We start from the raw sequence: 42,890 nt of genomic DNA, 5'->3' as shown, positions 1-42,890 counted from the left end.
AAGCTAGTAAGATCCCTGAAAGATGATCAGGTTGATAGGTTCGAGGTGGAAGCATGGTGACATGTGGAGCTGACGAATACTAATAGATCGAGGACTTAACCATATAATATGTAGCAATGTTATCTAGTTTTGAAAGAATATAAAAAACTTATTGACTTTCGAGGTCAAATAAGTTAAAATGATTCTTGTCTTAAATGAATACAGTCTGGTAATGATGGCAGAGAGGTCACACCCGTTCCCATACCGAACACGGAAGTTAAGCTCTCTAGCGCCGATGGTAGTTGGGACCTTGTCCCTGTGAGAGTAGGACGTTGCCAGGCAAAATGGAGGATTAGCTCAGCTGGGAGAGCACCTGCCTTACAAGCAGGGGGTCGGCGGTTCGATCCCGTCATCCTCCACCATATATGTCGGAGGGGTAGCGAAGTGGCTAAACGCGGCGGACTGTAAATCCGCTCCTTCGGGTTCGGCAGTTCGAATCTGCCCCCCTCCACCATTCTTAATTAATGGGCTATAGCCAAGCGGTAAGGCAACGGACTTTGACTCCGTCATGCGCTGGTTCGAATCCAGCTAGCCCAGCCATTAAGAGCCATTAGCTCAGTTGGTAGAGCATCTGACTTTTAATCAGAGGGTCGAAGGTTCGAGTCCTTCATGGCTCACCATTTTAATGAAATATGCGGGTGTGGCGGAATTGGCAGACGCACTAGACTTAGGATCTAGCGCCTTTGGCGTGGGGGTTCGACTCCCTTCACCCGCACTTTTAATAAAATAACTCATACATGTCTTGCGGAAGTAGTTCAGTGGTAGAATACAACCTTGCCAAGGTTGGGGTCGCGGGTTCGAATCCCGTCTTCCGCTCCAATTTTCAATATGACATGCCGGGGTGGCGGAACAGGCAGACGCACAGGACTTAAAATCCTGCGGTGGGTGACCACCGTGCGGGTTCGACCCCCGCCCTCGGCACCATATGCGCCCGTAGCTCAATTGGATAGAGCGTTTGACTACGGATCAAGAGGTTAGGGGTTCGACTCCTCTCGGGCGCGCTTTTATTAACGGGAAGTGGCTCAGCTTGGTAGAGCACCTGGTTTGGGACCAGGGGGTCGCAGGTTCAAATCCTGTCTTCCCGATATTCCCAAAAAACACGGGGCCTTAGCTCAGCTGGGAGAGCGCCTGCCTTGCACGCAGGAGGTCAGCGGTTCGATCCCGCTAGGCTCCACTTTATTTAATATATGTCTCGGAGGTATACCCAAGTTCGGCTGAAGGGATCGGTCTTGAAAACCGACAGGCGGTGAGAATCGCGCGGGGGTTCGAATCCCTCTACCTCCTCCATTTTTTCTTTAATGGTTTAGACATATAATAATAAAATATTTATTTTTTCCTTCATGGAGGTATACCCAAGTTCGGCTGAAGGGATCGGTCTTGAAAACCGACAGGCGGCGAGAGTCGCGCGGGGGTTCGAATCCCTCTACCTCCTCCATTTTTTAAAACTTTATATTGTCGCGGGGTGGAGCAGCACGGTAGCTCGTCGGGCTCATAACCCGAAGGTCGCAGGTTCAAATCCTGTCCCCGCAACCAAATGGTCCCGTGGTGTAGTGGTTAACATGCCTGCCTGTCACGCAGGAGATCGCCGGTTCGACCCCGGTCGGGACCGCCATTTATGTTGGCTCGGTAGCTCAGTCGGTAGAGCAGAGGACTGAAAATCCTCGTGTCGGCGGTTCGATTCCGTCCCGAGCCACCATTTTTTTATGCCGGCTTAGCTCAATTGGTAGAGCAACTGACTTGTAATCAGTAGGTTGGGGGTTCAAGTCCTCTAGCCGGCATCATTTAGGGGCATAGTTTAAAGGTAGAACTGAGGTCTCCAAAACCTCCAGTGTGGGTTCGATTCCTACTGCCCCTGTAAAGTATATGGGCCTATAGCTCAGCTGGTTAGAGCGCACGCCTGATAAGCGTGAGGTCGATGGTTCGAGTCCATTTAGGCCCACCATATATTATTCCGCAGTAGCTCAGTGGTAGAGCTATCGGCTGTTAACCGATCGGTCGTAGGTTCGAGTCCTACCTGCGGAGCCATGGCCCGTTGGTCAAGTGGTTAAGACACCGCCCTTTCACGGCGGTAACACGGGTTCGAATCCCGTACGGGTCATACAAAAAGAGTCAGCATTATGCTGGCTCTTTTTTATTTTGTTAATCCTTTTTATTACGTTACTTTCCAGAAATAAATAAAGGAATTTTGGAAAAGCTATGGTATGTATAAAAAGGAGGAAATCATAATGACACGAGTGAGAGACTTAATGAGTACCCATATTGTACATTGTACACCGCTAGACAATGTATATGAGGCAGCTGTAAAAATGAAGGAAGAATCGGTTGGATTAATTCCTGTTGTTGAAAATGAGCAAGTTGTTGGGCTTGTTACTGATCGTGATTTAGTCGTTCGAGGGATTGCTGAAAAACATCCTGGATCTAATAAGATTACAAATGTAATGACAACAAATATTATCTCAGTTTCTCCAAATGATTCTATTGAAAAAGCTACAGAGCTAATGGCACAGCATCAAATTAGACGATTACCAGTAGTTGATAGTGGTCAACTTATTGGCATGTTAGCACTAGGAGATTTAGCTATAAGGGAATCAGCAGATGATCAAGCTGGATTTGCCTTGAGCGAAATCTCAGAGCGTACAGAGTAAATTGAAACTTTCATTAACCGAGAGTTTAATGGTCACTCATAAAGAGCTAAATTATATATAAATTTCAGATACATTATTCTAGTATATATGGATTAAACTAATATGTTAGCGTGATGTATCTGAGACATTATATAATAAGTATGTGGTTAATAATTTCGACATTTTTTTAAAATTTGTTATTCTTAATTTTTAATAAGAGAAAAGATGATATACTGATAGATATAAGTATTATGAGAGATTTTGAATATAACAATATTAATTTTTAGTGGTGCGATAATAAATTAATATTTCCTACATAGATGAAAAGGGAAGGGGAATTATATGAAGGCTGTACAGGGCGATCCAAATTGGAATTTGGTTACAGATACATATATAGAACCAAATAATTTCGCTGAATTATTTTCTTTGCTTGTACCTTGTCACCCAAAAGGTGAGGGGAAAGAACGAACTATATTAGTATGGAAAGAGAAAGAATTTTATAAAGAAGAAAATTTAGCGGCATTTATCGTATATGGCATGAATAAAGCAAAGAAATTACCGCAGTTTCATAAAGATGAAATTCCAACTTTAGTGCGTATTCTTCGCTTATGCCAAGAGATTGGTTGGTATGAAGAGGCAAATGATTTTATGATAGCGCAAGGATTAGCTGAGTTTGTTCATACTTCATTGGAATATGAAACATGGGATCTTTTGACGCAATCAGTTGCTTTAAATTATTTAATTATTAAATATCGTATAGGTGAATTGACAGATAGGGATATTGAAATTTGGGATAGAGTTAAATTTAATGAGAAGTGTATAACCGATTGTAAACATTTATTATCTCATAAAGAAGTATTGGAATTTACATTCTTTTATATGTGCAAGAGAGCGAAATCATTATCAAAAGAGCAATTAAATAGTGATATGATGAGTTTAGCAATGTATTGTAATACTTTTGTATATGATTTGTATACATATGATTTATTACGGAAATATCGTAAGTGTACAGATTTCCTATCATATTATGGACCTAGTCAGGCAGTTTTAGCATGTCAAAGAGCTGTATTATCTCAAATTTCCGATCGCTTAGACCCATTAAAGACAACGCATGTAGATGATTATTTATATGTGATGAAAGAAATGATGGAGCATATGACGATAGGAGTAATGGATCGATATGGTCATTTTATTGGAAAGCTACTATCTTATGTGCCATTTTTCGAAATGATACAAGTTCCACAGCATGCATATTATTGTGAAGAATTACTGTATATTTGTAAGGGCATTGAATATAAAGAAGAAACACTACGCAATTATATATTTATACAATTACATGATTGTTTACCATCATTCTTTAGGCTATTTCTTAAAAATAAGCGTTACGCAACGATTCATGATATTCTTTTCTATTGGTGCGATGACGAACAACGAATGAGCTTAGAGAAAAAATATAATCTGAGCTTTATTTATGAAAAATATGCTTGTGGATAAACAATATTTTCGATATGAAAAATTAATATAAATTAAAAAGGATCTCCAGTTTATGTGAGATCCTTTTTGTTAGTAAAACAAGGAGAAAGTGATTAAGACAAGAAACAACATTCCATATAGGAGAAGTTGTGCAGTATAACTTCCTTGTATACCAAAAAAAGTATTGGCTTTCTTATACAAATTCAATATGTATTTTATTGGAGTATCTTTGAAAGATTGGTACACAGTGTCTCCTCTTTCTAAGCTTCTTGTTTTTGTTTTTGTTTTTGGTTATAAGGGACATTAATATATCTAGCTACAAATAATAAAACAGCCATAAAGAATACTGGAAATACAGTAGATAAATAAAAGCCATTACTAATTATATTTGTTATGAGAGCACTCAAAAGAAAAATAGCATTATAAATATGGGCAATTTTTTGTTTTAGTTGCACTTGAAATGATTCCATCATAATTTCTAATGCAACAAAAGCAATAATAATAGATAAAAATACAATATTTGTATTGTAAATGATTAAACAACAGATTAAACCTAAAAAGGCTACGTATTCAATTATAAGAGGTATATTGCGTGGCATACAATTTACCTAACTAAATATGGCAGTGGATTTACTGCATTTGTTTTTTCAAAATTCCATTCTCCATTATGTAATTCAAAATGAAGATGTTGCCCGTATGAATGACCTGTGTTTCCCATATGACCTATTAATTGTCCAGTTTGTACTTGATCACCAGCTTGTACAGTGCGATCCTTCATATGAGCATAAACAGTTGTATATAATTTCCCATTGATTTGATGCGCAATGAAAACAACATTGCCATAGCTAGCTGAATAATAAGATTTCACAACTTTACCTGCAGCAGCAGCTTGGATAGAGACGTTTCCTGGAGCGGCAATATCTATACCATAATGCATTTGTTCCCAGCGTATATCAAAGGTTGAGCTAATTCTTCCTTGAGCGGGGAATTTGAAAGCAGCTGGAATTGATGAAGGCTGATCTGTTTTAGCTTGTGGTTGATTTTGTACTACATAGTGTTTTGCTACATATCCGTATCCTGTGCCAAAACGAATTTTATACCAAGTACCTACAGTTTCTACTACTTGTACTTGTGTACCGTTTTGTAATGAACCGAGTAGAGCGCTACTTGTACTAGCGGTGCTACGTACATTTAGATTAGGTGTTGCAACAGTATATTTTGTATTATTTTGAACGGTGATTCCTTTTACTAAGGGTTGTGAACCATTAGAGATGAATGCTTTTTGTACGTAACCTGTTTGGCCATTATGTGATATTTTATACCATTCGCCTTGATCTTCTTGAACGGTAATAAACTTACCATTTGGTAATACATCTAAAATGGAAGATTCTAAATTAGGTTCAGAGCGAACGTTTAATGCATTAGCATTAACGATGTATTGATCATTAGATTGAAGTTTGTTTTTTAGTAAAATAGCATCTTTTTGTACATAACCTACTTTATTATGAACAGATACTTTATACCAACCATTAGTTGTTTCAAGGATGTTCACTTTTGTATTAAAGCGAATTGTATCAATTGATGTGCTTTTTACGTTATCTTCTGTATGTAATGCTACTTGATCGACTTTGACATACCCAGTTTTAATATTAGATAATTGTTCAGCGTTTGCTTTTTGTACATTTGTTTCACCCATAGAAGGAAGTAAAGAAGCAATCGCTACAGTAGTTGCTGTTAAAGCAGTAGCTTTCATATTCATGGAATAGAGACCTCCTCTAGTTGTATAGTTGTAATTTTATTATAGTATAAAGATATAATATAGTGGGGGTATTCACATAAATGTAATATGAAATCAATATAAAAATAAATTTTTTGAAGATAATGATTCCTTTTTATACAATTAATCGGGGTTTTATTTTCTAAAATAGAATGTATGTATTGTATACTTTTGATATTATGTTGATAATTAAGAAAATTAAAAAAGTTGATGATGTCTTATTAGGGTGTTATACTGACAGTGATAATTTTATAGTTTGCTAGGAGAGCTGGTGTTGCCAGCTGAGAGTAGGCCGTAAGCCTTTGATCCTTTTTATTACCTGATCTAGATTATGCTAGCGTAGGGAAGCAATTCGGACACTAACAATGAGTCCCCGTTTCTTTGCGTATAGAAACGGGGCTTTTTTATTTGAAAATTTCATATTGAAACCACTAGGGGTGCTTGACTTGCTGAGAGAGGAATAATCCTTAACCCTTACAACACCTGATCTAGGTAATACTAGCGAAGGGAAGTGGAGCATCGAATAAATGTATAACTTTATTTGCTGTAACCACTTCTTATATATAGAAGTGGTTTTTTATTTAGATACATATATTGAAAGGGGATAGAGAAATGAAATTTTGCGATAGATTATTAGAAACTGTGCAACCGGTTTGGGAGATGAGTCATAATCATCCGTTTGTAGTGGGTATGGGAGATGGCACGTTAGAAAAAGATAAATTCCAGTATTATATTATTCAAGATTATTTATATCTGCTAGATTATGCAAAGTTATATGCGATTGGTGTTGTAAAAGCAACGAATCCACAAGTAATGGGAAAGTTCGCTGAACAAATTGATGGAATATTAAATGGCGAAATGACAATCCATAAACAATATGCAAAAAGACTTGGAATTTCTATAGAGGAGATAGAGTCTGCGAAACCATCTGCTAAAAATTTAGCTTATACAAATTACATGATGTCTGTATCTCAAAATGGCACACTTGCGGAATTAATAGCAGCGCTTCTTCCATGTATGTGGAGCTATTGGGAAATTGGAAAGCGTTTAAATGATATTCCTGGAGCAAGAGATCATGAGTTTTTTGGTGAGTGGATTCAAGGATATAGTTCGGAAGAATACGGTAATCTTTGTATTTGGTTAATAGATTTATTAAATGAAATGGCAGTTGGAAAGTCTGAGACAGAACTAGAAAGATTAGAGGAGATCTTCTTATATTCCAGTCGATTTGAATATTTATTCTGGGATATGTCCTATCGTAAGGAGATGTGGGGATTTGAGGAGCAAGAACATACTACAGTTTCATAATGTTTCTTTTCATTACGATGAGAAACCAATCATCCATGAATTAAATGCTTCTATACATGAGAAAGAGTTTGTCAGTATTATCGGACCGAGTGGATGTGGGAAAAGTACTTTATTTCGCCTTATTACAGGTCTAGAAAAGGTAAGTACTGGACAGATAGAACTGACAGAAACAAAGCACCATCCTGTAGGATATATGCCGCAAAAAGATATGCTTTTGCCGTGGAGAACAATTATTGAGAATGCTGCCCTGCCGCTAGAGTGCCAAGGTGTACAGAAGAAAGAAGCAGAAGTAAAGGCAAAGGAACTGTTACATAAATTTGGTTTGCAAGGGTATGAGAAAAAATATCCGAAAGATTTATCTGGTGGTATGAGACAACGTGTATCTTTTATTCGAACTTTATTAACAGGCGGGGAGATATTGCTGTTAGATGAACCATTTAGTGCGTTGGATGCTTTAACGAAGACCTCTTTGCAAGAATGGTTGTTTGAACAATGGCAAGAGTGGGAAAAAACAATTTTATTCATTACTCATGATGTTGAAGAAGCGTTATTTCTTTCAAACCGAGTTTTAGTAGTGGAACAGCAGCCGATAACGACTTTGACTGAACGGACTGTACCGCTTGATCATAACAGAACACGAAAAGATTTATATAAACCGGAAGTATTAGCGCTGAAAGATGAGCTTCTTAGTATGTTACAAAGGCAGGTACTTGTGTGATGAACCGATTGAAAGAATTAGTTCCTGCTATTACACTTTCTAGTATTTTACTAGCTGTGTGGGAAATAGGAGCAAGAATTGTAGATGAGATGTACATTTTACCGTCACCTTCTGCGATTTTAATGAAGATATGGAAACTAAAAGACATATTATTTACAGTTCATTTACCTGCAACGTTATACGTCGTTTTAATAGGTGTTGTTATCTCTATCGTATTAGGTGTAGGGCTAGCGATGTTAATGAATGCGAGTACATGGATGGAGAGAGCATTTTATCCATTATTAGTTGCTTCACAAACGATTCCGATTACTGCGCTTGCTCCGCTATTTGTTTTATGGTTTGGATATACAATTTGGAGTAAGGTTGTTGTCACAGTTTTAATTACGTTTTTCCCAATTGCGGTCAATACGTATGATGGACTGCGTAGTACGAAAAAAGAATGGGAGGAGCTCTTAGTTACATATGGAGCAACAAAAAGAGATATTTTTCTTAAATTAAAGTTGCCGTCTGCTCTTCCTTATTTTTTCTCAGCTTTAAAAATTGCAGTTCCGCTTAGTGTTATCGGAGCAGCAATTGGAGAATGGCTCGGTGCACAAGCTGGGCTTGGATATTTCAGTAAGAGAATGATGACGCAGTTAGATGGAGCTGGCGTATTTGCACCTATTGTATTGTTATCATTATTAGCTATTTTCTTCGTCGTAATTATTTCCATATTAGAAAAGAAATTCATTAGTTGGAGGAAGCATTCATGAAATTTTTAAAGCGCATCTTTGTGTTTACATTATTAATTGCAATAATTGCAGGATGTTCGAGTAATTCAGCATCAGACAAAAGTAAAAAAGAGAAAGAAATAACAGTCATGTTAGATTGGTATCCAAATGCGGTACATAGCTTTATCTATGCAGCAATTGAAAAAGGATACTTTAAAGAAGAAGGTGTAAAGGTAAATATTAAATTCCCTTCTAATCCGACTGATCCATTAACGCTGGCAGCAGCAGGGAAGGTGACAGTTGGCTTGTATTATCAGCCAGATGTTGTTATGGCGAAAGCGAATGAGCAAATTCCAGTGAAATCAATTGGGGCTGTCGTACGTTCACCATTAAATCATGTTGTATCACTGAAATCAGCGGGCATTCAATCACCGAAAGATTTAGAAGGAAAAACAGTAGGATACTCTGGAACACCATTAAGTGAGATGTATTTAAAAACGATGGTAAAAGAAGCTGGTGGTAATCCTGATACAGTGAAAGTAGTAGATGTTGGCTTTGATTTAGTACCAGCATTAATTACGAAGAAAGTAGATGCGGTAACAGGGGCATACATTAACCATGAAGTACCTGTTATGCGTCATGAAGGCCATGAACCAGCGTACTTTAATCCAGCTGATTACGGAGTACCAAACTATCATGAGCTTGTGTTTGTAACAGGTGATAAAACGTTGAAAAAAGATAAAGAGGCGTTGCAAGCTTTCTTACGTGGTACGAAAAAAGGCTATGATTTCATGAAGAAAAACCCAGATGAAGCATTGAATATTTTATTAAATCATCAAGAAAAAGAAAACTTCCCACTTGTGCCAGAAGTTGAAAAGGAAAGTATGAACATTTTATTAGAGAAGATGGAAACGAAAGATGAGCCATTCTTATCAGATTCAAAAGAATCTTGGGAGAAACAAAATAAGTGGCTGAAGGACAAAGGAATGACGAAAGAAACCGTCCCAGCCGATGAATTATTCGAAAATATTTTAAAGTAGGCGAATGAATATGAAAAATGAGCTCCACGTAATCTCAAATGGCCATATGCCATTCGAAGAGTTAGTGAATGTAGCGATGCAAGTTGAGAGTGAGATTGATTATTTGCATATTCGTGAGCGTGAGAAGAGTACGAAGGAATTATATGAAGGTGTGGAAAGTCTATTAATGGAGGGCTTTCCAGCTTCTAAAATTGTCATAAACGATCGAATTGATATTGCAATTTTATTAAATATTCCTCGTGTTCAACTAGGATATCGAAGTACAGATGTAAAGTCAGTGAAAGAAAAGTTTTCGTATTTGCATGTCGGTTATTCTGTGCATTCGCTAGATGAAGCAATAGTAGCTTTTAAAAATGGAGCGGATTCACTCGTTTATGGCCATGTATTTCCGACAGATTGTAAAAAAGGTGTGCCAGCGAGAGGGCTTGAAGAAATTTCAGACATTGCAAGGTGTTTATCTATACCGATTACAGCAATTGGAGGAATTACCCCAGAAAACACAGTGGATGTTCTTACTAACGGTGTAAGCGGTATAGCAGTTATGTCTGGAATTGTAAGTAGTAGTAACCCGTATAGCAAAGCGAAATCTTATAAGGAATCAATAAGAAAGTGGGCGGAAAAACATGTGTGAGAAGTATGATGTAGCGATTATTGGTGGTGGTGTAATTGGTAGTTCAGTTGCACATTTTCTAGCAGAAAGAGGACATAAAGTAGCGATTGTGGAGAAGCAAAGTATTGCATCGGAAGCTTCAAAAGCAGCTGCTGGTTTACTTGGTGTTCAGGCAGAATGGGATGCGTATGATCCGCTATTTGAACTTGCTAGAGAAAGCCGAGCTATATTTCCACAACTTGCAGCAGTTTTACGTGAAAAGACGGGTGTTGATATTGGATATGAAGAAAAAGGAATTTATCGTATTGCTCAAAATGAAGATGAGAAGGAAAGAATTCTTCACATTATGGATTGGCAGCAGAAAACAGGTGAAGATTCTTATTTTCTAACGGGAGACCATGTGCGGGAAAAAGAGCCATATCTATCCGAATCTATTATAGGAGCAGTATATTATCCGAAAGACGGTCATGTTATTGCACCAGAGCTTACGAAAGCATTCGCACATTCTGCAGCGATTTCCGGTGCTGATATATATGAACAGACAGAAGTATTTGATATCCGTATTGAAAATAATAAAGTGACTGGAGTTATTACAAGTGAAGGTATTGTCACATGTGAGAAAGTCGTTATTGCAGGAGGTTCATGGAGCACGAAGTTACTCAGTTATTTTCACCGCGATTGGGGTACATATCCAGTTAAAGGAGAAGTGGTTGCGGTAAGAAGTAGAAAACAACTTTTAAAAGCACCTATTTTTCAAGAAAGATTTTACATTACTCCAAAGCGCGGTGGACGTTACGTAATTGGGGCAACAATGAAGCCACATACGTTCAATAAAACTGTGCAGCCAGAAAGTATAACTTCTATATTAGAGCGTGCTTATACAATATTGCCAGCTTTAAAAGAAGCAGAATGGGAAAGCACGTGGGCAGGATTAAGACCACAATCGAATCATGAAGCTCCTTATATGGGAGAGCATGAAGAAATAAAAGGTTTATATGCTTGCACGGGCCATTATCGAAACGGTATTTTATTAAGTCCTATTTCTGGCCAATATATGGCTGATTTAATAGAAGGAAAGCAAGAGAATCATTTGCTAGATTCATTGCTTTCTAGAAGAGTTTAGAAAGGGGATGGAAGTTTGAATTTAAAAATTAATGGTAACCAAATTGAAGTGCCAGCGAGTGTAAAAACAGTAGCTGAGCTACTTACACATTTAGAGCTAGATAACAGAATTGTTGTAGTAGAGCGTAATAAAGATATTTTACAAAAAGATGATCATACAGATACATCTGTTTTTGATGGAGACCAAATTGAGATTGTAACTTTCGTAGGAGGCGGTTGATTATGTTAAACATTGGACCATTTTCATTTCATTCTAGACTTTTATTAGGAACAGGTAAATTCCCTGATTTTGACGTACAGCAAAAGGCAATTGACGTTTCTGAAGCTGAAATTTTAACGTTTGCAGTACGTCGTATGGATATCTTTGATGCAAAGCAACCTAATTTATTAGAGAAACTTGATGTGAAAAAATATACGTTATTACCAAATACAGCAGGAGCAAAAAACGCTGAAGAGGCTGTTCGTATTGCAAAATTAGCAAAAGCTTCTGGGCTTTGTGACATGATAAAGGTAGAAGTTATTGGTGATGATAGAACGTTATTACCTGATCCGGTAGAAACATTAAAGGCATCTGAAATGTTACTGGAAGAAGGATTTATCGTACTTCCGTATACATCTGATGATGTTGTATTAGCACGTAAATTACAAGAGCTTGGCGTGCATGCGATTATGCCAGGAGCATCTCCAATCGGATCAGGACTTGGTATTGTAAATCCATTAAATTTGAGCTTCATTATTGAACAAGCGACAGTACCAGTTATCGTTGATGCCGGTATTGGTAGCCCAGCTGATGCGGCATTTGCAATGGAATTAGGAGCAGATGGCGTGTTATTAAATACAGCTGTATCAGGAGCAAAAGATCCTATTAAAATGGCACAAGCAATGAAATTAAGTATTGAAGCAGGCCGTTTAGGATTTGAAGCAGGTCGCATTGCACGTAAGCGTTGTGCAACTGCAAGTAGTCCTTTAGAAGGAATGAGCGTAGTTGAATAATCGATATTCTCGCCAAGAACTATTTTTTCCAATTGGAGAAGAAGGACAGCAAAAGATAAGAGAAAAGCATGTGCTTATTATCGGTGCAGGTGCATTAGGTAGTGCAAATGCAGAGATGTTTGTAAGAGCAGGTGTTGGCAAGATAACAATTGTTGACCGTGATTATGTAGATTGGAGTAATTTACAAAGACAACAATTGTATGCAGAGAGCGACGTAAAGAATAATCTTCCAAAAGCTATAGCGGCTAAAAAACGTTTAGAAGAGATTAATAGTGATGTAACAATAGAAGCTCTCGTTCAAGATGTAACAGCTGAAGAGCTAGAAGAACTTGTTATAAATGTTGATGTAATTATTGATGCGACTGATAATTTCGAAACGCGTTTTATTGTAAATGATATATCACAAAAATATTCTATTCCATGGATTTACGGTGCATGTGTAGGTAGTTACGGTCTTTCTTACACAATCCTTCCTAGTAAAACACCATGTTTATCATGTTTATTACAGTCGATTCCGCTTGGCGGGGCAACATGTGATACAGCGGGTATTATATCACCTGCTGTATCTCTTGTCGTTTCTCATCAAGTAACAGAAGCTCTTAAACTGTTAGTAGAAGATTACGAATCACTTCGAGATAGGCTTGTATCGTTTGATATGTGGAAGAATGAGTATTCATGTATGAATGTACAAAAACTTCGCCAGCATAATTGTCCTTCATGCGGAGAGAATGCATTATATCCGTATTTAAATAAAGAAAACACATCAAAAACAGCAGTTTTATGCGGGCGAAATACAGTTCAAATTAGACCACCTCATAAAGATGAAATGAATTTTGAACAATATAAAGAGTTGTTGGAAGGTCGTGTAAATGATTTAAATATAAATCCATATTTACTATCATTTTCTGTTGAAGACAAGAGGTTAGTAGCCTTTAAAGATGGCCGTGTGCTCGTACATGGAACGAAAGATATAAGCGAAGCAAAAACGATTTATCATCGCTATTTTGGATAGAAAAGGATGAGTGGGATGAAAGTGAATAAAGCTTTAACAATTGCAGGGTCTGATAGCGGCGGCGGTGCTGGAATTCAGGCAGATTTAAAAACATTCCAAGAGCTTGGTGTATACGGAATGACGGCTATTACGGCAATTACTGCTCAAAACACGCTTGGCGTTCAAGGGGTATACCCTGTTCCATTAGAAGGTATTACAGAACAGCTGAATTCAATTGGTACGGATGTAACACCAGATGCAGTGAAACTAGGAATGTTATTTAGTAGTGAAATAATTCAAATTGTTGCAGAACAAATTAAAAAGTTTGGCTGGAATAATATTGTGCTAGATCCCGTTATGATTGCAAAAGGCGGTGCATCATTATTACAGCAAGAAGCAGTTCAAGCATTAAAAGAATATTTATTACCAGTAGCAACTGTTATAACACCGAATGTCCCAGAAGCAGAAGTGTTAACTGGGATGGAGATTCATAATGTTGAAGATAGTAAGGAAGCTGCAAAAGTATTGCATGAATTAGGTGCTAAATATGTGCTTATGAAGGGCGGACATGCAGAATATCAAGGGAATGAAGTAATTGATTTCCTCTTTGATGGAGAAAAATTTATTGAGTTTAGAAGCGAGCGAATTCCTTCAAAGCAAACGCATGGAAGTGGGTGTACATTTGCTTCAGCGGTTACAGCAGGACTTGCGAAAGGATACTCAATTGAAGATGCTGTTCAAGAAGCAAAACGATTTATTAGTATAGCAATTGAAGAGCCATTGAATATTGGTAGTGGTCATGGACCGACGAATCATTTTGCGTATAAAGTGAATAGAACGCGTGTATAGATAAGTGAAAAGCCAGTTTTATAACTGGCTTTTTTTCTGTTTACTTTTTCAAAATACAGGAGTAATATATCAGCCAGAATACATTTTTTTGTAAACGCTGAGTCCAATTATATGGAGCGGAGGAACCAATTTGTGCAGTGTCACTAGGGGTGAATCTTTCAAGTTTGAAAGTAGGGCTACTCTCAAAGTCCGAATCCGACAGCTAACTTCGTAAGCGTCTTGAGAGAGGACGGTGCCATGATGGATACATCACTTCATCGATCTGATTAGTATAGGGGAATATCAATCTATGTTTGATTTCTTTTATACTAAGGAGGATGAGGTACATGGAACTAACACTTATTTGTGTTGGAGAAGAAAGTAAGGTAAATAGTTTAAGAGATTTAGTATCATTTCAACATGAGTTAATTATTTTTACAGCAAATGAAGAGATAGCGGCTGAAGTTAGGAATTGTGGGTTTGATTGGACTTATAGCTGCAGTAAGGAGCAGGACTTTACTAGTATTTGTGAGTGTATTAAGAAGGTGATTTTACTAGGGGATGAGCTTCCAATCGTTAGTTTTTTCACAGAACACATTCGCTTTTCTTTTCAAGCACCTATTACTGTTGTTACAAGGAATAAACGATATCCAGCGAGGCTCTATGAAACAATTGGAGCTAAGTTTGTCGTGTTTACAAATTGTGATAATATTTCTTTTTTATTTTTTGAATAGGGCGGGGGAAGAAATGATGAAGGTACTATTACTTGGAGATATAGCAAATCGTTGGGCAGTATCGGTAGAGCGAGTTCAAGAATTGGTTCAGATCGATCCCCTTTTTCCAGGGCCGTATATTATATTACCATCAAAAGATGCTTTGTATTTAGAGGTAGATATTACCGAGTATGAGCAGCTACATGCAGAATTGACACAAGTTTATATTCGCGGGAGAAATTTACGTGCATTTTTACGAGGAGAATAAAGGTTGAATAAAAAAGAGCGAATGCTGAGTGCAACAAGCTATGCACTTCATGTCATTCGCTCTTTTATTTCATATTTAAAAGGTCATTTTTAAGAAAAGAGAAGAGAAATAAAGAAAATAGATGAAATAATAGTAATAATCTTCAATGTAAGCGTTTAAATAAATGTAAATATTATTATTTTCAGTAATTTACTCCTTTACAAGTGAAATATAGAGGAGTATATTTACTCTCATAAATCATTCATAAAATTTCCAAAAAAACCTAAAATCGCTGAGTTCCAGAAATGGAGCGGGGGAACCAATTTTGTGCATCGTCACTTGGGGTGAATCTTTCAGTTTTGAAAGTAGGGCTACTCTTTAGGCCCGAATCCGACAGCTAACCTCGTAAGCGTTTAGAGAGGAGGTTTACTTTTTGTTGTTCATTTTTTGAACACTGAGTAGAGCTCAGTGTTCTTTTTTAATATTTAAATGGTAAATTTTAACAAAAATCAAAGCGAGGGATAGCTATGTTAGATGTTGTAATGGTCGGGATTTTTATTTTATTAGTTGCATCAATGGCAAGTCTTGCAAGTTGGTCAGATAAAGTTGTGAAAGAAGGAAAGCAATCATGATGATTGTCTTATCGGTTATTGTCGCAGCAATTACAGTGTATTTAGTGTATGCATTATTAAATCCAGAGAAGTTTTAATTAGGGGGAATCATTCATTATGATTTGGGTTGCAGTCATTATTACAATGCTCTTGTTTATTTTAGTAGCAAAGCCAACGGGGGTTTATTTAGAAAAAGCTTTTCAAGGTAGCAAAACGCTAGATAAAGTATTTGGGCCTTTTGAAAAACTTATTTTTAAAATTACGGGTGTAAAAGAATACAATCAAACGTGGAAACAGTACGCATTATCATTAGTTTTACTCAACGGATTTATGATTGTTGTTGTATATTTCATTTTCAGATTACAAGGTGTGCTGCCGCTAAATCCAGCGCATATTGAAGGGATGGAGCCTACGCTCGCTTTTAATACAGCGATTAGTTTTATGGCTGATACAAATTTACAGCATTATAGCGGTGAAAATGGTTTATCCTATTTATCACAATTAATCGGGATTACATTTTTAATGTTTGCGGCACCAGCAACGACATTAGCGCTCGTTATGGCTTTTATAAGAGGACTTGCTGGAAAAGAACTTGGTAACTTTTTCGTTGATTTTACGAGAGCGTTAACGAGAGTGTTTCTTCCTATTGCATTTATTGCGGCACTAGTTTTTGTCGCACTTGGCGTACCGCAAACGTTAGATGGGGCGGTTACAGCACAAACGATTGATGGGGCAAAGCAAAGTATATTACGTGGACCTGTTGCATCATTCGTTTCCATAAAGGAACTTGGAAATAACGGCGGTGGATTTTTCGGAGCGAACTCTACGCATCCTTTTGAAAATCCAGGACAAATGAGTAATATTTTGCAAATGATGCTTATGATGTTATTACCAACAGCACTTCCATTTACGTACGGACGAATGGTAGGAAATAAAAAACAAGGTCGCATCCTTTTCGTATCACTTTTTATGGTGTTTTTACTAGGATTTATAACGATTACGACATCTGAACTAAATGGGAATCCGGCATTAAATGGAATGGGTATCGAACATGTACAAGGAAGTACAGAAGGGAAAGAAGTACGATTTGGAACAGTATTTTCTTCACTATACGCAACGGTAACGACAGCTGCTGAAACAGGCGCTGTTAATACGATGCATGATACGTTAACACCAATTGGCGGTTTAGTTCCGCTTGTAAATATGATGTTAAATACTGTGTATGGCGGCGTTGGAGCAGGTTTTGTAAACATTATTATGTATGCAATTATCGCGGTGTTTATATCTGGGTTAATGGTTGGACGGACACCAGAGTTTTTAGGTAAAAAGATTGAAGGTAAGGAAATGAAATTAATCGCGGTCACGATTTTATTTCATCCATTGCTCATTTTAGGATTTTCGGCATTAGCTCTTTCAACAAATTTAGGGACGGATGCTATTTCTCATTCCGGTTTCCACGGTTTGACGCAAGTGGTATATGAATATACATCGTCAGCTGCGAATAACGGATCTGGATTTGAAGGATTAGGAGATAATACACCGTTTTGGAATATTACGACTGGTTTAGTTATGTTTTTAGGACGTTACTTCAGTTTAATTACGATGCTAGCTGTGGCAGCTTCATTGAAAGAAAAAACGGTAGTGCCAGAAACAGTCGGAACGTTCCGTACAGATAATAGTTTATTTGGTGGCATCTTCATCGGAACAATTGTAATTGTCGGTGCATTAACATTCTTCCCAATGTTAGTACTCGGTCCAATTGCAGAATTTCTTACATTGAAGTAATGGAGGGTAAATGATGAGACCGGTAGTAGTAAAAGAAAAACAATTAAATGAGTCCCAAATACATGCTGTAGAAGATGAAGTTAGACAAGCGAAAACGATGGATCGTGATATCGTAACACATGCGATGAAGCAATCCGTTGCGAAATTGAATCCGAAGGTCATGATAAAGAATCCGATTATGTTCGTTGTGGAAATTGGATTTATCATTACGTTCATTTTATCTTTTCTTCCAAGCAGTTCTAGTAGTATACCAGGATGGTTTAATATAACAGTTTCTCTCATTCTATTATTTACAGTTTTATTTGCGAATTTTGCAGAAGCATTAGCAGAAGGTCGTGGTAAAGCGCAAGCCGATTCTTTAAAGCAGTCGAAGAAAGATGTGTTTGCAAATGTAGTAAAAGAAAATGGAGACATTGTCCAAGTTTCAGCAACTGATCTTAGAAAAGGTGACGTTGTTATCGTAAAACAAGGAGAAATGATTCCAAGTGATGGCGAAGTAATCAAAGGATTAGCATCTGTAGATGAATCTGCAATTACAGGTGAATCAGCTCCTGTTATAAAAGAAGCAGGCGGTGATTTTTGTTCCGTAACAGGTGGAACGATGGTCGTAAGTGATGAAATTACAATTGTCATTACGAGTAATCCTGGTGAATCATTTATCGATAAAATGATTTCTTTAGTAGAAGGAGCTGCTCGTCAAAAAACGCCGAATGAGATTGCTTTAAATACAGTATTAACGAGCTTAACTCTTATTTTCTTGATCGTCGTTGTGACGTTGCCGATTTTTACAAATTATTTAGGCTTTCAAATTGATACTGCTGTACTTGTAGCGTTGTTAGTATGTTTAATTCCAACGACAATTGGTGGTTTGCTATCAGCGATTGGTATTGCTGGGATGGACCGGGTAACAAAATTTAACGTGTTAGCGATGTCAGGGAAAGCAGTAGAAGCTGCTGGCGATATTAATACAATTATTTTAGATAAAACAGGTACAATTACTTTTGGGAACCGAATGGCTCATACATTATTACCTGTAGGAAATGAAACGATTGAGCAAGTTGGAAAGTGGGCCGCTATTAGTTCTGTTTTAGATGAAACACCAGAAGGTCGATCTGTTATCGAGTATGTGCAGGGAAAATCTATATCATATAATAGAGAACTTGCAGAACAAGGTGAGTTTGTTCCGTTTAAAGCAGAAACGAGAATGAGTGGTGTTGATTTACAAGACGGAACGAAAGTGAGAAAAGGTGCTGTAGGTGCCGTTATTGAATGGGTTGAGTCACAAGGCGGAACAATTCCGAAAGATGTAAATCAAAAAGCAGACTTAATTTCAAAAGAGGGCGGAACACCACTTGTAGTTGCAGTAGATAATCGTATTTATGGCTTAATTTATTTAAAGGATACAGTAAAACCGGGTATGCGTGATCGTTTTGAACAGTTGCGCCAAATGGGGATTAAAACGGTTATGTGTACAGGTGATAATCCGTTAACAGCAGCAACGATTGCAAAAGAAGCTGGAGTAGATGAATTCGTTGCCGAGTGTAAACCGGAAGATAAAATTGCTGTTATTAAAGCAGAGCAAGATAAAGGGAAACTTGTAGCGATGACAGGTGATGGTACAAATGATGCTCCAGCATTAGCACAGGCGGACGTTGGATTAGCGATGAACAGTGGTACGACAGCAGCGAAAGAAGCGGCGAACATGATTGATCTAGACTCAAATCCAACGAAAATTATTGAGGTTGTAGGAATCGGTAAGCAATTGTTAATGACGCGAGGTGCTTTAACGACGTTTAGTATTGCGAATGATATAGCGAAATATTTTGCAATCATTCCAGCAATGTTTACACTTGCGATTCCGCAAATGGAAGCATTAAACATTATGAAACTAACATCACCACTGTCAGCAATTTTATCAGCATTAATATTTAACGCTGTTATTATTCCATTACTCATTCCGTTAGCGATGAAAGGTATTGCATATAAACCGATGAGTTCTAATGCATTGCTTAGCCGAAACTTACTTATTTATGGGCTTGGCGGAGTTATCGTTCCGTTCATTGGAATTAAGGTAATTGATATGATTGTCGGCTTGTTTATATAAGGAAGAGGGGAAAAAGATGGAGAAGAAACAAAGTATACTATCACCAATTATCCGTATTACTTTTACATTTCTAGTGTTGTGTGGACTTGTATACCCACTTATTGTTACTGGTATTGCACAAGCAGTAATGAAGGATAACGCGGATGGAAGTCTAATATATAATGATAAAAATGAAGTGATTGGTTCTAAATTAATTGGTCAAAACTTCACGGATCCACGTTATTTTCAAGGGCGTGTTTCTAGTATTGAATATAAGGCTGAAGCATCTGGTTCAAATAACTATGCACCATCTAATCCAGATTTAGCAAAGCGAGTAGAGAAAAGTATTGCGGACTGGAAGGAAAAAAATCCAGCTGTTCCGGTTACAGAAATACCAATAGATTTAGTGACAAATTCAGGTTCAGGGCTTGATCCTGATATTAGTCCAAAGGCGGCCTCGGTGCAGGTGGATCGCATCTCGAAATTAACGAATATTCCGAAAGAAAAACTTAATCAATTGATTAAAGATCAAACAGAAGGTGCTGCGCTTGGTTTATTTGGAGAGACCCGCGTAAACGTCTTAAAGTTAAATTTGGCATTACAGAAATTAATGAAATAGTAACAGTGCTACCTCAATCTAATGGATTGAGGTAGCGTTGTTTCGAATGAAAGGTAGTGTTTATTTTGTATGCAGATGATTATGAACCGAAGTTTCAAAGGCGAACGCCAGAGGAATATTTAGAATATATTCGTCAGCAAAATCGCGGAAAGTTAAAGCTATATGTAGGAGCAGCTCCAGGCGTAGGAAAAAGTTATAAAATGCTCTTTGATGCAAGGGAAATGAAAAAAGATGGAATTGATATTGTAATTGGTTTAATTGAAACGCATGGAAGAAAAGAGACGGAAGAAGCAATTGCTGATTTAGAAAAATTTCCTTTGAAAGAAATACAGTATAAAGGAAAGGTATTTTATGAGCTTGATGTGGAAGGAATAAAAAAACGCGCGCCGCAAGTAGTTGTAGTGGATGAACTTGCGCATAGTAATGTTCCTGGTTCTAAACATAAGAAACGTTATATGGATGTGCAGGAATTGTTAGAGGCTGGTATATCGGTATTATCAGCTTTTAATATTCAACATTTAGAAAGTGTTCATGATATTGTAGCTCAAATTACGAATGTAAAAGTAAGAGAACGAATTCCAGATTTTATTTTACAAAAAGCAAATGAAATTCAGCTCGTTGATGCAACGCCCGAGGTATTAAGGAAGAGACTAATAGACGGAAAGATATATAAAGAAGAAAAAATTCAGCAAAGCTTACAAAACTTCTTTACACTTAATAACTTAGGAGCACTTAGGGAATTATCACTTCGAGAAGTTGCGGATGATATGGACGAGAAAATTAGCCAAACAGTAATAGAACCGATTGGCGTAAAAGAAAAAATTCTCGTTTGTGTACAATACAGTTCAACAGCGGAGAAATTAATACGACGGGGATGGCGCATGGCTGATCGGTTAAATGCTGAATTGTACGTATTAAACGTTGAGAGGGAAAATATAGATTCTATTTCAGCTGGAAAAAAGCAGACGATTGAAGAGTGGAAGGCGCTCACGAATCAATTTGATGCGAGTTTTGTATTAGAAGAAGCAAAGGGAAGAAAGCCAGCGGATGTTATTATTGAAGTCGCGAAAAGATTGCAAGTAACACAAATTTTACTTGGGCAATCAGCGAGAACGCGGTGGGAAGAAATTCGAAAAGGTTCTATTGTAAATGAAATTATGAGACAAACAAAGTATATTGATATTCATATTGTTGCGGATCAAAGAGGGTAAAATAGAGCCGACATTTTTGGGGCTCTATTTTAATTTTTGTACAGCATGAAGGCTTAGCATTTTCATTGTATATAAGATTACAAGTAAAAACATAATTGCGCCTAGGAAGAAAATCCAAAAGTAATTTTGGTTAAATAAAAGAAATCCACCTATAAGTGGCCCTGTGCCCATACCAAGATAGCGGATGAAGTTGTACATACCGATAGCTGTTGCGCGTTCTTGTACGAATTCTTCTGTTAATAAAGTGGTGTGAGTTGGCATAGAAAGTCCCATACTAAAACCGTACAAAGATGTAACGATAATGATAAATGGGATATTGATGTTATATGTGAAAGAGAATAAAACGACACATATAATATTGAAGAAACTCGTAATAAATAAAGCTTGCTTTGTTGTGAGGCGTTTTTGCAAAAATTTGTAGCAAAAACTTCCTAGCATGATAGAAAGAGACATTGGTACAAACATAAGACCAATTTTATTTACAGTTAAATGAAATGAATTTGTTAAAATACTCGGTAAAAAAACGAGAAAGCAAAAGTAAATACAAAATTGAATGAAGCCAATAAGAGTAATAGAAAATCCAGTTTTATTTTTTAAGATAAGAGAGTAATTCTTTTGTGCTTTAGATTGTTTAATTATATTTGGCTTTGTTTCTGGGAGTAGTGAAATGTTTATAATTAATAAGATAATGCCAAGTGTAGATAAAAAGAGAAATACAGATAAGTGACCATTTATACTGCCAAGATAACCACCTATGAGAGGAGCCATTGCAGGTGCGAGGGCAAGTAACATTTGGTATAGGCTCATCGCTTCTCCGCGTTCTTTTCCTTCAAATAAATCGCCGATAATCGTTGCTGAAACTACAGGTATAGCCGCTATTCCTATAGCTTGAACAGCTCTAAAAAAGAGAAATAAATAAATGTTTGCCGAAAAAGCACATCCGATTGAACCAATTGTACTAATGACTAATCTAGGAATAAGGACAGATTTTCTTCCTTTTGTATCAATTAAAGGTCCATATACGAGCTGCATAATTGCAAGAACGAATGTGAAAAGTGAAACGGTTATATTTACAAGATAAAGAGAAGTGTGAAAAGAATTTTGAATCATCGGTAAGATAGGTGTGTAAATATTTTGCGCGAAGGAACCGAATAAGGCACTAATACAGACAACATATAAAATAAAAGTTAGTTTAGAGTTTTTCATCATGTTAACCTCCTTGTGATTTAGTTTCCTCGGAAACTAAATTTATTTTAACATGATTTTCTTACTTGTAAAGATGAAAAAATGGTTTTAAAATGGTATATAGTTAAATTGTTTCTTTGGAAACTTAGGAGGCGAACGGATTGAAGCATGCAACGAAGCAAATGGAAATACTTTCGGACATTCGTACAATTTTGCATAAAAAAGAAGAACATTTAAAACGACAAAATGAGAAGTTTCTTCGTGAGACAGGCGTAAGTAGTATGTCTTTATCTGAGTTACATGTAATCGAATGTATCGGAAAAAATGGTTTGATGAATGTAAAGGCAATTACGACAGAAATGGGCATGACGAAGGGAGCAATCTCTAAAATTTGTACAAAGTTGTTTCAAAAGCAATTCGTTGAGAAGATGCAAATGTTAGATAATCAAAAAGAAATCTTCTTCAGCTTAACGGAGAGTGGGAATGAAATATATAAAGCTCATGAAAAATTGCATAAGCAAGCTGAAGAAAAGTGGTTGTTACTTTTAGATGGATATACGAAAGAAGAGCAAGACTTTATTCAAAGGTTTATAAAGGATGTCTCCGGCCATTTGGAAATATAATTGGAAGAAAAAACTCCTTTTTCTCAAGACTTTTAAATATAATTTCTGAAAGAACTCATATATAATAGAAAAAGATACTTAACATGGTGAATAATTAAAGAGTCAATATATATAGAGGAGAGAGTAACATGCTTGAAAATACGGGGTTAGTATTAGAAGGCGGCGGTATGCGTGGTGTATACACGGGCGGGATATTAGAATACTTTATGGAACAAGATTTATATTTTCCATATGTAATCGGTGTATCAGCTGGTGCTTGTCATGCAGCGTCGTATCTTTCCAGGCAAAGAAATAGAAATAAAACGGTCAATATTGATTATGCATCACATCCGAAATATTTATCGTATAAAAATTTATGGAGAAAACGTCAGCTATTTGATATGGATTTCATTTTTCATGAAATTCCAGAAAAGCATGTGCCGTTTGATTTTGAAACATACTTTAATAGCCCAGAACGTTTCCTTGTAGGAACGACGGATTGTGAAACAGGACAGTCTGTTTATTTTGAAAAAGAAGGAACGAATGATGATGCACTAAATTTATTACAAGCGTCTAGTTCATTGCCTTTCATTGCACCAGTAGTAAATTATCGTGGTAAGCAACTGTTAGATGGCGGGATTTCTGATCCAATTCCAGTTCGTAAAGCACAGGAAGATGGATTTAAAAAATCAGTCGTAATTTTAACGAGAAATCATGGTTACGCAAAGAAAAAATCAAGATTTGGATGGGTTGCAGCGAAAGCTTATAAAAAATATCCGAACCTTGTGAACACGATGCTAAATCGTTATGAAGTGTATAATGAAACACTTCACTATATTGAAAAAGAAGAACAAGCTGGGAATTTATTTGTTATTCGTCCAGAAGTACCGCTTCAAGTAGATCGTATGGAAAAAGATACAGCAAAATTACAAAATTTATACGAGCAAGGCTATGAAGATGCAAAGAGGCAATTTGCAGATTTGCAGGCGTTCTTGCAAAAATAAATATTAGGCTGTGGAGATGGAGTTCTCTGCAGTCTTTTTATATTGCTTTTAAAAAAGGAAAATAGAGCATCGAATTTCGATGCTCTACTTTTTATGTATAAAAAAATCCCTCTTTATGAGAGATTTTAATGTGGTAAGAATATCAATTGATAAGCAAACAAAATTCCAAATACATATACAAGTGGGTGAACAGCACGGAATTTACCTTTTGCCACTTTCATAAGTGGGTATGAAATAAATCCAAGTGCGATACCTGTTGCGATACTTGATGTAAGTGGCATGCTTAAGATTACTAAGAATGCTGGGAATGCTTCATCAAATGCATCCCAATCGATGTGGCGAACTGAACCCATCATAAGACTACCAACGATAATTAATGATGGAGCAGTAATAGCTGATACACCAGAAACAGCACTTACTAATGGTCCGAAGAATGCTGCTAATGCGAATAGAACAGCTACTGTAACAGTTGTTAAACCAGTACGACCACCAGCTGCAACACCAGCAGATGATTCAATGTAAGCTGTTGATGGTGTCGTTCCGAACATAGAACCAATAGTTGCTGAGAATGAGTCAGATAGAAGAGCTCGTCCTGCTTTTGGAAGCTTTCCGTCTTTCATAAATCCACCTTGTTGTGCAACGCCAAGTAATGTACCTGTTGTATCGAATAGTGTAACAAGGAAGAATGAGAATACAACGCCGTATAATCCGTAGTTAATTACGTCAGATACAGCAGTAATTGGATTTGAAACGATAATTCCTTCTGGTAATCCAGGCATTGATGTAACACCGTTTGAGAATGTTAACTGTCCTGTGAAGAAAGCGATAATACCAGTTAATAGCATACCAATAAATAGTGCGCCATTTACATTTAAAGACATAAGAACAATAGTAATTCCAAGCCCAGCCAATGCTAGTAGAACTGGAGCAGAGTGAAGATCACCAAGTCCAACTAAGTTTGCATCATTTTTTGTAACGATACCTGTTAAACGTAAACCGATAAAGGCGATGAAAAGACCGATACCAGCAGTAATTGCATGTTTTAAGTTTTCAGGAATTGCTTCCATTAATTTTGTACGGAAAGATGTGAATGATAACAAAATTAAAATCATACCTGCTACGAATACAGCAGAGAATGCAATTGCGAAAGTCATGCCTTCATGCGCTTTTACAACAGAGTAAGAGAAGTAAGCATTTAATCCCATACCTGGCGCGATTGCGATTGGTAAGTTTGTAAAGATTGCCATAAATAATGTTCCGACAACAGCAGCGATAATTGTTGCTGTAAATGCTTGTTCAAATGGAACACCTGCATCTCCAAGGATAACAGGGTTTACGACAATGATATATGCCATTGTTAAGAAGGTAATAATACCTGCCATAATTTCAGTTTTAATAGAAGTTTTATGTTTTGAAAGGTTAAACATATAAACATCCTTTCTGTTTACGAATAATTTTCACAACAGTTATATATAATATTCGTTTTTTATCTATTTTGCAATAGTTTTGCATAAAAAGTTTATAACAATTCATATTTTGTGTCTTAAATTCGAATATTAATCGTAAAACGATGTGTGAATTTCAGCTTTTTATTGTGCACATGCTAAGGAAAAGGAGTTGAAAGCGGCTATGCCACAGCAAAAAAACTTTATAACAATGCCTGCGCAACATCAAAATAAGCAGCCAGGTATTGAATCATTAATGAGCCCCCTTCCGCAGTTTGAAGATGCAAACTATAAAGGAAGTGAAAAGTTAAAAGGGAAGAATGTGTTAATTACGGGAGGAGATAGCGGAATTGGACGAGCAGTTTCCATCGCTTTTGCAAAAGAGGGAGCAAATGTTGCGATTGCTTATTTAGATGAGGAAGAAGATGCAAATGAGACGAAACAACGTGTTGAAAAAGAAGGTGTAAAGTGTGTATTGTTGCCGGGGGATTTGAGTAATGAACAGCATTGTAAAGATATTGTGGAAGAGACCGCCCGGCAGTTAGGTAGTTTAAATATTTTAGTGAATAACGTTGCACAGCAATATCCGCAGCAAGGGCTAGAGTATATTACAGCAGAACAGCTAGAAAAAACATTTCGTATTAATATTTTTTCTTATTTTCACGTTACGAAAGCAGCCCTTTCTCATTTGAAGAAAGGGGATGTCATTATAAATACGGCATCTATCGTTGCATATGAAGGAAATGAAACGTTAATTGATTATTCCGCAACGAAAGGAGCAATCGTAGCTTTTACAAGATCACTTTCTCAATCGTTAGTGCAAAAAGGGATTCGGGTAAATGGTGTTGCACCAGGCCCGATTTGGACACCGCTTATTCCATCGAGCTTTGATGAGAAGAAAGTCTCTCAGTTTGGGAGCAATGTTCCGATGCAACGGCCTGGTCAACCATATGAATTAGCGCCGGCATACGTATACTTGGCATCTGGTGATTCATCCTATGTTACTGGGCAAATGATACATGTAAATGGGGGCGTTATTGTAAATGGATAGTTTTCATTTATAAGAGCAAAGTAATGTTAATTCCACTTATTATAGGGAGCGCTAGGGGGGGTATAGCTGAAAAAGTTATGTTTCATCATACTATTATTTTTCATCCTACCGGTTAGTGCTTTTGCTAATACAGATCATTTAATATTAGTAAATCTTACGACGAACCAGTTGTCTTTTTTTGAAAATGGAAATTACACAAAAACATTTCCAGTAACGACTGGAAGAGATCGTACACCTACGCCTGAAGGTAATTTTTGTATTATAACTAAATTTAAAAATAAAGAATACCATCGAAAAAAAATACCTGGGGGTGCACCGAATAACCCTCTTGGTACGAGGTGGCTTGGACTAGATAAGAATGAATATGCAATTCACGGGACGAACCGGGAATGGACGATTGGAAGTAGGGAATCAAATGGCTGTATTCGTATGCATGACAGGGATATACAATGGTTATATGACCGAGTACAATTACAAACAAAAGTAATCATTTCTCGTTTTCATACGAGCCCCGAATATGAAGCGAATAAGCTTGGTTATCGCGTTGTGAGCTGGAATGGTCGAAAAATAGAAGAAGAACAAATTGGAGTACTTACGCTAGTAGACCGCGCGGATATATATTGGCAAGAACCAAATGGACAGTTAACGAAAGTGAAAACGGTATTGCCAAATGAAAGATATCCAGTGTACTCAAAACGAAAAGATGGAATATATTATATAGGAAACAATTCGTATATTATAGATGAAACAGGAGAGAAAGTTCGTTACGAGCAAATTCCTTCTTCGATTTTAAGTAATATATATAAACGGAAATACAATGTTCCGTAATGGCTACCGTATTATAGACGGTAGCTTATTTATACTTGGAGTTTAACTGCAACTATTGTATTTTGCTGAATATAATACAGTACAGATAGGGGGCGGTTATATTATGAAAAGTGAATTTGCGTTTAAAGTTTTCTTAGTAACGACCTGTTTATTTATCGTGTATTTATATGCGTTTCTCGTCTTTTCTTTTTATGTTCCATATGTTGATTTAATATTGTTCTTCGGATTTATTTGGGCGTTTGTGAAAGCGAGGGAAGGAGAGAAGAGTATATATCGGCGCATTACCCTATGCGGGACGGCCGTTCTCGTTATTTTGTACTTTTTTATTATGCATGATTTTTGGAGAGGGATGTAAAAAAAGCATACGATTAATCGTATGCTTTTATATCTGTTAATGATGGAAGAGAGGCAATTGCACCGTAATTTGTACATGTGATAGCGCCTACTTTATTTGCAAAGGAGATAAATGCTGTTAAGTCTTTGAAATGATACGAAAGTGTATGTTCACTTTGGGCAATCTGATATAACATTGCTCCAACGAAAGCATCACCAGCACCAGTTGTATCGACTTGTTGAATGGAAATAGAAGAGACAATAGTTTGACCTTCATTTGTCGCAAGAAGGGTACCGTCTTTTCCAAGTGTAATAGCTACTACTTTTGCGCCATAATTTAATAATTTGAGTGCAGCTTGTTGTAAATCACTCTCTTTAGAGAGCATAGTAGCTTCCTCTTGACTTACTTTTACGAAGTGTGCATGTTTTATAAAGGTTAGACAGTCTTGAGAGAATTGTTCTGTATTTGTAATGAGTGCACTTCGATAATTTGGATCAAAAGAAATAAAATGCCCTTTATCTTTCGCATATTGTAACAACTGAAAATACGTTTCTTTTAATGGGCTTGATAGTAAAGCTGTCGCTGAACCGAAATGTATTAAATCATTCGTTTGTATTTTTGATAAATCAATGCTATTGAATTGATATTCACCATCTGCACCACGCATAAAAGTAAAATCACGTTCGCCATCTTGATCGATGGATACGAATGCAAGTGTTGTTTGTTTATCTTTTATGAGCATGGATGTATCGACTTGCGCACGCTGTAAAGTTTGTTCAAGAAACTCACCAAATGGGTCGTTTCCTACTTGCCCCATAAATGTAGCGTGTCCACCTAATTTTGTAATCGCAGCAGCAACGTTAGCGGGTGCTCCACCAGCTTTTTTTTCGAAATCTGAACCGTTTACTAAAGAAACATTAGTATTTCGGCAAACAAAATCAATTAATAGTTCACCTATACAAAAGACATTTCTCATACAATCCCTCTTTTCAGCTTATATTGTGTGATGGTAAAGTTTAGTTTTGCATCTGAAAAGATTGCGATATGATGTTTCATGTCTTTTCGAGGAAAAACTCGGGACGTAAAGACTGTTGAACCATCGTATAAGAAAATTTCCACGATGCTTTTATCTACAAATATTTGTAGTTCTATCGTATCTTGAATATCGATTTTTTTACAGCGTTCAAATCCATATTCTCTGCCAAATTGATGGTAGAAGTTGCCCCTGTCTATAGAAATAGTACCTTGTTCCCGATTAAATGTAATGGGGAAACATTCCTCCTCATTGTGGAAGAGAGAAAGACCAAAACGCTTTGCATCTTCTGTTTTAAGTGTAACAATTAATTCATAGGAGTCTTCATCATCAAGCGTTGATAATACATTTAATCCAGCTGTTATATCTCCTGAAATGTCTTTTTTTGTTGTTCGTAGTTTTGTTAATTCTGAAACTGGTTTTTGTTTTAAGATGTTATCTTCTAATGTTAATTCACGTGGAAGTGTTAGGCAATGAGCCCACATATAATCATCAGAAGGATATGTGATTTCACTTGATCCTGCCCAAGCAAACAATAGGCGACGACTAGTAGAGTCTTCTAAAGTTTGAGGTGCATAAAAATCGAATCCTTTATCAGCTTCGTAATAGGAATCAACATGGAAATATAAATTTTTAATATCGAAATGGCCTATAGCATAAACGACATTGTATACATTGTGAAAGTTTTCTCCGTCTTTTTCAATTCCTTGCGGTGAAAAGAGAAGTACATCTTTCCCTGATAATTGGAAGTAATCGGGGCATTCCCACATAAATCCGAATTCTTTTAAGTTTGTTGTAATTTCGCCTTGGAAATGCCAATTGTATAGGTCTTGTGATTTGTATAGTAATAGAGTTCCTGTTTTATTTTCACGTTGGGCACCGAGTAACATATAGTACATATCATTATGTTTCCAGACTTTTGGATCACGTACATGTTTTGTATATCCGTCAGGAATTATATCAATAACAGGATTATTACTATATTTCGTCATCTTATATTGTGAATCCATTGTTGCCATACATTGTTTTGCATCACGGGAATCATCAGGTTTTTTTATATTCCCTGTATAAAGTAGATGAAGAAGGCCATCTTTTACGATAGCACTACCAGAATATGCACCGTGTGATTCATAGCTTTCAGTAGGGATGATGGCTACAGGCATACGCTCCCAGTTAATAAGGTCTTTTGACCTCACATGCCCCCAATGCTTCATTCCATGAATGGGACCAAATGGATACCACTGATAAAAAACGTGATATTCATCATTGTAGTATGATACACCGTTAGGATCATTCATTAATCCAAATGGTGGGTGGATATGATAAATTGGTTTCCATGAATCTTGGTTTGCAATTTCATATAAAGAATGTAATTCGTCTTTATTAGATTGCAGTATTGTTTTATATTTTGACATAGGTTTTCACCCCGTTATTATTTACTTTCTTTATATAAAATGAATGTGGCAACAAAAGCAGTGATAACTGCAATAGCGAAACCAATTATATAGTGAATCATGTTCATCATGCCAAGAGGTGCAACAATTGTAAGCATCGGAATACCTGTTAAACCGTATGCATTAGCCGCTACTTGCATCCAAACAATGTAAGCGCCTCCAATTGCGCCGCCAATAGCTGCTGCAATAAATGGTTTACCAAGTTTTAAATTGACACCAAAGATAGCTGGTTCTGTAATTCCTAAAAATGCTGAAGCTGCTGCTGGAATTGCAATTTCTTTCGTTTTTTTGTTTTTTGTTTTGAAATAGACAGCTAAAGTAGCACCGCCCTGTGCAACGTTCGCCATTGACCAAATAGGGAGTAAGAAATTGACACCGATATCTTTATTTGCGAGTAAGCCCGCTTCAATAGCGTGGAAACTATGATGTAAGCCAGTAAGAACGATTGTTGAATACAATCCACCGAATATAAGTCCAGCTACTGGTCCTGCAAATTGATAAATTGTATTTAAAAGGTACGTAATGCCGTCACCGATTTTATATCCAATTGGTCCGATAATAATAAGTGATAAAAAGCCAGTTATAATAATTGTTAAGAATGGTGTAACTAATAAATCTAAAGAGTTCGGAACACGTTTTCGAAGTTCTTTTTCAATTGTACTCATAACATATACACATAATAAAATAGGTAAAACAGTACCTTGATAGCCAATCATATCAATATCCATACCAAGGAAATGTAAAACAGTGGGTTTTGCATTTGAAAGAGTCCAAGGATTTGTTAAGCTTGGGTGAGTTAATATACCACCAACAACTGCACCTAAGAAAATGTTTCCACCAAATTCTTTAGCGGCACTAACTCCAATTAAAATAGGTAAAATGATGAAAGCTGCACTTGAGAACATATCAAGTAATTGGATAAGTGAGTGATCTCCAGGAACTAATTTAAACGCTTTCAACATTCCGAGTAGACCCATAAGTAAACCGCTTGCAACGATAGCTGGAATAATTGGAACAAAAATATTAGATAGTGTCTTGGCTAGGCGGGCGACAGGATTCATTTTTTTCTTAGGTATATCGTTTGATGTTGTAGAATCTAGTTCAGCTATTCCAATTAGTTTTGAGAATTCATCATATACTTTGTTTACTATGCCAGTTCCAAAAATAATTTGATATTGCTCGGTCGTTGCAAAAGCACCTTTTACTCCATCGATGTTTTCGATTTCTGCAGCGTTTATTTTCGTATCATCCTTTAATGTAAGACGAAGGCGAGTCGCGCAATGTGTGGCACGCACAATGTTTTCCTTTCCACCAATATTCTGTATTACTTGAGTTGCAATGTGTTTCATATCCATAAAAATTCCCCCTTACTATATTTTTTGTGGAACCGGTTCCGCAAAAAGTTAAAATAAAAAACAGGGAAATGATGTTGAAAATCCTGTTTTTAAAATGTGGAACCGGTTTTAATTTTATTATAGAGCGCCTTTATATTTTGTCAACGCTTTCTTGGATTTTTAATGTATAACGAGAGTGTAATATTTTTGGTATAGTTTTGTTTTCAACAAGCTGTGAAAGAGAAGTGGCAGCAAGCTTTCCAGCATACTCATAGTCAAACGCAATTGTCGTTAAACTAGGGTGTACCATTTCTGAAATATCATATCCACCGAATCCTGTTACAGAAATATCACCTGGTACAGAAAGAGAGTGGGAGTGAATGACTTTCATTGCGCCAAGAGCGATGTTATCTGTAGCACATACGATAAGAGTTGGGCGATTATTATCTAAAATATGTTGTACTTGTTTCATGGCATCTTCTATGCGGAAAGTTGTTTCGTAATATGAAACGTTGCAAGTCGGTTCTAAATTTTCAATTGCTTTTTGAAAACCATTTTTTCGATTTATTCCAACAGAAATATCATCTTTTTCTATCCCTAAATAGGCAATATGTCGATGGCCTTGCGATAAAACGTATGCCCCTAACTCATAAGCTGCATCATAATCATCGTGAACGAGGCAATATTGATCTTTATATTCTTGCCCGACGAATAAAATAGGGATGTTTGAATTAGCCATAATTTTTTGATGTTCATTCGTCAATGTTTTTGTTAATAAAATAATGCCAGCTACCTTTTGTTTTATAAAGTTTTCAATTGCTTGTATTTCAGTTCCGGTTGTTTGATTTGCATTTGCTACAAGCATTTGATAGTTATTTTCCTGTAATGTTTTATCGATCCCGATAAGTGTTTTCATTGTAGCGAAGGAGTCTAATCGGGGGATGATGACACCAATTAAATTTGTTGTTTTTGCTTTTAAACTTTGAGCAAATGTATTGGGAGAGAAATTTGTTTCTTGAATAATACCTTCGATTTTAAGTTTTGTTTTATCACTTACATATCCGCCGTTTAAGTAACGAGAGACTGTGCTTTTTGCAACTCCAGCCAATTTGGCGATATCTGCAATTGTTTTAGCCATAGTATTTCACCTTCGTATTCATAAAAATGTTAACTTTATTATAGGGAGAATTAGAGATGACGTAAACAAGAAGAGGGAAAGAAAAAACCACCTCACGTATATGAGGTGGAATAATTGTTAATATCTAGGCTTAAATGTATGACAACAAGTCTCTACACTCGTTGCTACAGAACTTTCTAGCGTCTCGTTTGTTAAAACAGCAGCTGTATATGAATCATTTTCAGTTTGACCAGTTTCATCTGCATCAGGCTGAACGATGATCGCACTTGCTTGACAAAAGTTACCTTGTCCCCAAAAAGAACAGTTGGAAACAGAACATCTTACTTCTGGCATAAAACCCCCTCCTTATACCTTAGTGTGGGATTTTACGCCCATTTCATGTGTAGAAGGAGTTTCCTTTTCTCGTTACTTTTTCGTTTGTTCAAGCCATTCTTTTAATTTGTCTTTCGGCTGTTCACCGCTAATACGGCTCACTTCTTTGCCATCTTTAAAATGAATGATTGTTGGTGTACCTTGAATTTTATATTCATCCCAAGGAACATCTAATTTTTCAATATCCATAACTTTCATATCAACGTTCAAGTCTTTAGCCATTGGCACTACGACAGGAGATAATTTTTGGCAATGAACGCAAGATGTTTGATAAAAGTATACTGTTTCTTCTTTTTTCTCTTTTAAGTTCTTTTGAAGATCTGAAAGTGAGATTTTATTTGTGTAGTAATCAGGACCATCTGTTTGACTACCAGTAGCATTATCAATTTTTTGGCTAGTCGAAGCGTTTTTTTCTTCCATTTGTGTTACAGCGAAAATTGCCGCAAACAAGGCGATAATAATACCACCAAATATAAGCATTTTTTTCATTCTTTCATCTCCTTATTTGTTTTTGATGACAATAAAGCTACAAACAGCGATTGTAATAAAGCCGATAAGTGCTAAAAACGGGATTGTCACAAAGCCGAACCAGTTTATGTATTCTCCCGTACATGGTACACGTCCACAAGCTGCCCCAGCAGCTGAAAATGCTGCGACTTTTTGAATTGCATAGTGATATAAAGAAATACAAGCACCAATAGTTGCGATTGGTAAAGAATAACTTGCAATGCGATAATCTTTCTTTGCTACAGCGATACCGAGCCATAAAACGAATGGATACATAAAAATACGTTGATACCAACAAAGAACACAAGGCTCAAATTTCATGATTTCGGAAAAGTACAGACTTCCTAGTGTAGCGATAAAAGAAGCTCCCCATGCGGTAAGTAAAGCATATTCTTGCTTTTTTTCTCGTCCCATATTTTATACCTCTCTTATAATAGTTACATACTAAATTATAGTATGAAGTGGTATGGAAAAGAAAGAAAAAATATGTTTATCAATAAAAGTTTTATAAGGAGAAACTTTTATTGATATAAACATTTTAAAAAAGCGCCATTCTCCGAAAGAGAATAGCGCTATATTTTACATTTGAATTTGTTCTACTTCTTCTACATGCGACTTTTGGGATGCGTGGTCAATATATTGAAATAGGAGCTGCAATTGTTTATCAACTTCTGGCAGTTCTTTACTGTATTGATAAGCGTGTAAAAAATGCTCAATACGTTTAGAAAATAATTGATCGTTCGTTTGAACCATGAGAACGAGTAATTTATCCCAATTACAGCAATACGTGTAATAGAGAGCTTTATCATAGTCGTTATATGTTTGCACTGTGTACCCTCCTTACCGAGAGTTATATATAGTGTGTGATAAGTAAGGGGAAATACACTTGAAAGAATTTGTTAAGAAAAAAAGTGAATGAAAAGAAAAAACGAGGAGTTTCCTCGTTTTTTAAGCTTTTGGCATTGGCGTAGGTGTTGGTTTGCCATAGCCTTCTTTGTATTTATTATCGATATAGTTACGAATTTCAAGCGTTGATTTTCCTTTTTGTTTCATGGAAGCAGATTCAACTGCGATTTCTAGGCAATTGACGCAAGTCGTTGCGTGGGAATCCCAAACAACTTCACCATTCTTTTTAATTTCACGAATAAAGCAGTTTTTATTATTTTTATGTCCTACACTTTCACCGCAACCACAATAGCATGGAATCCAATCTAATAGCTCTGCATTTTGTCCAGCGACGGTGTAAATATCTTTCATTTGTGGATCAAGCTTATCTAGGAAGGTCGGAAGTGTGTCGACTCCTTTTGTTTTCTCTTGAATGTCAGCTTGCTGAGTGTGCGATGCGTGGTCATGTTCTTCTTTTTTTGATTCAGAAGATTTTTGGTCATTTGTACTAGTACTTCCGCACCCAGCAAGAATTAAGCTTAGTACTGCAAGTAAAGAAAATACATACTTTTTCATTCGCTTGTCCCCTTTACAAATGTATTAATCAAATTGTATCAGACTAAGGGACACCTAGGGAGAAGTTTTTTTAAAACGATTTTTGAAGTGCCATCGTAATGAATGGAATAGAAATAAAATCGGGATATAAGCGTATACAATATATAAGCCAGCTTGAGAAAGCACTGTATTTAATGTATTGATACTTTCGCGGTTTGTGAAAAATAATGAAGCTATAAAGACGATGGAAATAAAAAACGGTAATGTAAATTTAAATGAAATATGAAAGGAACGCTTCATCGTTTGACATGATGACCAAATAGTTAAACAAAGGTTCGGCAAAATAATTAAAAACCAAACAAAAATAATAATATATTCAAACCGTTGAATGAAAGGGACTTTAATTATTTTTAACATCGTTAAAGTAGGCCATATAGTACGATTTAATTGTCCCTCGCTATAATACATAAAAGATACGATAGCTAAAACTACATAAATTAAGGTGCTAAAAGCAATTCCAGCATGGGCCCATCGCTTTAAAGATTTTCCTTTTTCAATAAAGGGATAAAAGATAAGAATTGTTTCAAACCCTAGAAATTCCAATGCAGAGTGTTTTGCAGATATAAGCATGTCAAAAGGTGAATGTGTAAAAATAGGTAAAATATTACGAAAATGTGCATACTTCATCGGATAGACTAAAAAGAATACAACGAACATAGGAAGAACAATACCCCAAAAACATATCCCTGTCACAGAACGGAAGCCACCTTTTATAATGTAGTAAGTGACTAATAAAAACATAAGCGTAAGTTTCCATAACTTAATGGTAGGGAAAATCCAAACTTGTATCACTTCCATATATGTACGAAGAACAGTAAGGCAAAATAATAAGCAATAAAGAGTGAAAATTACAGAAAATATAGAGCCAACCCATTTTCCAAAGGTTGTTGTATGAATGCTAATTAAATCTCCGTCTTTTTCAAGCATTTTTAACATACAAAACAGCACAATATGAGTTGCAATTCCCGCAATAATAAGAGAAATCCAGGCATCATAACCAGCGTTTTTTAAAATTACACGTTGATATCCGAGAATTCCTATACCAATCTGGAGAGAATGCAATAAAATAAATGCAAAATATGGAGAGACTGTCTTTGTTTTATTCATTGTATTCATTGCTTATTTCACCTCACTATTCTCCGATTCCAGATTGTACAATATTAAGATCTAAATTTACATCCACCGCTACATTTTTATACATATTTCGAATTTGTGTTATATTCCATTTTCTCGTATGGCTTCTAATTTCATCTCGTATTCCTAAAGGATCAATTTCCTTTTCTTGAAATTGTTTTATTAGATCTTCACAGTCTTTTTCAACATTTCGTTCAATTTGTTTTTTTATATAGTTGATATTTGTTTCTTTTCTTAAATCAATCCAATTAGGAGAGTTTTTAATTAATCCATTTAATTTTAAATGGATTTTTACTTTTGGTATGTCGCCAGTTTGATCTATATTATACTTATTTTCCCCAGCTAAGTTTTGTATAACAACCATACCTTTATGTTTATCCTTTTTTATCGCTGCTTCGTAACGTCCATTTTTCGTAGGATTAATAAGTAATTTTGCTAAAACAGAATGTCTTTTATCCGTATACATAACGACTTTATCGCCTTTTAAAAAGGCAAGCCCTTTGACAGCGACAGAATGATTATCGTCCATTTTAATATAAGGAACATAGGCATCAGATACGGAAGAGTAATAATTATATAAAAAAATGTTTAATTCGGTTTGTGGAATGTTTTCATTTCTTATATTTTGTTCGAGTAAATCAGCAATATATAAAGACCCATTTTTTTTTCCGTAATTTAAAAGCTCTTCAGCCGATCCATCTACAATTGCTAGTTGTACATCGCGTCCGATATTTGGGTCACGTTGTAAGTTAGTAATAATCTCTCCCATTCCGCGTTCTCCTAGAGCTTTTCCAAATAGGACAACACGCATTTGACCTACAACGACATTGTGAGGAGATTTAGCATTTAATCGTGAAGCGATTGTTTCAAGTGAACGAGCAGATGTTGATTGCGTCTCTGGCTTAGATTTTACACCATGTGTGTATTCAGGGAATAAGATAGTTCCTTGGAATCTTTTGTTTTTTGTGATGTCAAATCCAGCAATATGAATAATACGCTGTGCATCCACTATATACGTTTGTGTACAGCCAGTTTGTAAAACGAAGAAGATAATGATAAGGTGCAATAAAACTTTTTTCATTCATTCTCACCATCACGTTTTTGCTTCGATTTGTTTGGATTATAGCGCCATTTTGATTTTGGTCTAAGAAAAGAAGGTCTTTGTGCCGTTTGACTAAATGGTAATCGAAGAAAACCTTCTGCTGTACCTAAACCACGAAATGGATATAAAGGTAATAAATAAGGTGATCCAAGTGATTTTAATTTAATTAAATGAGCTAAAATAAATACAAATCCGACAATAAGGCCTAATCCTCCGAATGCACCGGCTAAAAGAATAAGAGGAAAGCGTAACAACCGGATAGTAGAAGACATCTTTACAGTCGGTGTTGTGAAAGATGCAAGAGCGGATAAAGCAACTGCAATTAATAAAATTGTACTTGTCAAAGCCGCTTCAACAGATGCTTGGCCAATTACAATCCCCCCAACAATCCCAATCGTTTGTCCGACTTTTGTCGGTAAACGCGCTCCCGCTTCACGAAGTAATTCGATTGTAATTTCTAAAAAGAGTGCTTCTAGAATAGGAGGGAAAGGTACGTTAGCTCTCGAGAAAATAATAGGACCTAGTAAATCGGCAGGAATCATTTGATAATGATATGTTAAAGCCGCTGTATAAATAGCGGAGGAAAACAGAGAAAATATAGCTCCGAAAAAACGAATAATACGAAAGAACGATCCAATCATCCACGGTAAATAATAATCTTCTGGTGAAATGAAAAAATCCAGTAACGTTGTTGGTCCTGATAAAGCATATGGAGAGCCATCTGTTAAAATTAAAACTTCCCCGTTAATTAATGCAAATACAGCTCGATCTAATCGTTCTGTAGGTAATAGAACAGGAAAAGGTGAATTGCTATTATCACTAATAAATTGCTCAATCATAGTTGAATCAAATGGGACATCAAAGTCAATGTCTTCTAGCCGTTGTATTGCGGTGTTGATGAATTGTTCATTTGTAATTCCTTCTATATAAGCAACTGCTACTTTCGTTTTTGATATAGATCCGACGGTAACTTCTTTAAAAATGAGTTGCTCCGTTACGATATTTCGGCGTAATAAGTGGATATTTGTATCAAGGTTTTCAACGAAACCGATTTTAGGCCCGATTACGCTATACTCATTTTCTGTATCGTTATATAATCGTTTTCCTAAAACAGTACTTTCGGCACGAATTAAAGCATATTGATCAGGATTCGAATTGTTTTTTAAGCGTATTAAAATATATCCACCTAATAATTTTTCACGAATATCATCAATAGAAGGGGAGGTAATAATGTCTTCAATAGAGATGATATTACATAAATCAGAGATGTTTTGGATTTGTTCCGATTCCTTTTTTATAGGAGTTAAAATGAATTGTTTAATAATAAGTGCTTCCACGACAGATTTATAATAAAACAAGCACAACGTTTCATCTTTAAGTATGTTATAAGAGACAAAATCGCTTGATTCTTTCATGGTTTGTATAAATTCTGGAATAGAACAAAGTGTTTTTGTATTAGTCTTTTTTGATTTCTTAGATGATAAACCGAACATTTTCTCACCCCTAACTTACATCATTTACTTGTGTTAGTTTTTGGGAAAGACGGGAATTTATACTTAAAAATTGAAAGTTCATAAAGAAAAGGAAGAGTGGTGAATGGCTCTTCCTTTTTAGCATTTTAATTTGTTTTTTGTTCTTTAATAGACTTCACTAATTTCATCATTTCCGCTCGTATATCTTCTCTTTTTACATTTAATTTTTCGGCAATTTGTTTAATGTCCATTCCGTCTTTTTTCATTTTTAATACATCATCAAGAGGGGTATTGCTTTTTTGAGAGATGATTGTTAACACAGTAAGATGACGCAATTTGATGTTATATTCTTTCATTTTTTGCTTTAGCTGATCCGGTGTGGATTTTTGCATAGTTGCCAGCTGTTGTAGCAGTGCTTGTTTTGTTTCTTTATTCATATGATGCTTTTTCAGCTTACTTGAATCTACACCGAAATGCTCGGCTGTTTTCTCCCAAGATTTATTTTGCTTATAGTAAGCTAAAACATCTTTTATTTCTTTATTACTAATTCTTGCAATATGAGCAGCTTTCCAAATTTCGTGTTTGTTATAGCCGAGTTTTTCTAGCGATTGTATTTCTTCATCTGAAATTGGTTTATGGTGATGCATTGTTACTTCTTTTGGGGTGGCAGCGGAAGCGGGGAAGATAATTGCTCCGCATAATAATGCTGCCATAGTCATACTTACCGCGATTTTTTTGTACATGTAAACTCCTCCTAGATGGATAATGTAGAAAACTGTACACATATCATTTCCATAAAATGTGAAATACTTGTGAACAAGTTAAGTTTTTTTATTCACAGCATGGAATGACGTTTTTAGAAGTTTCCCAACATAAAACATTGATTAATAGTAAAAAACTAAGGTATAATCGAAATTGAAAATCAATATCAATACTAATGATAAACTTATACATATAGTTAAAAATAAGGGAGAGATAAATATGACTACATATACTTCCATCGCTAATGTGATTAAAGAAAGACGCTCTGTTCGTACATTTACAGACAAAGCAGTAGAAAAAGATTTATTAATTGAACTATTAAACGATGCAACATGGGCACCAAATCATAAGCACCGTGAACCATGGAATTGTAAACTATACATCGGAGAAGGCCGCAAGAAATTAGTAGATGCGGTATTAAACTCTTTCACGGAAGAAGAAAGAGCGAAACGCGGTAAAATTTTATCAGATCGTTTCTTAAGCACGCCTGCACAAATCGTTGTATATATAAATGAAGATCCACGTCAAATTCAACGTGATGAAGATTACGCTGCAACATGTGCATTTATGCAAAACTTCCAACTTCTTGCTTGGGAACGTGGATTAGGTTGCGTTTGGAAATCAGGCGGATTAAACTACAATCCATTATTTATAGAAGGAATCGGTTTAACAAGAGGCCAACGTATCGTTGGAATTCTTCATATCGGCTATTTCGATAAAGCACCAGAAGGAAAAGCTCGTACTCCGATTACGGAGAAGATGGAGATTATTGAAGGTTAATAGATGAGACATTCTCGTTTTTGCGGGGGTGTCTTTTTATTATGCAATCAATCCTCATGAAAGCTTGTTTTTCATCATACACTTTCTTAAGGGAAAGTGTAAGGAGGGAAAATAATGAGAGCAAGTGACGATAAAGCACTGCAATATGCGATTGCGGAAATTACGGAAATTGCGACTGGATTTGGGCTTGATTTTTATCCGATGCGTTATGAAATATGTCCAGCGGAAATTATTTATACATTTGGTGCATATGGGATGCCGACAAGGTTTTCACATTGGAGTTTTGGAAAACAATTTTTCAGAATGAAATTACAATACGATTTGGGACTTAGTAAAATATACGAACTCGTTATTAACTCTGATCCATGTTACGCCTTTTTATTAGATACGAACTCTTTAATTCAAAACAAATTAATTGTCGCGCACGTTTTAGCACACTGTGATTTCTTCAAAAATAATATTCGTTTTTCAAATACGAAGCGAGATATGGTAGAGAGTATGGCCGCAACAGCGGACCGTGTGAAAGCGTATGAGCATAAGTACGGAAAGGCAGAGGTAGAAACATTTTTAGATGCCGTACTTGCCATTCAAGAGCATATTGATCCGTCGCTTATGCGTCCGAAGCTCGCATGGAGTATTGATGATTTAGAAGATGAAGAAGTAGAAAAGAAAAAGGTGTCGCAATACGATGATTTATGGAATTTAGATAATCGCAATAAAAAGCAGGAACGTTCTAATGTGCGTAAAAAGAAGAAAATTCCACCACAACCAGAGAAAGATTTACTGCTCTTTATTGAAGAATATAGCCGTGAGTTAGAAGATTGGCAGCGTGATATATTAACGATGATGCGCGAAGAAATGTTATATTTTTGGCCACAGCTTGAAACGAAAATCATGAACGAAGGCTGGGCATCCTACTGGCATCAACGCATACTTCGTGAAATGGACTTAACATCTGATGAAGCTATTGAATTTGCGAAATTAAATGCAGGTGTTGTACAGCCATCAAAAACAAGTATTAATCCATACTACCTAGGTATTAAAATCTTTGAAGATATTGAAGAACGGTACAACAATCCAACAGAAGAAATGAAACGACGAGGCGTAAAACCAGGATCTGGCCGTGACAAAATGTTTGAAGTACGCGAAATTGAATGGGACGTATCGTTCCTAAGAAACTACTTAAATAAAGATCTTGTTATGCGAGAAGATATGTACTTATTCCAGCGCCAAGGAAAAGAATATAAAGTAATAGATAAAGAATGGGAAAATGTGCGTGATCAACTTGTAAATATGCGGACAAATGGTGGGTTCCCGTACTTAGTAGTAGAAGATGGAGACTACTTAAAGAACGGAGAATTATACATTAAACATAGTTACGAAGGAATCGAGCTCGATTTAAAATACTTAGAAAAAGTATTACCATATCTTCATCAGCTATGGGGAAGAACGGTGCATATGGAGTCCATTGTGGAGAGTAAGGGCGTTGTGTTTTCTTATGATGGGAAGATGGTGCATCGGAAGTATGTGTGAGGGAAAGAACGGACATAGGATACTGTGTCCGTTCTTTTTAATTTAAAATAGGAAAAATATGCTATTATTTAAAAAAGGGAGTTACATAGGGAAATGGAGCGATTCAAATGAGCAAAATAGGGGTATGCAAGGTTGATATTACGCCGCCTGTAGGTATTGATTTTGTCGAGTATCATAGAGAGACAGGAATAAATAATATTGAAGAGCGTATTTATGGGACAGTTTTTGTATTTGAAAAAGATGAATCAAAGTGGATTCGTTTTTTGTATGGGTTTTTGTTTACCAGACAGGTCGTATATTTGATGATAATTTCTCTGTATTTTCTTTAGTAACGAATGTTGTTAAATCCTCTTTCAGTATTTGCATTCGTTCTATACCTATGTTTTCAATCCATCGCTGTTCTATTTCAGCTACTATTTCTTCTTTTGCTTTCATTACTGACAAACCACGTTCAGTTAAAACGATGATTTTACCTCTTTTATCAGTAGGATGTGTTTTGCGTGTAACGTAGCCATTACTCTCAAGAGAATCCACCATTTTACTTACAGCTTGTTTGGAAATCCCCAAATACTCAGCTAGCTCTATACCAGTTGCCCCATTCGGAAGGATGCGTTTGAACATAAAACCATGTGCTGGCCTAATATCTTCAAATCCTAATTCACTTAATTTGTCATGTAGCTCAGTGATTAATGTGCTAAATGATAATGATAAAAGCGTTGTAAGATCTAACTCGTTGAATGTTTGATCCATGTATATAACCTCCGTACTTGTAGTCAATTAAGTTGACTATATGTAATACCTATTGTACTATACATAAT

45 protein-coding genes, 20 tRNA genes, 2 rRNA genes, 1 pseudogene and 4 riboswitches are annotated in these 42,890 nt (G+C 36.2%); of the genes and pseudogenes, 50 read left to right on the top strand and 18 right to left on the bottom strand.

Annotated features, from left to right (window positions below; genetic code table 11):
• The 24 genes from ACUN13_RS11685 to ACUN13_RS11570 all read left to right on the top strand — a co-directional run.
• Positions 1-103: ribosomal RNA gene (locus ACUN13_RS11685) — 23S ribosomal RNA — on the top strand; the annotation flags it as partial.
• 101 nt (positions 104-204) lie between these two features.
• Positions 205-320, top strand: a 5S ribosomal RNA gene (rrf, locus tag ACUN13_RS11680).
• Between the two features lie 5 nt (positions 321-325).
• A tRNA-Val gene (locus ACUN13_RS11675) sits at positions 326-401 on the top strand.
• Between the two features lie 8 nt (positions 402-409).
• Positions 410-493 (top strand) — tRNA-Tyr (locus ACUN13_RS11670).
• An 11-nt stretch (positions 494-504) separates the two neighbouring features.
• Positions 505-579 (top strand) — tRNA-Gln (locus tag ACUN13_RS11665).
• A gap of 4 nt (positions 580-583) precedes the next feature.
• Positions 584-659 (top strand) — tRNA-Lys (locus ACUN13_RS11660).
• 14 nt (positions 660-673) lie between these two features.
• Positions 674-754, top strand: a tRNA-Leu gene (locus ACUN13_RS11655).
• A 29-nt stretch (positions 755-783) separates the two neighbouring features.
• Positions 784-858, top strand: a tRNA-Gly gene (locus ACUN13_RS11650).
• Between the two features lie 16 nt (positions 859-874).
• Positions 875-963: transfer RNA gene (locus tag ACUN13_RS11645), tRNA-Leu, on the top strand.
• Between the two features lie 3 nt (positions 964-966).
• Positions 967-1,040 (top strand) — tRNA-Arg (locus ACUN13_RS11640).
• 10 nt (positions 1,041-1,050) lie between these two features.
• Positions 1,051-1,124, top strand: a tRNA-Pro gene (locus tag ACUN13_RS11635).
• 16 nt (positions 1,125-1,140) lie between these two features.
• Positions 1,141-1,213, top strand: a tRNA-Ala gene (locus ACUN13_RS11630).
• A gap of 20 nt (positions 1,214-1,233) precedes the next feature.
• Positions 1,234-1,326, top strand: a tRNA-Ser gene (locus tag ACUN13_RS11625).
• Positions 1,327-1,381: 55 nt separating this feature from the next.
• Positions 1,382-1,474 (top strand) — tRNA-Ser (locus tag ACUN13_RS11620).
• Positions 1,475-1,495: 21 nt separating this feature from the next.
• Positions 1,496-1,572: transfer RNA gene (locus ACUN13_RS11615), tRNA-Met, on the top strand.
• A gap of 3 nt (positions 1,573-1,575) precedes the next feature.
• Positions 1,576-1,651: transfer RNA gene (locus ACUN13_RS11610), tRNA-Asp, on the top strand.
• 8 nt (positions 1,652-1,659) lie between these two features.
• Positions 1,660-1,735 (top strand) — tRNA-Phe (locus ACUN13_RS11605).
• Positions 1,736-1,744: 9 nt separating this feature from the next.
• Positions 1,745-1,817: transfer RNA gene (locus tag ACUN13_RS11600), tRNA-Thr, on the top strand.
• A 6-nt stretch (positions 1,818-1,823) separates the two neighbouring features.
• Positions 1,824-1,894, top strand: a tRNA-Trp gene (locus ACUN13_RS11595).
• 10 nt (positions 1,895-1,904) lie between these two features.
• Positions 1,905-1,981, top strand: a tRNA-Ile gene (locus ACUN13_RS11590).
• Between the two features lie 8 nt (positions 1,982-1,989).
• Positions 1,990-2,064 (top strand) — tRNA-Asn (locus tag ACUN13_RS11585).
• Position 2,065: 1 nt separating this feature from the next.
• A tRNA-Glu gene (locus tag ACUN13_RS11580) sits at positions 2,066-2,137 on the top strand.
• A 127-nt stretch (positions 2,138-2,264) separates the two neighbouring features.
• Positions 2,265-2,684: a CBS domain-containing protein gene (locus ACUN13_RS11575; RefSeq protein ID WP_000199011.1), complete on the top strand. Its 420-nt coding sequence runs from the start codon at positions 2,265-2,267 to the stop codon at positions 2,682-2,684.
• A 321-nt stretch (positions 2,685-3,005) separates the two neighbouring features.
• Entirely contained in the window at positions 3,006-4,157 is a 1,152-nt protein-coding gene (locus ACUN13_RS11570) for a DUF3965 domain-containing protein (RefSeq protein WP_445423781.1), read from the top strand.
• Between the two features lie 239 nt (positions 4,158-4,396).
• On the opposite strand, the gene ACUN13_RS11565 is transcribed toward ACUN13_RS11570, so the two are convergent.
• Together ACUN13_RS11565 and ACUN13_RS11560 are read right to left on the bottom strand one after the other, a co-directional pair.
• A complete protein-coding gene (locus ACUN13_RS11565; protein ID WP_049108207.1) occupies positions 4,397-4,735 on the bottom strand; it encodes a hypothetical protein in 339 nt (112 codons plus the stop codon).
• Between the two features lie 5 nt (positions 4,736-4,740).
• A complete protein-coding gene (locus tag ACUN13_RS11560; protein WP_001056037.1) occupies positions 4,741-5,895 on the bottom strand; it encodes an SH3 domain-containing protein in 1,155 nt (384 codons plus the stop codon).
• Positions 5,896-6,164: 269 nt separating this feature from the next.
• Positions 6,165-6,276: riboswitch (TPP riboswitch) on the top strand.
• Between the two features lie 60 nt (positions 6,277-6,336).
• Positions 6,337-6,440, top strand: a riboswitch (TPP riboswitch).
• 85 nt (positions 6,441-6,525) lie between these two features.
• Here ACUN13_RS11560 and tenA point away from each other — a divergent pair.
• The 18 genes from tenA (at position 6,526) to kdpDN (ending at position 21,502) form a co-directional block, all read left to right on the top strand.
• Entirely contained in the window at positions 6,526-7,221 is a 696-nt protein-coding gene (gene tenA, locus ACUN13_RS11555) for a thiaminase II (RefSeq protein WP_000666828.1), read from the top strand.
• Entirely contained in the window at positions 7,190-7,939 is a 750-nt protein-coding gene (locus tag ACUN13_RS11550; RefSeq protein WP_001256791.1) for an ABC transporter ATP-binding protein, read from the top strand. Before tenA ends, ACUN13_RS11550 begins: the two co-directional genes overlap by 32 nt.
• The gene (locus ACUN13_RS11545; RefSeq protein WP_001080853.1) at positions 7,939-8,691 is read left to right on the top strand and encodes an ABC transporter permease; all 753 of its coding nucleotides are present in this window, start codon (positions 7,939-7,941) and stop codon (positions 8,689-8,691) included. The genes ACUN13_RS11550 and ACUN13_RS11545 overlap by 1 nt, the downstream gene beginning before the upstream one ends.
• Complete coding sequence (locus tag ACUN13_RS11540) at positions 8,688-9,689, top strand: ABC transporter substrate-binding protein (protein WP_088345612.1); 1,002 nt, start codon at positions 8,688-8,690, stop codon at positions 9,687-9,689. Before ACUN13_RS11545 ends, ACUN13_RS11540 begins: the two co-directional genes overlap by 4 nt.
• Before the next feature lie 10 nt (positions 9,690-9,699).
• The gene (gene tenI, locus ACUN13_RS11535; RefSeq protein ID WP_445423780.1) at positions 9,700-10,320 is read left to right on the top strand and encodes a thiazole tautomerase TenI; all 621 of its coding nucleotides are present in this window, start codon (positions 9,700-9,702) and stop codon (positions 10,318-10,320) included.
• Positions 10,313-11,422 carry a glycine oxidase ThiO gene (gene thiO / locus ACUN13_RS11530; protein WP_000333313.1) on the top strand — a complete coding sequence of 370 codons (1,110 nt, stop codon included), beginning with the start codon at positions 10,313-10,315 and terminating at the stop codon, positions 11,420-11,422. The genes tenI and thiO overlap by 8 nt, the downstream gene beginning before the upstream one ends.
• Positions 11,423-11,437: 15 nt before the next feature.
• Positions 11,438-11,641 (top strand): sulfur carrier protein ThiS, encoded by a 204-nt coding sequence (gene thiS / locus ACUN13_RS11525; RefSeq protein WP_001049502.1) that lies wholly within the window; start codon positions 11,438-11,440, stop codon positions 11,639-11,641.
• A 2-nt stretch (positions 11,642-11,643) separates the two neighbouring features.
• Entirely contained in the window at positions 11,644-12,414 is a 771-nt protein-coding gene (thiG, locus tag ACUN13_RS11520) for a thiazole synthase (RefSeq protein ID WP_000931981.1), read from the top strand.
• Positions 12,407-13,426 (top strand): thiazole biosynthesis adenylyltransferase ThiF, encoded by a 1,020-nt coding sequence (locus tag ACUN13_RS11515; protein WP_088345618.1) that lies wholly within the window; start codon positions 12,407-12,409, stop codon positions 13,424-13,426. The genes thiG and ACUN13_RS11515 overlap by 8 nt, the downstream gene beginning before the upstream one ends.
• 15 nt (positions 13,427-13,441) lie before the next feature.
• Entirely contained in the window at positions 13,442-14,254 is an 813-nt protein-coding gene (gene thiD, locus ACUN13_RS11510) for a bifunctional hydroxymethylpyrimidine kinase/phosphomethylpyrimidine kinase (RefSeq protein ID WP_078439753.1), read from the top strand.
• 85 nt (positions 14,255-14,339) lie between these two features.
• Positions 14,340-14,487: riboswitch (cyclic di-AMP (ydaO/yuaA leader) on the top strand.
• Between the two features lie 93 nt (positions 14,488-14,580).
• A complete protein-coding gene (locus ACUN13_RS11505; protein WP_000424090.1) occupies positions 14,581-14,967 on the top strand; it encodes a hypothetical protein in 387 nt (128 codons plus the stop codon).
• A gap of 13 nt (positions 14,968-14,980) precedes the next feature.
• Positions 14,981-15,214 carry a hypothetical protein gene (locus ACUN13_RS11500; protein WP_001985933.1) on the top strand — a complete coding sequence of 78 codons (234 nt, stop codon included), beginning with the start codon at positions 14,981-14,983 and terminating at the stop codon, positions 15,212-15,214.
• A gap of 259 nt (positions 15,215-15,473) precedes the next feature.
• Positions 15,474-15,619: riboswitch (cyclic di-AMP (ydaO/yuaA leader) on the top strand.
• A gap of 101 nt (positions 15,620-15,720) precedes the next feature.
• On the top strand, positions 15,721-15,825 hold the full coding sequence (locus ACUN13_RS11495) for a SipW-dependent-type signal peptide-containing protein (protein WP_000887894.1): 105 nt from the start codon (positions 15,721-15,723) through the stop codon (positions 15,823-15,825).
• Positions 15,822-15,902 carry a K(+)-transporting ATPase subunit F gene (gene kdpF, locus ACUN13_RS11490; RefSeq protein WP_000973728.1) on the top strand — a complete coding sequence of 27 codons (81 nt, stop codon included), beginning with the start codon at positions 15,822-15,824 and terminating at the stop codon, positions 15,900-15,902. Before ACUN13_RS11495 ends, kdpF begins: the two co-directional genes overlap by 4 nt.
• A gap of 19 nt (positions 15,903-15,921) precedes the next feature.
• Entirely contained in the window at positions 15,922-17,589 is a 1,668-nt protein-coding gene (gene kdpA, locus ACUN13_RS11485; RefSeq protein ID WP_006914749.1) for a potassium-transporting ATPase subunit KdpA, read from the top strand.
• Between the two features lie 13 nt (positions 17,590-17,602).
• Positions 17,603-19,693, top strand: a complete 2,091-nt coding sequence (gene kdpB / locus ACUN13_RS11480) for a potassium-transporting ATPase subunit KdpB (protein ID WP_001248002.1) — start codon at positions 17,603-17,605, stop codon at positions 19,691-19,693.
• Between the two features lie 16 nt (positions 19,694-19,709).
• Entirely contained in the window at positions 19,710-20,291 is a 582-nt protein-coding gene (gene kdpC / locus ACUN13_RS11475) for a K(+)-transporting ATPase subunit C (protein WP_000412594.1), read from the top strand.
• A 56-nt stretch (positions 20,292-20,347) separates the two neighbouring features.
• Entirely contained in the window at positions 20,348-21,502 is a 1,155-nt protein-coding gene (gene kdpDN, locus ACUN13_RS11470; protein WP_080480383.1) for a KdpD-like non-kinase potassium sensor, read from the top strand.
• Between the two features lie 24 nt (positions 21,503-21,526).
• Here kdpDN and ACUN13_RS11465 read toward each other — a convergent pair whose 3' ends face one another.
• Positions 21,527-22,708, bottom strand: coding sequence for an MFS transporter (locus ACUN13_RS11465; protein WP_445423779.1), 1,182 nt, complete (start codon positions 22,706-22,708; stop codon positions 21,527-21,529).
• Between the two features lie 140 nt (positions 22,709-22,848).
• On the opposite strand from ACUN13_RS11465, the gene ACUN13_RS11460 reads away from it, so the two are divergent.
• Positions 22,849-23,310, top strand: a complete 462-nt coding sequence (locus ACUN13_RS11460) for a MarR family transcriptional regulator (protein ID WP_445423778.1) — start codon at positions 22,849-22,851, stop codon at positions 23,308-23,310.
• Between the two features lie 128 nt (positions 23,311-23,438).
• Positions 23,439-24,293 (top strand): patatin-like phospholipase family protein, encoded by an 855-nt coding sequence (locus ACUN13_RS11455; protein WP_000892681.1) that lies wholly within the window; start codon positions 23,439-23,441, stop codon positions 24,291-24,293.
• Positions 24,294-24,418: 125 nt separating this feature from the next.
• Here the strand turns inward: ACUN13_RS11455 and ACUN13_RS11450 are convergent, their stop codons facing one another.
• On the bottom strand, positions 24,419-25,720 hold the full coding sequence (locus ACUN13_RS11450) for an NCS2 family permease (RefSeq protein ID WP_000482715.1): 1,302 nt from the start codon (positions 25,718-25,720) through the stop codon (positions 24,419-24,421).
• A 202-nt stretch (positions 25,721-25,922) separates the two neighbouring features.
• On the opposite strand from ACUN13_RS11450, the gene ACUN13_RS11445 reads away from it, so the two are divergent.
• The 3 genes from ACUN13_RS11445 to ACUN13_RS11435 all read left to right on the top strand — a co-directional run bounded on the left by ACUN13_RS11445 (position 25,923) and on the right by ACUN13_RS11435 (position 27,972).
• Positions 25,923-26,789, top strand: a complete 867-nt coding sequence (locus ACUN13_RS11445; protein ID WP_001136261.1) for an SDR family oxidoreductase — start codon at positions 25,923-25,925, stop codon at positions 26,787-26,789.
• 66 nt (positions 26,790-26,855) lie between these two features.
• Positions 26,856-27,617, top strand: a complete 762-nt coding sequence (locus ACUN13_RS11440; protein ID WP_025709928.1) for a L,D-transpeptidase — start codon at positions 26,856-26,858, stop codon at positions 27,615-27,617.
• A gap of 103 nt (positions 27,618-27,720) precedes the next feature.
• Positions 27,721-27,972 (top strand): hypothetical protein, encoded by a 252-nt coding sequence (locus ACUN13_RS11435; RefSeq protein WP_000834195.1) that lies wholly within the window; start codon positions 27,721-27,723, stop codon positions 27,970-27,972.
• A 13-nt stretch (positions 27,973-27,985) separates the two neighbouring features.
• Here ACUN13_RS11435 and ACUN13_RS11430 read toward each other — a convergent pair whose 3' ends face one another.
• The 13 genes from ACUN13_RS11430 to ACUN13_RS11370 form a co-directional block, all read right to left on the bottom strand.
• Entirely contained in the window at positions 27,986-28,927 is a 942-nt protein-coding gene (locus ACUN13_RS11430; protein WP_001246640.1) for a carbohydrate kinase family protein, read from the bottom strand.
• The gene (gene scrB, locus ACUN13_RS11425; RefSeq protein ID WP_088345624.1) at positions 28,924-30,399 is read right to left on the bottom strand and encodes a beta-fructofuranosidase; all 1,476 of its coding nucleotides are present in this window, start codon (positions 30,397-30,399) and stop codon (positions 28,924-28,926) included. Before scrB ends, ACUN13_RS11430 begins: the two co-directional genes overlap by 4 nt.
• Before the next feature lie 17 nt (positions 30,400-30,416).
• Positions 30,417-31,793 (bottom strand): sucrose-specific PTS transporter subunit IIBC, encoded by a 1,377-nt coding sequence (locus ACUN13_RS11420; protein WP_088345626.1) that lies wholly within the window; start codon positions 31,791-31,793, stop codon positions 30,417-30,419.
• Between the two features lie 130 nt (positions 31,794-31,923).
• A complete protein-coding gene (locus tag ACUN13_RS11415; RefSeq protein WP_001140402.1) occupies positions 31,924-32,910 on the bottom strand; it encodes a LacI family DNA-binding transcriptional regulator in 987 nt (328 codons plus the stop codon).
• 117 nt (positions 32,911-33,027) lie between these two features.
• Positions 33,028-33,243: a DUF1540 domain-containing protein gene (locus ACUN13_RS11410; RefSeq protein WP_001115482.1), complete on the bottom strand. Its 216-nt coding sequence runs from the start codon at positions 33,241-33,243 to the stop codon at positions 33,028-33,030.
• Between the two features lie 72 nt (positions 33,244-33,315).
• On the bottom strand, positions 33,316-33,771 hold the full coding sequence (locus tag ACUN13_RS11405; RefSeq protein WP_000738436.1) for a thioredoxin family protein: 456 nt from the start codon (positions 33,769-33,771) through the stop codon (positions 33,316-33,318).
• Positions 33,772-33,783: 12 nt separating this feature from the next.
• A complete protein-coding gene (locus ACUN13_RS11400; RefSeq protein WP_000532265.1) occupies positions 33,784-34,203 on the bottom strand; it encodes a disulfide formation protein C in 420 nt (139 codons plus the stop codon).
• A 165-nt stretch (positions 34,204-34,368) separates the two neighbouring features.
• Positions 34,369-34,617, bottom strand: a complete 249-nt coding sequence (locus tag ACUN13_RS11395) for a YhdB family protein (RefSeq protein ID WP_001195459.1) — start codon at positions 34,615-34,617, stop codon at positions 34,369-34,371.
• A gap of 120 nt (positions 34,618-34,737) precedes the next feature.
• Positions 34,738-35,250 carry a PCYCGC domain-containing protein gene (locus ACUN13_RS11390; RefSeq protein WP_000761036.1) on the bottom strand — a complete coding sequence of 171 codons (513 nt, stop codon included), beginning with the start codon at positions 35,248-35,250 and terminating at the stop codon, positions 34,738-34,740.
• Positions 35,251-35,304: 54 nt separating this feature from the next.
• A complete protein-coding gene (locus tag ACUN13_RS11385; protein ID WP_088345628.1) occupies positions 35,305-36,405 on the bottom strand; it encodes a GerAB/ArcD/ProY family transporter in 1,101 nt (366 codons plus the stop codon).
• A gap of 16 nt (positions 36,406-36,421) precedes the next feature.
• On the bottom strand, positions 36,422-37,504 hold the full coding sequence (locus tag ACUN13_RS11380) for a Ger(x)C family spore germination protein (protein ID WP_088345630.1): 1,083 nt from the start codon (positions 37,502-37,504) through the stop codon (positions 36,422-36,424).
• The gene (locus ACUN13_RS11375; protein ID WP_072939951.1) at positions 37,501-39,018 is read right to left on the bottom strand and encodes a spore germination protein; all 1,518 of its coding nucleotides are present in this window, start codon (positions 39,016-39,018) and stop codon (positions 37,501-37,503) included. Before ACUN13_RS11375 ends, ACUN13_RS11380 begins: the two co-directional genes overlap by 4 nt.
• 125 nt (positions 39,019-39,143) lie before the next feature.
• A complete protein-coding gene (locus ACUN13_RS11370; RefSeq protein WP_048655913.1) occupies positions 39,144-39,740 on the bottom strand; it encodes a hypothetical protein in 597 nt (198 codons plus the stop codon).
• Between the two features lie 238 nt (positions 39,741-39,978).
• Here ACUN13_RS11370 and ACUN13_RS11365 point away from each other — a divergent pair, with 238 nt between their 5' ends.
• The 3 genes and pseudogenes from ACUN13_RS11365 to ACUN13_RS11355 all read left to right on the top strand — a co-directional run.
• Positions 39,979-40,539, top strand: a complete 561-nt coding sequence (locus ACUN13_RS11365; protein WP_000214819.1) for a nitroreductase family protein — start codon at positions 39,979-39,981, stop codon at positions 40,537-40,539.
• 114 nt (positions 40,540-40,653) lie between these two features.
• A complete protein-coding gene (spoVR, locus tag ACUN13_RS11360) occupies positions 40,654-42,072 on the top strand; it encodes a stage V sporulation protein SpoVR (protein WP_001202693.1) in 1,419 nt (472 codons plus the stop codon).
• Between the two features lie 107 nt (positions 42,073-42,179).
• Positions 42,180-42,329 (top strand): annotated as a pseudogene (locus ACUN13_RS11355) (neutral/alkaline non-lysosomal ceramidase N-terminal domain-containing protein); the annotation flags it as partial.
• A 22-nt stretch (positions 42,330-42,351) separates the two neighbouring features.
• Here the strand turns inward: ACUN13_RS11355 and ACUN13_RS11350 are convergent.
• A complete protein-coding gene (locus tag ACUN13_RS11350) occupies positions 42,352-42,822 on the bottom strand; it encodes a MarR family winged helix-turn-helix transcriptional regulator (RefSeq protein ID WP_088345632.1) in 471 nt (156 codons plus the stop codon).
• Between the last annotated feature and the right edge of the window lie 68 nt (positions 42,823-42,890).

This window comes from Bacillus cereus group sp. Bce041 (assembly GCF_052646455.1).
The sequence above is the reverse complement of the archived record's forward strand: the minus strand, read 5'-3'. Positions and strand labels throughout refer to the sequence as shown.

Excerpts from the sequence above, each read along its gene's own strand:
- ACUN13_RS11575 (WP_000199011.1), top strand. The coding sequence starts at position 2,265 with ATGACACGAGTGAGAGACTTAATGAGTACCCATATTGTACATTGTACA.
- ACUN13_RS11570 (WP_445423781.1), top strand. The coding sequence starts at position 3,006 with ATGAAGGCTGTACAGGGCGATCCAAATTGGAATTTGGTTACAGATACA.
- ACUN13_RS11565 (WP_049108207.1), bottom strand. The coding sequence starts at position 4,735 with ATGCCACGCAATATACCTCTTATAATTGAATACGTAGCCTTTTTAGGT.
- ACUN13_RS11560 (WP_001056037.1), bottom strand. The coding sequence starts at position 5,895 with ATGAATATGAAAGCTACTGCTTTAACAGCAACTACTGTAGCGATTGCT.
- tenA (WP_000666828.1), top strand. The coding sequence starts at position 6,526 with ATGAAATTTTGCGATAGATTATTAGAAACTGTGCAACCGGTTTGGGAG.
- ACUN13_RS11545 (WP_001080853.1), top strand. The coding sequence starts at position 7,939 with ATGAACCGATTGAAAGAATTAGTTCCTGCTATTACACTTTCTAGTATT.
- ACUN13_RS11540 (WP_088345612.1), top strand. The coding sequence starts at position 8,688 with ATGAAATTTTTAAAGCGCATCTTTGTGTTTACATTATTAATTGCAATA.
- tenI (WP_445423780.1), top strand. The coding sequence starts at position 9,700 with ATGAAAAATGAGCTCCACGTAATCTCAAATGGCCATATGCCATTCGAA.
- thiO (WP_000333313.1), top strand. The coding sequence starts at position 10,313 with ATGTGTGAGAAGTATGATGTAGCGATTATTGGTGGTGGTGTAATTGGT.
- thiG (WP_000931981.1), top strand. The coding sequence starts at position 11,644 with ATGTTAAACATTGGACCATTTTCATTTCATTCTAGACTTTTATTAGGA.
- thiD (WP_078439753.1), top strand. The coding sequence starts at position 13,442 with ATGAAAGTGAATAAAGCTTTAACAATTGCAGGGTCTGATAGCGGCGGC.
- ACUN13_RS11505 (WP_000424090.1), top strand. The coding sequence starts at position 14,581 with ATGGAACTAACACTTATTTGTGTTGGAGAAGAAAGTAAGGTAAATAGT.
- ACUN13_RS11500 (WP_001985933.1), top strand. The coding sequence starts at position 14,981 with ATGATGAAGGTACTATTACTTGGAGATATAGCAAATCGTTGGGCAGTA.
- ACUN13_RS11495 (WP_000887894.1), top strand. The coding sequence starts at position 15,721 with ATGTTAGATGTTGTAATGGTCGGGATTTTTATTTTATTAGTTGCATCA.
- kdpF (WP_000973728.1), top strand. The coding sequence starts at position 15,822 with ATGATGATTGTCTTATCGGTTATTGTCGCAGCAATTACAGTGTATTTA.
- kdpA (WP_006914749.1), top strand. The coding sequence starts at position 15,922 with ATGATTTGGGTTGCAGTCATTATTACAATGCTCTTGTTTATTTTAGTA.
- kdpB (WP_001248002.1), top strand. The coding sequence starts at position 17,603 with ATGAGACCGGTAGTAGTAAAAGAAAAACAATTAAATGAGTCCCAAATA.
- kdpC (WP_000412594.1), top strand. The coding sequence starts at position 19,710 with ATGGAGAAGAAACAAAGTATACTATCACCAATTATCCGTATTACTTTT.
- ACUN13_RS11465 (WP_445423779.1), bottom strand. The coding sequence starts at position 22,708 with ATGAAAAACTCTAAACTAACTTTTATTTTATATGTTGTCTGTATTAGT.
- ACUN13_RS11455 (WP_000892681.1), top strand. The coding sequence starts at position 23,439 with ATGCTTGAAAATACGGGGTTAGTATTAGAAGGCGGCGGTATGCGTGGT.
- ACUN13_RS11450 (WP_000482715.1), bottom strand. The coding sequence starts at position 25,720 with ATGTTTAACCTTTCAAAACATAAAACTTCTATTAAAACTGAAATTATG.
- ACUN13_RS11445 (WP_001136261.1), top strand. The coding sequence starts at position 25,923 with ATGCCACAGCAAAAAAACTTTATAACAATGCCTGCGCAACATCAAAAT.
- ACUN13_RS11435 (WP_000834195.1), top strand. The coding sequence starts at position 27,721 with ATGAAAAGTGAATTTGCGTTTAAAGTTTTCTTAGTAACGACCTGTTTA.
- ACUN13_RS11430 (WP_001246640.1), bottom strand. The coding sequence starts at position 28,927 with ATGAGAAATGTCTTTTGTATAGGTGAACTATTAATTGATTTTGTTTGC.
- scrB (WP_088345624.1), bottom strand. The coding sequence starts at position 30,399 with ATGTCAAAATATAAAACAATACTGCAATCTAATAAAGACGAATTACAT.
- ACUN13_RS11420 (WP_088345626.1), bottom strand. The coding sequence starts at position 31,793 with ATGGATATGAAACACATTGCAACTCAAGTAATACAGAATATTGGTGGA.
- ACUN13_RS11415 (WP_001140402.1), bottom strand. The coding sequence starts at position 32,910 with ATGGCTAAAACAATTGCAGATATCGCCAAATTGGCTGGAGTTGCAAAA.
- ACUN13_RS11410 (WP_001115482.1), bottom strand. The coding sequence starts at position 33,243 with ATGCCAGAAGTAAGATGTTCTGTTTCCAACTGTTCTTTTTGGGGACAA.
- ACUN13_RS11405 (WP_000738436.1), bottom strand. The coding sequence starts at position 33,771 with ATGAAAAAAATGCTTATATTTGGTGGTATTATTATCGCCTTGTTTGCG.
- ACUN13_RS11400 (WP_000532265.1), bottom strand. The coding sequence starts at position 34,203 with ATGGGACGAGAAAAAAAGCAAGAATATGCTTTACTTACCGCATGGGGA.
- ACUN13_RS11390 (WP_000761036.1), bottom strand. The coding sequence starts at position 35,250 with ATGAAAAAGTATGTATTTTCTTTACTTGCAGTACTAAGCTTAATTCTT.
- ACUN13_RS11385 (WP_088345628.1), bottom strand. The coding sequence starts at position 36,405 with ATGAATACAATGAATAAAACAAAGACAGTCTCTCCATATTTTGCATTT.
- ACUN13_RS11380 (WP_088345630.1), bottom strand. The coding sequence starts at position 37,504 with ATGAAAAAAGTTTTATTGCACCTTATCATTATCTTCTTCGTTTTACAA.
- ACUN13_RS11375 (WP_072939951.1), bottom strand. The coding sequence starts at position 39,018 with ATGTTCGGTTTATCATCTAAGAAATCAAAAAAGACTAATACAAAAACA.
- ACUN13_RS11370 (WP_048655913.1), bottom strand. The coding sequence starts at position 39,740 with ATGTACAAAAAAATCGCGGTAAGTATGACTATGGCAGCATTATTATGC.
- ACUN13_RS11365 (WP_000214819.1), top strand. The coding sequence starts at position 39,979 with ATGACTACATATACTTCCATCGCTAATGTGATTAAAGAAAGACGCTCT.
- spoVR (WP_001202693.1), top strand. The coding sequence starts at position 40,654 with ATGAGAGCAAGTGACGATAAAGCACTGCAATATGCGATTGCGGAAATT.
- ACUN13_RS11350 (WP_088345632.1), bottom strand. The coding sequence starts at position 42,822 with ATGGATCAAACATTCAACGAGTTAGATCTTACAACGCTTTTATCATTA.